General features: G+C 37.9%; 55 protein-coding genes, 5 pseudogenes and 1 riboswitch (2 of these 61 only partly in view). Of the genes and pseudogenes, 7 read left to right on the top strand and 53 right to left on the bottom strand.

Annotation, left to right across the window (positions count from 1 at the left end; genetic code table 11):
- The 21 genes and pseudogenes from ptsG to M44_RS19910 all read right to left on the bottom strand — a co-directional run.
- Positions 1-416: the start of a glucose-specific PTS transporter subunit IIBC gene (gene ptsG / locus M44_RS03225; RefSeq protein WP_010170789.1), read on the bottom strand. It extends 1654 nt beyond the left edge of the window; 416 of the gene's 2070 nt are visible here — the first part of the coding sequence; the start codon lies at positions 414-416; its stop codon lies off the left edge, out of view.
- A gap of 179 nt (positions 417-595) precedes the next feature.
- Positions 596-1471, bottom strand: a complete 876-nt coding sequence (gene glcT, locus M44_RS03220) for a glucose PTS transporter transcription antiterminator GlcT (RefSeq protein ID WP_050770867.1) — start codon at positions 1469-1471, stop codon at positions 596-598.
- 484 nt (positions 1472-1955) lie between these two features.
- Positions 1956-3290 carry an NCS2 family permease gene (locus M44_RS03215; RefSeq protein WP_010170787.1) on the bottom strand — a complete coding sequence of 445 codons (1335 nt, stop codon included), beginning with the start codon at positions 3288-3290 and terminating at the stop codon, positions 1956-1958.
- A gap of 148 nt (positions 3291-3438) precedes the next feature.
- A riboswitch (purine riboswitch) is annotated at positions 3439-3540 on the bottom strand.
- A 200-nt stretch (positions 3541-3740) separates the two neighbouring features.
- Complete coding sequence (locus tag M44_RS03210; protein WP_010170786.1) at positions 3741-4034, bottom strand: hypothetical protein; 294 nt, start codon at positions 4032-4034, stop codon at positions 3741-3743.
- On the bottom strand, positions 4034-4387 hold the full coding sequence (locus M44_RS03205) for a hypothetical protein (RefSeq protein ID WP_010170785.1): 354 nt from the start codon (positions 4385-4387) through the stop codon (positions 4034-4036). Before M44_RS03205 ends, M44_RS03210 begins: the two co-directional genes overlap by 1 nt.
- Positions 4388-4596: 209 nt before the next feature.
- Positions 4597-5838: a tyrosine-type recombinase/integrase gene (locus M44_RS03200; protein WP_029326706.1), complete on the bottom strand. Its 1242-nt coding sequence runs from the start codon at positions 5836-5838 to the stop codon at positions 4597-4599.
- The gene (locus M44_RS03195) at positions 5828-6040 is read right to left on the bottom strand and encodes a DUF3173 domain-containing protein (RefSeq protein WP_010170783.1); all 213 of its coding nucleotides are present in this window, start codon (positions 6038-6040) and stop codon (positions 5828-5830) included. The genes M44_RS03200 and M44_RS03195 overlap by 11 nt, the downstream gene beginning before the upstream one ends.
- 18 nt (positions 6041-6058) lie before the next feature.
- Positions 6059-7087: a replication initiation factor domain-containing protein gene (locus M44_RS03190; RefSeq protein ID WP_010170782.1), complete on the bottom strand. Its 1029-nt coding sequence runs from the start codon at positions 7085-7087 to the stop codon at positions 6059-6061.
- A 35-nt stretch (positions 7088-7122) separates the two neighbouring features.
- Positions 7123-7572 (bottom strand): hypothetical protein, encoded by a 450-nt coding sequence (locus M44_RS19935; RefSeq protein WP_010170780.1) that lies wholly within the window; start codon positions 7570-7572, stop codon positions 7123-7125.
- A gap of 306 nt (positions 7573-7878) precedes the next feature.
- Complete coding sequence (locus M44_RS03180) at positions 7879-8082, bottom strand: DUF7695 domain-containing protein (RefSeq protein WP_010170778.1); 204 nt, start codon at positions 8080-8082, stop codon at positions 7879-7881.
- A 15-nt stretch (positions 8083-8097) separates the two neighbouring features.
- Entirely contained in the window at positions 8098-9114 is a 1017-nt protein-coding gene (locus M44_RS03175) for an FtsK/SpoIIIE domain-containing protein (RefSeq protein WP_010170776.1), read from the bottom strand.
- A 570-nt stretch (positions 9115-9684) separates the two neighbouring features.
- The gene (locus M44_RS03165; RefSeq protein WP_010170770.1) at positions 9685-9912 is read right to left on the bottom strand and encodes a hypothetical protein; all 228 of its coding nucleotides are present in this window, start codon (positions 9910-9912) and stop codon (positions 9685-9687) included.
- A 57-nt stretch (positions 9913-9969) separates the two neighbouring features.
- Positions 9970-10311 (bottom strand): hypothetical protein, encoded by a 342-nt coding sequence (locus tag M44_RS03160; RefSeq protein ID WP_010170769.1) that lies wholly within the window; start codon positions 10309-10311, stop codon positions 9970-9972.
- A 25-nt stretch (positions 10312-10336) separates the two neighbouring features.
- Complete coding sequence (locus M44_RS27470; protein WP_010170768.1) at positions 10337-10480, bottom strand: hypothetical protein; 144 nt, start codon at positions 10478-10480, stop codon at positions 10337-10339.
- 252 nt (positions 10481-10732) lie between these two features.
- A pseudogene (gene ltrA, locus M44_RS19925) lies at positions 10733-11993 on the bottom strand (group II intron reverse transcriptase/maturase).
- Positions 11994-12586: 593 nt separating this feature from the next.
- Complete coding sequence (locus M44_RS19920; RefSeq protein WP_081447383.1) at positions 12587-13807, bottom strand: DEAD/DEAH box helicase; 1221 nt, start codon at positions 13805-13807, stop codon at positions 12587-12589.
- 89 nt (positions 13808-13896) lie between these two features.
- Positions 13897-15144, bottom strand: a complete 1248-nt coding sequence (locus M44_RS03130; protein ID WP_237705190.1) for a sensor histidine kinase — start codon at positions 15142-15144, stop codon at positions 13897-13899.
- A 221-nt stretch (positions 15145-15365) separates the two neighbouring features.
- A complete protein-coding gene (locus M44_RS19915) occupies positions 15366-15725 on the bottom strand; it encodes a thiol-disulfide oxidoreductase DCC family protein (RefSeq protein ID WP_010170762.1) in 360 nt (119 codons plus the stop codon).
- Between the two features lie 567 nt (positions 15726-16292).
- Complete coding sequence (gene pgmB / locus M44_RS03120; protein WP_010170761.1) at positions 16293-16961, bottom strand: beta-phosphoglucomutase; 669 nt, start codon at positions 16959-16961, stop codon at positions 16293-16295.
- 12 nt (positions 16962-16973) lie between these two features.
- Positions 16974-19277 carry a glycoside hydrolase family 65 protein gene (locus M44_RS03115; protein ID WP_010170760.1) on the bottom strand — a complete coding sequence of 768 codons (2304 nt, stop codon included), beginning with the start codon at positions 19275-19277 and terminating at the stop codon, positions 16974-16976.
- A 186-nt stretch (positions 19278-19463) separates the two neighbouring features.
- Positions 19464-19943 carry an EAL domain-containing protein gene (locus M44_RS19910; protein ID WP_050770866.1) on the bottom strand — a complete coding sequence of 160 codons (480 nt, stop codon included), beginning with the start codon at positions 19941-19943 and terminating at the stop codon, positions 19464-19466.
- Between the two features lie 126 nt (positions 19944-20069).
- Here M44_RS19910 and M44_RS03105 point away from each other — a divergent pair, with 126 nt between their 5' ends.
- Positions 20070-20987 (top strand): zinc dependent phospholipase C family protein, encoded by a 918-nt coding sequence (locus M44_RS03105; RefSeq protein ID WP_010170758.1) that lies wholly within the window; start codon positions 20070-20072, stop codon positions 20985-20987.
- 214 nt (positions 20988-21201) lie between these two features.
- Here M44_RS03105 and M44_RS03100 read toward each other — a convergent pair whose 3' ends face one another.
- The 5 genes from M44_RS03100 to M44_RS03085 form a co-directional block, all read right to left on the bottom strand.
- Positions 21202-21444: a YkuS family protein gene (locus M44_RS03100; RefSeq protein ID WP_010170757.1), complete on the bottom strand. Its 243-nt coding sequence runs from the start codon at positions 21442-21444 to the stop codon at positions 21202-21204.
- Positions 21445-21495: 51 nt separating this feature from the next.
- On the bottom strand, positions 21496-23247 hold the full coding sequence (locus M44_RS19905) for an ATP-dependent DNA helicase (protein WP_050770865.1): 1752 nt from the start codon (positions 23245-23247) through the stop codon (positions 21496-21498).
- A gap of 79 nt (positions 23248-23326) precedes the next feature.
- Entirely contained in the window at positions 23327-23755 is a 429-nt protein-coding gene (locus M44_RS24635; RefSeq protein ID WP_050770864.1) for a PD-(D/E)XK nuclease family protein, read from the bottom strand.
- Positions 23756-23794: 39 nt separating this feature from the next.
- Entirely contained in the window at positions 23795-24751 is a 957-nt protein-coding gene (locus M44_RS03090; RefSeq protein ID WP_155814884.1) for a sensor histidine kinase, read from the bottom strand.
- Entirely contained in the window at positions 24733-25053 is a 321-nt protein-coding gene (locus M44_RS03085) for a LytS/YhcK type 5TM receptor domain-containing protein (protein WP_029326704.1), read from the bottom strand. Before M44_RS03085 ends, M44_RS03090 begins: the two co-directional genes overlap by 19 nt.
- Before the next feature lie 208 nt (positions 25054-25261).
- Here M44_RS03085 and M44_RS19900 point away from each other — a divergent pair.
- Positions 25262-26460: pseudogene (locus M44_RS19900) on the top strand (MFS transporter).
- A gap of 3 nt (positions 26461-26463) precedes the next feature.
- Here the strand turns inward: M44_RS19900 and M44_RS03075 are convergent.
- From M44_RS03075 to M44_RS03050, 8 genes and pseudogenes are all read right to left on the bottom strand, one after another.
- Positions 26464-27099 (bottom strand): uracil-DNA glycosylase, encoded by a 636-nt coding sequence (locus M44_RS03075; protein WP_010170754.1) that lies wholly within the window; start codon positions 27097-27099, stop codon positions 26464-26466.
- Positions 27100-27122: 23 nt separating this feature from the next.
- On the bottom strand, positions 27123-27299 hold the full coding sequence (locus M44_RS27740) for an EAL domain-containing protein (RefSeq protein WP_010170753.1): 177 nt from the start codon (positions 27297-27299) through the stop codon (positions 27123-27125).
- Positions 27300-27336: 37 nt separating this feature from the next.
- Positions 27337-27516 (bottom strand): annotated as a pseudogene (locus tag M44_RS29750) (EAL domain-containing protein); the annotation flags it as partial.
- A gap of 25 nt (positions 27517-27541) precedes the next feature.
- On the bottom strand, positions 27542-27844 hold the full coding sequence (locus M44_RS28675; protein ID WP_010170750.1) for an EAL domain-containing protein: 303 nt from the start codon (positions 27842-27844) through the stop codon (positions 27542-27544).
- 255 nt (positions 27845-28099) lie between these two features.
- Positions 28100-28687, bottom strand: a complete 588-nt coding sequence (locus tag M44_RS03065) for a DNA-3-methyladenine glycosylase (RefSeq protein ID WP_010170748.1) — start codon at positions 28685-28687, stop codon at positions 28100-28102.
- Positions 28688-28702: 15 nt separating this feature from the next.
- The gene (locus M44_RS24625; RefSeq protein WP_010170746.1) at positions 28703-29365 is read right to left on the bottom strand and encodes a GGDEF domain-containing protein; all 663 of its coding nucleotides are present in this window, start codon (positions 29363-29365) and stop codon (positions 28703-28705) included.
- 677 nt (positions 29366-30042) lie between these two features.
- Positions 30043-30504 carry a threonine/serine exporter family protein gene (locus M44_RS03055; RefSeq protein ID WP_010170745.1) on the bottom strand — a complete coding sequence of 154 codons (462 nt, stop codon included), beginning with the start codon at positions 30502-30504 and terminating at the stop codon, positions 30043-30045.
- Positions 30505-30525: 21 nt separating this feature from the next.
- On the bottom strand, positions 30526-31293 hold the full coding sequence (locus M44_RS03050; RefSeq protein WP_010170743.1) for a threonine/serine exporter family protein: 768 nt from the start codon (positions 31291-31293) through the stop codon (positions 30526-30528).
- A gap of 209 nt (positions 31294-31502) precedes the next feature.
- Here M44_RS03050 and M44_RS03045 point away from each other — a divergent pair, with 209 nt between their 5' ends.
- Together M44_RS03045 and M44_RS03040 are read left to right on the top strand one after the other, a co-directional pair.
- Positions 31503-31850, top strand: a complete 348-nt coding sequence (locus M44_RS03045) for a hypothetical protein (protein WP_010170742.1) — start codon at positions 31503-31505, stop codon at positions 31848-31850.
- A gap of 66 nt (positions 31851-31916) precedes the next feature.
- On the top strand, positions 31917-32303 hold the full coding sequence (locus M44_RS03040; RefSeq protein ID WP_010170740.1) for an STAS domain-containing protein: 387 nt from the start codon (positions 31917-31919) through the stop codon (positions 32301-32303).
- Positions 32304-32330: 27 nt separating this feature from the next.
- Here the strand turns inward: M44_RS03040 and M44_RS03035 are convergent, their stop codons facing one another.
- The 12 genes and pseudogenes from M44_RS03035 to htpG all read right to left on the bottom strand — a co-directional run bounded on the left by M44_RS03035 (position 32331) and on the right by htpG (position 44919).
- On the bottom strand, positions 32331-33185 hold the full coding sequence (locus M44_RS03035) for a dimethylarginine dimethylaminohydrolase family protein (RefSeq protein ID WP_010170739.1): 855 nt from the start codon (positions 33183-33185) through the stop codon (positions 32331-32333).
- A 15-nt stretch (positions 33186-33200) separates the two neighbouring features.
- Positions 33201-33935 carry a YqcI/YcgG family protein gene (locus tag M44_RS03030; protein WP_029326702.1) on the bottom strand — a complete coding sequence of 245 codons (735 nt, stop codon included), beginning with the start codon at positions 33933-33935 and terminating at the stop codon, positions 33201-33203.
- Between the two features lie 328 nt (positions 33936-34263).
- Positions 34264-35364 carry an endonuclease gene (locus M44_RS03025; protein ID WP_420167088.1) on the bottom strand — a complete coding sequence of 367 codons (1101 nt, stop codon included), beginning with the start codon at positions 35362-35364 and terminating at the stop codon, positions 34264-34266.
- Positions 35365-35838: 474 nt separating this feature from the next.
- Positions 35839-36069: an excisionase family DNA-binding protein gene (locus tag M44_RS03020; protein ID WP_010170734.1), complete on the bottom strand. Its 231-nt coding sequence runs from the start codon at positions 36067-36069 to the stop codon at positions 35839-35841.
- Between the two features lie 47 nt (positions 36070-36116).
- The gene (locus M44_RS03015; protein WP_010170732.1) at positions 36117-37484 is read right to left on the bottom strand and encodes a sodium/glutamate symporter family protein; all 1368 of its coding nucleotides are present in this window, start codon (positions 37482-37484) and stop codon (positions 36117-36119) included.
- The gene (locus M44_RS03010) at positions 37481-37690 is read right to left on the bottom strand and encodes a hypothetical protein (RefSeq protein WP_010170730.1); all 210 of its coding nucleotides are present in this window, start codon (positions 37688-37690) and stop codon (positions 37481-37483) included. The genes M44_RS03015 and M44_RS03010 overlap by 4 nt, the downstream gene beginning before the upstream one ends.
- Positions 37677-37832, bottom strand: a complete 156-nt coding sequence (locus M44_RS26725) for a hypothetical protein (RefSeq protein WP_010170729.1) — start codon at positions 37830-37832, stop codon at positions 37677-37679. Before M44_RS26725 ends, M44_RS03010 begins: the two co-directional genes overlap by 14 nt.
- A gap of 44 nt (positions 37833-37876) precedes the next feature.
- A complete protein-coding gene (locus M44_RS24620; RefSeq protein WP_237705189.1) occupies positions 37877-38632 on the bottom strand; it encodes a lysophospholipid acyltransferase family protein in 756 nt (251 codons plus the stop codon).
- 251 nt (positions 38633-38883) lie between these two features.
- Positions 38884-39855, bottom strand: coding sequence for a class F sortase (locus tag M44_RS19880; protein ID WP_010170724.1), 972 nt, complete (start codon positions 39853-39855; stop codon positions 38884-38886).
- A gap of 57 nt (positions 39856-39912) precedes the next feature.
- On the bottom strand, positions 39913-41256 hold the full coding sequence (locus tag M44_RS02990; protein WP_010170722.1) for a hypothetical protein: 1344 nt from the start codon (positions 41254-41256) through the stop codon (positions 39913-39915).
- 217 nt (positions 41257-41473) lie between these two features.
- A pseudogene (locus M44_RS19875) lies at positions 41474-42890 on the bottom strand (alanine/glycine:cation symporter family protein).
- Between the two features lie 158 nt (positions 42891-43048).
- Positions 43049-44919: pseudogene (htpG, locus tag M44_RS19870) on the bottom strand (molecular chaperone HtpG).
- A 413-nt stretch (positions 44920-45332) separates the two neighbouring features.
- On the opposite strand from htpG, the gene M44_RS02975 reads away from it, so the two are divergent.
- Entirely contained in the window at positions 45333-47933 is a 2601-nt protein-coding gene (locus M44_RS02975; RefSeq protein ID WP_010170718.1) for a cation-translocating P-type ATPase, read from the top strand.
- A gap of 103 nt (positions 47934-48036) precedes the next feature.
- Here M44_RS02975 and M44_RS02970 read toward each other — a convergent pair whose 3' ends face one another.
- The 4 genes from M44_RS02970 to M44_RS02955 form a co-directional block, all read right to left on the bottom strand.
- Entirely contained in the window at positions 48037-49809 is a 1773-nt protein-coding gene (locus M44_RS02970; protein ID WP_010170717.1) for an ABC transporter ATP-binding protein, read from the bottom strand.
- Positions 49806-51545 carry an ABC transporter ATP-binding protein gene (locus M44_RS02965; protein ID WP_010170716.1) on the bottom strand — a complete coding sequence of 580 codons (1740 nt, stop codon included), beginning with the start codon at positions 51543-51545 and terminating at the stop codon, positions 49806-49808. Before M44_RS02965 ends, M44_RS02970 begins: the two co-directional genes overlap by 4 nt.
- Positions 51546-51843: 298 nt before the next feature.
- Complete coding sequence (locus M44_RS02960) at positions 51844-52311, bottom strand: hypothetical protein (protein ID WP_010170715.1); 468 nt, start codon at positions 52309-52311, stop codon at positions 51844-51846.
- 139 nt (positions 52312-52450) lie between these two features.
- The gene (locus tag M44_RS02955) at positions 52451-53317 is read right to left on the bottom strand and encodes a DegV family protein (RefSeq protein WP_010170714.1); all 867 of its coding nucleotides are present in this window, start codon (positions 53315-53317) and stop codon (positions 52451-52453) included.
- Between the two features lie 236 nt (positions 53318-53553).
- Between M44_RS02955 and M44_RS02950 the strand changes: the two genes are divergently transcribed.
- Positions 53554-54222, top strand: a complete 669-nt coding sequence (locus tag M44_RS02950; RefSeq protein ID WP_010170713.1) for an HAD family hydrolase — start codon at positions 53554-53556, stop codon at positions 54220-54222.
- A 32-nt stretch (positions 54223-54254) separates the two neighbouring features.
- Here M44_RS02950 and M44_RS02945 read toward each other — a convergent pair whose 3' ends face one another.
- The 3 genes from M44_RS02945 to M44_RS02930 form a co-directional block, all read right to left on the bottom strand.
- Positions 54255-54779, bottom strand: a complete 525-nt coding sequence (locus M44_RS02945) for a YehS family protein (protein WP_010170712.1) — start codon at positions 54777-54779, stop codon at positions 54255-54257.
- Between the two features lie 30 nt (positions 54780-54809).
- On the bottom strand, positions 54810-56180 hold the full coding sequence (rlmD, locus tag M44_RS02940) for a 23S rRNA (uracil(1939)-C(5))-methyltransferase RlmD (protein WP_010170711.1): 1371 nt from the start codon (positions 56178-56180) through the stop codon (positions 54810-54812).
- A 102-nt stretch (positions 56181-56282) separates the two neighbouring features.
- Positions 56283-57209 (bottom strand): diacylglycerol kinase, encoded by a 927-nt coding sequence (locus M44_RS02930; protein WP_010170710.1) that lies wholly within the window; start codon positions 57207-57209, stop codon positions 56283-56285.
- 348 nt (positions 57210-57557) lie between these two features.
- On the opposite strand from M44_RS02930, the gene M44_RS02925 reads away from it, so the two are divergent.
- Positions 57558-57671 carry the 5' portion of an LCP family glycopolymer transferase gene (locus M44_RS02925; protein ID WP_010170709.1) on the top strand. It continues 831 nt past the right edge of the window, so 114 of the gene's 945 nt are visible here — the first part of the coding sequence; the start codon lies at positions 57558-57560; the stop codon falls past the right edge of the window.

Here is a 57671-nt window from a genome sequence, read left to right as displayed (position 1 = left end):
CCACCGAATACACCAGTTTGTAGAGTTGGGATACTTAATACTAGAGCGTATGCAGGGTCACCACTTGTCACGGCTGCAATATCAAGACCTAGTACAGTTCCCATTGTTGCGTTCATAATTAAATAACCAACGATTGCTGCTAATCCAGCAACTCCTTCACCGTTAGCTAAACCAACGGCAACACCGACTGCAAATAGCAAGGAAAGGTTACCGAAGATTACCCCACCCGTTTCTTGCATAACACCCGCAATTGTTTCTACCCAAGCTGCTTCTAAGAAAGGAGCTAGTTCAAGTAATGTCGGGTTTTGAAGAGCAGCACCGAATGCTAATAATAAACCGGCAGCAGGTAAGATCGCTACTGGAAGCATAAGGGCTTTACCAACTTTTTGTAAAACACCAAAAGCCTTCTTAAACATGAGAAGTCCTCCTATAAATTTGTTTTAATGCACTGAGAAAAAAGATGAACAAACGCAAAAACAGGCATGAGAAAAGAAGAATGTGACAGGCCTAAGGGTAGTCTACCCCCAATTAACCTAATTCACTCTTCTTTACTCATGCCTGATCGTATCAGTAACACGTAAAGTAAAAGTTCAACTTATTTGAATTTTTTCTGTATCCGCTGTAAGTGCATCGTTAAGTAGACGGCTTCAGCATCATATACAGGTTTTTGAAGCGTTTGCTGCATCATCTTTATCAGTTTCCATGATAAATTATAGCATAAAGGATATTCCTCTTTCAATAGCAAAGCAATTTTTTCTGGCTCTGAAACTTTTTCCCCTCGTACCACACGTTCAATAGTATAGCGCAGATGACGAACCAGCCTCATATAATCAATGCTTTCTTTATCAATGATAATCTCAAAATTTTCTTCAATAATTCGTACTAAATTCGATACAAGCTTAGAATGCTGATTCACTTCCATTAAGTCCTTGTTCACCATCGCACTATGAATATGAAGGGCAATAAAACCAATTTCTCCTTCTGGAAGCTTCACATTTGCCGCATCATTGATCAATTCAACTACCTCACGGGCAATCTCGTACTCAAATGGATACAACACTTTCGTTTCCATTAAGAATGGATTTTTAATCGCTAATCCCCTCATTAAACGATGAATCGCAAACATAATATGGTCCGTGAGAGCAACATGGATGTGTTCGTTTAAGAAGGTATTGGTTCGTTCACGAATCAACTCGATGGCACTAATAATAACTTGAAGCATCTCATCTTCTAGGTAGGGCAGTAACTTTTTAAATTGTTCTTGTTCTTTTTCGTTTTTCAAAAAGAACACTTTCTCTGCTATATCACTTTCAATATAGCTCCCCGTCTTCTGACCAAATCCAACACCTTTACCAATTAACACAACTTCTCCTTCATTCGGGTGAACCCCAATGATGACGTTATTATTCAAAGGGCGATTCGYTCCKTTAATMATTAGCCATACCTTCTCTATTCCTGTCCCTTCCATCATTCTCTCTCTCTCAATCCATTGTAAGGACATTGTACTATTTTGTCGAATAAAAGAAAACACTTACACGTGTTTCTTCTAATGGAATATATAGGATCATGTGAGATAAAAGAGTTTATACCGCTGACCCTGGGACTTCACCACTTGATTGTTGGGTAATTAACATTCTCTCTTTCTCTTCTTGCGACTGACGCCTGCATCAGGACTTTTTTGAGCGTTGATTTGTTTTAATCGAGCGCTATGATCCTGGTGCCGAACACCCCTTGCATATATTCGAGCACTCTCTTCCTCTATTCGTTCACTTTCATCTCTAATTCAAGCACTTCACCCCTTACACGCAGACTAATTAAAACTCTCTCCTTCTCTTCTTGTGAACCGCACCCGCGCCGAGGTTTCCTAAGCACTAATATGCTCTTTCCGAACACTCCCCTACAAAAAAAAGAACCAAATAGCTCCTTGAGCCATTTGGTCGTCCATCCACAAAGGATTATACTAAGAAAACAAAATACAATAAGAAGATTAAGAACAAGCCATACATAATAGGATGAATTTCTTTTCTTCTGCCGCTCATGATCATTGTAATTGGATAGAATAAGAATCCGATCGCAATCCCTGTTGCAATGCTGTAGGTTAGTGGCATTGCAATGATTGTTAAGAATGCTGGTACCGCCACTTCAAAGCGTGCCCAATCAATTTTACCCAGAGTAGAAACCATTAACACACCGACGATGATAAGAGCAGGTGCTGTAACTGGTGCCGTAATGACTTCTAGTAATGGGTAGAAGAATAAAGCTAGTAGGAACAATACCCCTGTTACTACAGAAGCGAACCCTGAACGTGCTCCTGCTGCTACACCCGCAGAGGACTCAATGTAAGAAGTCGTTGTAGATGTTCCAAGAACCGCTCCGACAACTGTTGCAGCTGAGTCAGCGAATAAGGCTTTACCTGCACGTGGTAATTTGTTGTCTTTCATTAAGTTAGCTTGGTTTGCCACCGCTACTAATGTTCCTGCTGTATCGAAGAAGTCAACAAATAAGAACGTTAACACAACAACAAGGATTTGAATCGTGAATAAGCTAGTAATATCGTTAAAGAATGGATCTAAAGCAGCTCCAAATGTTGGGGCTATACTTGGAACTCCACCAACTACTCCACTTGGAAGCGGAACTTCCTTGAAAATCATTCCAACAACTGCTGTAAGTAAAAGTCCGTAGAAGATTCCACCTTTTACACCGCGCGTCATGAAAATTACTGTAATGAAAATACCGAAGATGGCAAGTAAAGTCGACGGTGCCGTTAAATCACCAATACCTACTAGTGTCGCATCATTATTGACGATGATTCCTGCGCTTTGTAATCCGATAAACGTGATGAATAATCCAATCCCCGCTCCGACTGCATATTTCAATTCAGCTGGAATGGCGTTAATTACTTTTTCTCTAAGACCTGTAACCGTTAGAAGAATAAAAATTAATCCAGAAAGTAGAACACCTGTTAAAGCTGTTTGCCAAGGGATACCATACGTTAACACTACTGTGTAAGCAAAGAATGCGTTAAGTCCCATACCTGGTGCTAGTGCAATCGGATATTTGGCGAGAAGTCCCATGATCAAGGAACCGATCGCTGCTGCAAGAGCCGTTGCTGTGAAGACTGCCCCTTTATCCATATACATGAATTCTGGTAGATCTGGAATTGTTTCTAGGGAAAGTGTTAGCGGGTTTACAATTAAAATGTACGCCATAGACAAGAATGTTGTTAATCCCCCAAGTATTTCGCGACGGTAGGTTGTGCCTAGTTTGTCGAATTGAAAAAAGTTCTTCATCTTACTTCCTCCTCATTTTGTTGTCGTATGCTCACCAAATCTCCAACAAAAAACGCCCTGAACAAAGTACGTTCAAGGGCGTTGACTATAGGCAAGATGTATAGGTAGATTCATTCAATAATAGAATAATAGCAAAGACTATATGAATCACTTATATCCAATACCTCGTAGTCAAGCCATTTACGGTAGCTCGGTAGAAACTTTCGGGCCATATTCCCGATATTATACGACGTGTTTCTTATTAGTAAGTATATTCATATAGTAACAACAGTCTAAAGAGATGTCAATATAAAATACGAACATTTTTTATAAAATATTTTATAACGTTCGTGTTATTCCCACTCAATCGTAAGTTATTATTCTAAAACCCTTGTTTTCAAAGGGATTTACTTGAATTGCTAATAGTTTGGTGGGGATAATGGTGGGCATTAATTATTATATACTCAAAAACTAATGAATGTAAGTTATTATTTTCACTATGTTTGTTATTCTGATAGTGCCATCTACCAAATCCCCTAGTGGCTCTAAAATAAAAGTGGCTGCTTCTCCAACTACTATAGAAAATTCTCCAACAATCTTTATTTCTTGGTTATCTTTGCGTAGATTTCTCTTGCTATCGTTCCCTTGTGGGGTTCTAATCAAGGTTCTTTCATCTTTGCTAACTCTTACTTGATATAAGCTATTCGATTCTGTCATAAAGCTATATAGACCTTCTTTAGCAGAAATGGAATCTAATCTATCCATCACACCCACCGAATACTACTTTTCAAAAATTCAAATTGTGGAAGTTTCAACGAGTTAGCAAAAATAACCCCTTCCTTAACCTCATTAAAATTTAAAAAAACTAAAAAGTTTCCTCGACATTCTATTTTCAAATCATTGATTCCAATTTTTCTATTCCATTTCTCTCGCGCTACTGGTACAGGATCAGGAATAACTAAAATGTCATTTATGAAACTGTAGTCAAATCCATATACACTCGAAAGCTGTTGAAAAATATTATGCTCCTTATCCATTCTATGTATCCAAGTAAGCTCCATCTTCTCAATAGTTAAGCATGCTACAGAAGGTTTAAAACCAAATCCTATTACAGACATAAAAATTAGTCACCTCTATTAACTTTTCGAATTTGCCAATCTAAATATCTCTCACTCACTCTACCATTTATTATATTTTTGCAGTTATAACAAAAAAATCTATTCTCATACCATGTATAATAAACAATCTGTCTATTAATAAAATCAATACCACACTCACTACAACATTTAATGAATGTTTCTTTATAAATTTTCTTCACCTTCTCAAATCATTTTTTAAGCGATTGATTTCCATTAAACTTCACTTTTGTTTCAATAGCAGTTTCTATTTTTATATTACCCGCCATTTCATCAGCAATTACCGTATCAGCACCATTCCACATGTGTGCATAATGTTTCAATGTGATTTCAGGACTAGAATGTCCCATACGTTGAGATAATACGAGTACAGAGACATTAAATTCGTTAATTAAATATGAAGCGTGAGAATGTCGCAATCCCTTTGCTTGAATTCTCTCAACTCCAGCCAAATTTGCATATCTTCCTAGAATTCTTGAAATAGTTGATTTCAACATAGGTAACCCATCATAACTAAAAACAAAATCGCTTTCGTTTCCCATTCCTATTGTTGATTGTCTCTTTTTCCATTCACTAAGAATTTCTATTGTATCGTTATCAAGAGCTATAATTCGTTTTCCATCTTCTGTTTTTGTATAAGAATTTCTTTTCCAATCTTTTTTATTCCTAAGAATTAGCATATGATGAACACGCAAACGTTTCTTTACCAAGTCAATGTCACTCCAACATAATGCCGTACCTTCGTTTACACGTATGCCAGTATTGAAATAAACCCATAGCATTACAAAGTTCAAATGTTCGTAAAAATCCCCTAAAAATATTTGATTAATTACTTTTTCAATCTCGTCTTTTGTCCAATAGTGAACAATAGCTTTGCCTTTAGAGATTGCTTTCACTTTTTTGGGAATATTGTATTCAAGATACTGCATTTCTACTGCTTTATCTAGACTTTTCCTGAATATTCCAAAAACTAAACTTGCATATGATTGAGAATAACCAGCTCCACCGTCCTCTTTGCTAGACAATAGCCATGTACGGAAATTTTGAACATCTTCCACAGAGATGGAACGAAGAACGATATTAGAAAATCTATTCATAATTTGCGATAGAGGAGTTTTTCGAACCAAAAAGGTACTTTCTTCTACTTCTGTTTTGTAATATGGAATGTACACTTTATCCATGAACTCTTTGTAGGTCATTTTATAATTAGCATAGCTATTAACTTTATGAAATTCTCTTTTTAATCGGGTTAACTCTTTATTTGCTTCAAAGGCAGAAGAAAAAGGCTTACCACTACTATCTTTTCTTCCCTTTTTCCTTATCCTCTTCCCGGTAATGCGATCAATACCGAATTCCGTTTGAAAGAAGTAATTTCCATTGCTATCAACATACACTCCAGGATATTTCGTTTTTTGTTGAGTCTTAGCGTTCATTAATTTCACTCGTCTCTGAAACTAAAGGAACTCCTAAAATTGATTCAACAACATCTCTTGGAACTCTACCTAACCTTTTGTTGTTATAATAAGGGCAACCTCTTTGCACCATAATTGTTTTTGCTTGTCTAATTAACGAAATAGCTTGATATTTCCTATATCCTAGTTTAATTAAATCGTCTTTACATATTGTTGTACCCACTACAAGACTCTCCTCATGTTAGTATTCATCTTCGCCCATAAGTTCTACGATTCGCTGTTCAATTAATGTTCGGTCGGTATCAGTTATTTTCCCTTTTCCCATATGTATTAATTCTTTTAAATAATGTTCTGCATATTCTTCACCATGTACTCTGCTAAATGCCTCATAAACCATACTTATTGATTTAGCTGTAGAATTCTCAATCCAGCCCTTCTTTTTCTTTAAAGTGGGTTTTTCTCGACTTATTTTTAAAGGAATAGTCTCAACACCATCTACAAACTTTTGCCACCACTTCATCGTTGAAAGCCTATTCTTATTATGAAAATCACTAGCTTTTTTCGGCTGCGACTTAAAACAATAATGAGCTGATAATATTCCTTTGATAATCGCATTTAGTGGCTTACTACTAGCTATGTAATGTGCTACTTGCATAGCTTTTCTTTCAGTCAATTCAAGTTCCCATCTAACCCATTTTTCAACATTCACAACTTCATCTGTATTATCTTTTCTCTCTTGTTTTTTATCATAGATTCGTAATATTTGTGGAGATGAACCTATATACAACGTAAAGCCTGTTAATTTTCCATCAAGAATTCTACCACTATTAATTTCAATAAACTTGTGACTTTTCGTGCTTAATTGTCCACGTTTGATATAATCTTGTAACGTCCTTACTGATGGAGTAGAATCATCAAAAATATCTAGCGCTAAATCAATTCTCGATATTTTACCTTGTTGCTCTAAAATAAAAGAAACAAATTTATACCAATGCCAGCCATCTACTCTAGACATGTATTCTTCATATTGTCTACACGCTTGTCCAGCCATATCTACAAGAACATTACTATGATTTTTAGAGGAATGTAGTTTAATATTCGCAAAATTAATACAAGTGTCATAGGTGGGATAAGGAGATCCCTTAACCTCCGAAGAAAAATCGGAGATAGGGATTCCTAATATATCATTAGCAACTTTCAGAAAATCGCTCTCTACGATAGAAAAACGTAAGTAATCAATTAAACAGTGATTACTTCGCTTTTGACTCACTTATTTCTCCAAGCATGTAACTAGTAGCTTCAATTTTAAGTTCTGAATATTGCCATGTATCCACCATAGGCTTTCCTTGTCCGACAAACGTTTTCTTTTGTAACCTTTTTTGGTTTAACATTTATTCCATTGAAAATAACAGGGATAAACTCACCCTCTTCAAACTCATCAAAAATAGGTAAACTATCTTGATTTTCAACTACAACAGTAATAGGTGAGCCAATTTCTGTACTACCACTTTGCAAAACAAGCTCGATGAACGCTCTATCATAAACTTTGAAACTAATCGTATATTTTCCTGTTTCAACAAGTTCTCCATTTAAATTCTTTTCTTTTTCAATTCGAGCAGTAAAATCATCTTTTTGTACTAACATAGCTGAAGGTATTTTAAATTGCTTAATGTCAAAGTTCAACTCACCTAAATCTATATTCTCTGAATCATTTAAAGAATAAAGTTTTGAAGATTTCAAGATTAATTTCGCCATATTTTTTATCTCCCTTTAATAGTATTTACAAATCCCCATTCTCGGGATTCCAGATGACCCTACATCCTAACGTCCCCAACGGATTCAGCGGTTTTTGTTGAGGGTAATTCACCAGTGTTACCCACTGGTTGGCTTCGCTAATTATTGCGTTGGGCAAAAACCGCCCACCGTTGCATAACTTTTCACGAGCGTTTCTTGACACTCCGTTTGTCGACTAACGTCGCCACCGAAACACTCGCAAAAAGTTACGCTCATGTTGGGAATTGATGCAGTACCATTTTAATACTTCTACATTCTCAGAACATTCTACTTGCTGTTATCTCCATATATAGAGTAACTAAAATCAATCCAATCCTCTGCTTTCCCTCCTTTCCAACCATAACGTTGATACTCTGTTCCACCATCAATATAAATCGATCTGCATTTACAATATTGCAAATCATGGGTATACTTCGACTCGATAATGCTACCGCATTTTTTACACTTGACCCTATTCACAATTACCTTCATCGCCGCATATCACTCCTAACAATATTTTTTTAGTTCTGTAATAAAATCAAAATTTTGCATATCAACAAACGGAGACTCCCAATATTGTGCAGATTCTTTTCCACTTCCCTGCATATAAAGCAATCCAGAGCCTTTCACTTCAATTGGTGGGATAGTCTCGGGAGTTGCTGAACCAAAAACCATACGATATCCCTCAGCACTATTAGAACCAAGAGAAATTCTAAGTCCTAGATTATCTCGCAAATCTGTTGAAAGAATTTCAGACCTCATTTGTTGGGCAGCAATTAAAATAAATACTCCTGCTTGTCTACCTAATAAAATAATTTGCTTTATTCCGTCCATAACTTCACCGACAACCGCTTTAGATTGTTTATCAGTCCCACTAGCTTGAAAAGCTCCCATTTCATCAAATATGACCCAAATAGGCTTATATCCATGGTCTGAAAAGTTACTACCATACTTAAAATTTTTATTCATGTAATCATAACGCTCTTTCATTTCAGTTACCGCCAAACGAACAACTCGAGCAATGTTATTTGCAGTTGTTGCTACTCGTTCTTCCCCTATGTAATGAGATAAACTCCCTAAATCTGAATTCTTTGGATCAATAATATAAACAGAGGAATTCTGTTTCAAAAATTCAAGCAGTAAGTAGCTTATAAAAATGCTCTTTCCACTCCCTGTTCCTCCCGCAATTAGAATATGCGGAGTTTTAACAGGCTCGTAAATCACTCCATATCCTAGATTAATATTTAGACTTTCATTTACCTCTGCAAGCGTGTTAGAAATAACATTTAATCGTTTGGGACGTTTTAAGAAATAATGATATTCACACACAGCAGGACGGTCTATTTTTTCTTCTAAAGGAAGATTAAGCAACGCTGAAAGTTCAACATCCATCTTTGTTATTCTATCGCTATAGCTATCGCCTGTTTTTATTGCATAGATAATAATTTTATCCGATGCTTCTTGATAGCTAAAAAGTGCGCTGTGAGAAATATACTTTCTTTTTCTTTCTTTCTTTATTTTCATCAACATAAATCTCATAATCCTCTTTATACAAAGAGTTGTTGTAAATAAAACCCMAAATTTTATTTCGCCAATAGAATTTAACTCTAMCTCTATCCTTTAATTTTTTAAAATACTTATTTATTTTAAAGACCATTAATATTGTTAGAACTAGAAATACTACTGTAACAAMCACGCTATCCAATGAAAGGAATATTGTTGTCATAAAAATTAAGAATATAATATTTGACAACAAATGAATAATTGTTACTCGTTTTTCCCAATTCGGGTATTTTTTTATTAGAGTTATAATTTCCCTCATAGAATTATCTCTTCCTTATTCTTGAAAAGAAGTATTTTACATTTTCGAACCTTTCTTTTAAGAAAATAATAGTTACAGTCAACATCAATATACAGGATATCAATAAACAGAACATATGTAAGAGTCCTTCCGTGTTATCACTAGCAAAAGCAAAAATGATCGCCATAATAAAAGCTATCCAAATCATGTTAATCGACTCCCTTATCCCTACTACAAAATTCATTTCTAGAAACTACCTAAAATAATTAGCAAAAAAGTAATAAAACTTACGATCAGATTACTTCCTTCTCATCAGATGTCTTTTTATTTTTAGATTCTTCAATAAGGCAATCAGACAAAGATAAAAGAGCCAAAATTAATAAGAATACTAGCACAATAGATAAAGAATCCATATATTCAAATTTTGTATAGGAATCACTTAACAGGAAACCTAAAGCTACAGCAATTGACGGCAGCAAAATATAAAACCCACGTCTATAAAATTTATACAAGATATCCATTTTTATCTTCATCCTTTTCTTATTTTGATTAGGAGAGTAACTTTAATAAGCTACTCTCTATTTTTTATTTTTATTGGTTATTTTTTTACTTATTGTGTAGTAAAAAGAATCGTTTCTGTATCTACCATGATTAGATACTTCCATAAGCTCTAAGCGAGTTTTGTCATTCTTTCGATATTTTTCTCTGTGTAAAATAATAATGTTTTCAGCAATCTTCTTCTTCAAATTGTACCTACAGTTTAAAGGAAATTCACGTTCTAAAAGATTGTTTGATTCTTCATCAAATATAAAATCAACAGAACGCTGGGAAGAGAAATGTTGCACTCTCTTTGCTAGCTGTATTGTAGTTGGTATTTTAATTTGTTCCTCTTTAACGATTTTTGCAAATGTTTCTTCCATAATTATTTATTCCCCCTAGTTTCAATTAATCTTCGATAATAATTTCTCCGTTTGGCTCAATACCATAATCACCATTTCCTAGTGCGACAGAATCTAAGAATTCTTCCATATACTCTAGGGCTTCCTTGCGTTCTTCTTCCGACATGTGTTTTAAATCTTCTTCAAACATTCAATTTTCTCTCCTTTTTGTTTTTGAATTCAATTTCATTTAAATTATCAATCGTTTGCATATAAACTTTTCCTCTATAACTCACATCCCTTATATTTTTATGTCCATTGGACATCTATTATAAGTGTATAGTACCACTAAGATTCATAAAAGTAMAGTTAAAACGTCCAAAGGACAATCGAGTAGGAGGGGGTGATTAACCCCCGACCTCTCACACCACCGTACGTACCGTTCGGTATACGGCGGTTTCAATTAAGTCGAACGTAATAATTGATACCTTTTAAGCAAACTTTTGAGCCCTTGAYTTARCCAGTARTGGTTATCRAGGGCTCTATCTAGTATSGGRCTYYTAGCKATWCGCCAATAMCCTAKCCTAGTATTTGCCCATTCCCATGCYTKATTAGGCTTRATRCCTAAYTTCGTTAAGTTTCTATRTTTGGTTTTRAYTTTCTTCCACTCTTTCCATCGRACCATCCGYAATCTTCTTCGAATCCAACCATCTAAWTTYGCTAGAACCGAAGGRGTATCAGCTAATTGATMATACCCTARCCAGCCTAYCARATAMCGGTTTAGCTTCTCTAKCCTGTCTTTCATACTRATAGACCATTTCCTYGAAGTGATTTCTSTTATTCTCTGWTATAAAACGTTGAATACTCTGWTTWGAGATTCGGACYTTTGGTTCCTTTCGATGRKGRGTAAATGTAAAACCCAGAAACTTACGYTTCCATGGTCGGTCTACTGCGCTTTTCTCRTGATTAACTTTWAGTTTGAGTTTTCTCTCAATGAAAGTWGTGATACTTTTCATGATWCGTTCTCCYGCTCTCTTYGARCGAACGTAKATATTACAATCATCCGCATAACGRACRAACCGCAACCCTCTWYTCTCYAGCTCCTTATCAAGTTCATCTAAAACRATGTTTGATAAGAGAGGGCTTARGGGACCCCCTTGGGGAGTACCTTCCGTGTTAGGACTGACAAGTCCTTTTTCCATTACRCCTGWCTGTAGATATCTTCGTATTAATCGAAGAACCTTCGGGTCATTTATACGGTGGCTTAATGTTCTCATAAGCCGGTCATGATTCACTTTGTCGAAGAATTTCTCTAAGTCTATGTCCACAACCCATCTATAACCTTCTTTGATATAGAGTTTAGCCTGTCGGACTGCATCATGACCACGCTTATTAGGTCTAAAACCGTAACTTTGTTTAGAGAACGAAGGGTCAAACTCTTTGTTGAGTACTTGCGCAATGGCCTGCTGAATAAAACGATCTATCACTGTGGGTATTCCTAACTTCCTTACTCCTCCGTTCGGTTTCGGGATTTCGACTCGACGGACGGGTTGAGGAAGGTAGGTACCCTTCATCAGTTCGGTTCTTAAAGTACTCCAGTGTTCCATGAGATGAGACCGTAGGGTTTGTACGCTCATCCCATCTACCCCATGGCTTCCTTTATTTCGTTCCACTCTTTCGAGTGCACTTGTAACGTTCTGATATGATAAGATTTGTTCCATCATAGCTTTCAAAACTCCTACGTGAATCAKTCATTCTTCTTGTGTGGKGTWGCTTTCAGCCYTTCTAATGTCCCYCGTGAATTCACCAYTTCCTCCAWTAGATAGGATAATGTTTCTGCTTCATCAAGCAACACGTACGCCAAGTGCTGATTCTTCTTAATTGATTCAGTCCTTYCCAATGGCTCTAGATACCATTGGTACTACGACTTCTGCTGACTTCTGACTGTTCAGCTATTCATCGCTAAATAGGTTACCGAGTGTGCTCGGCTTTCCAGTCAGACCTCCCTGGGTAAGAATGCAATCTTTCCCTCCACCTATCTGCTCCATTTACTTGATATCGCCTTCGACAGAAAGGACTTCGTTTTGTTTAGCAAACTCATCCAACGATACCTTAGCCTCATATGAAGTTCGTGTTCCTCAGACCGGAGGTTTGCCGCTCGCTTCCTTCAGATTCCACGTCACCATGGACACCCTTGCGTTAAGCTAACTGCTACTTCTGCCTTCACAGTTCGGGACTTTCACCCTATAGATTGCACCCATGCCAGGCGCACTAGAAAGAGTCCCAGGAGCTATGGCTACCGGGACTCTTTTGATCTTTATTTCTTTTTGGCAAGTGACCGCTTTTTCTTTTGTCCAAGCGGCTTTTTTCCTTTAGGCTTTGGCCTAGCTTGTGACTTATTAACCTTTTGTTGAATTTGTTGCTCTTCTACGGATAATAGCTTTCCGCCATATATAGATTTTTCTAAAGCTTCAGAACCTAATCTTTTACTAAATTGCTTTGCCTCACGAACTTCACGTTCATTTGTTAACATTAATACTTGACCACTTTTCCCCATTCTCCCCGTTCTTCCAGATCTGTGGACAAACTGTTCATAATCTCGTGGTAAATCAAGCATTAGTACCATTGTGACATTTTGTATGTCTAACCCGCGAGCAGCTACATCTGTCACCATTAAGGTGTTCACTTCATTTTGTCTAAAGAGCTTTAATGCTTTTTCACGGTCCTGTTTTTTAGCATCTGAAGCTAGTGTCGCGACCTTAACACCCTTGAATAAAAGCTTCTCTTCAATCTCTCCAAGCTTTGTAATCTCGTTCACAAAGACAAGGATTTTCTCGTGTTCTAATGCATGAAGAGCACTACGTAATGTATCTACCTTGTCTCTTTGTTCTACCTGGATATATTGATATTCTACGTTTTTCGTATTCTCCTTCTTCACACGGATAACCTTAGGAGACTTCATCATTTCATTGCCTACTTTTTCTGTTTCTTCTTTCACGGTTGCAGAGAAGAATAATAGTTGACGTTCTTTTAACGTAGATTGTATGATCGATTGAATGGTATTCAAGTGTTCTCTGCTTACAAGCTGGTCTACTTCATCTATGACGATCGTTCTCACATTATGAACTTTCATCTTTTTACTTTTAATCAGTTCTGCCACTCTTCCTGGCGAACCTACAATAATATGTGGCTTTTTCTTAAGCTTTTCCTTTTGGTTTTGAACATTTCCTCCCCCAATAAAACTAGCGGAGCGTATAGATAATTCTTTTCCCCAATCAACAATCACCTGATGAATTTGCATCACAAGCTCATGAGACGGGGCAAGAATCATCACTTGTAAGTCTTGAGAGTCTGCTTCAATTTTTTGTAAAATCGGTAATACATATGCTAGTGTTTTCCCCGTTCCAGTTGGTGACTCTGCAATCACATCTTCTCCTTCGGTGATTGGTTGAAATACTTCATTCTGGATTGAAGTTGCTTCCGTAAACCCTTCCTCGTGCCATTTAGTTTGTAAAAGGGGGGTAACGCTTTTGGTAATGTAGTGTCTTCCATTGTATTCTCCTTCATATCAAGTTCCTTGTATTATTGGTATAGAATAACATGAAGCCTGATGGATTGCACCCTCGTCTACCCTATTCTTTTTTTCAGAGTCACTGAAAATACGGTTAAACCACCTTCTCTACTTATATCTACTGTCCCATTGTATTGATTTACTACACTAGAGACGATAAAAAGTCCTTGACCTCTTACCGATTTATCTTTGGTCTCTCGTTTGGTTGAAAACCCACTTTGGAATACATGACTCAAATGGCTTTTTTCAATCGATGGACCCGAATTTTTTACTTTAATTTTAACTACCCCAAACTCTTCCTTCATTTGCAACTGAATATAGCGTTCTTCTTCTTGTAATACAACCGTAGCTTCCATTGCATTATCTAATAGGTTCGATAAAATCTTCATTAAATCGCTGCTCTTTACCCCTTCATATAGATGGTCTTCAATATTCGTATCAAACATAATCTGTTGATTCTTAGCTTGAATCACTTTTATTTGCAATAAAGCAAGGAGAACGGGGTTTTGCAAGGAATAGGGAAGCCTGCCAACATTTCTAACTTCTTCACTAATACTCATAATATAATCCATTGCGGCTTCTTGTCGGTCTAATCGTAGTAACCCATGTATGACCTGAACATGATTTAAGAAATCATGACGAAGTGACCTAACCGTTGATAAAACGGATTGGACTTCCGCTAGGAATGTTTCTTCTACATCTTCCACTTCGTGACGAGTGTAATTTTGATACCACCTGTCCATCATTAAGTAGATTCCAAATAGTATAAACACAATTAACCCTTGATAGACCATCGTCATTAGACTATTTTTCATTACATCTGAAGAAATTTGATCTGTTAACGCAATACTATTATCCACACCAATATATGCCAGCACACTCCCATCCTTTCCGATAATTGGTGCAGCTGATGTAATATACGCCCCGTACGGAGGATGTTCTATTATTCTCGTATAAAAGGATTCTCCGTCCTTTGCTTTGTTCACATACTCTTGTTCTAAATTGGTTTCAAACCCAATCGGAAAAGATACTTCTGTTCCTCGAGGCCAACCAACTATTAAGGTTTCTGCATCCCCTTCTTCTGAGACTTCAAACAAATAAACATACATAGCTCCCGATTTTTGTCTAGAATCTAATAAATATCGCTGAATTTCTGAAAATTCACGACTCTTTTTTTTGGATGCCAAGAAAGATTCTAAACTATCTCGATCTATATTTATCGCAATGCCTGATGCAACCTCTATCCCTTGATTCGCAACCGAGACATTCACAGTCTTTTGGATATTAAAATAATAGATAAACACATTAAATAATGCGATAACACAAAGTATGACGAAAAAAAACAAGAACAACTTTGGTTTTTGATTTCTTACTCATCCCCAAACAACCTCTCAACAGTCAAATAGTCTTTTAGACTCATCCTTCACACTCTACTATGTGAGGAGTAATTTTGTATGTATTTTTTGTAAAGTTCTTCTAAAGGATCACTAGCCTAGGAATCGTTTCTTCCATTTTGGGTGAGGGATCATACAACTCTCTTTTTCCCAAACCATGTGTAGCGATTTATTGCCACCCAGTTATACACCTTATCTCTTATAGATCTGGGGACTATAATGAATACTGTCAGAGCTTTCCATGGTGCATTTAAGTTTTTGGCCAACTTTAGGGCTGCTGTAGAACGCGTATATCCACATTCCTTCTCAATATAGACAAAGGTATCTAATTTCTGTAGAGGCTCACTTATATGCTGTTCATATAGTTTCTTTCCTATCTCTGATTGTAAGGAAGCAAAATAGATATCTTCTCTCGTATTATGTTTGAGAACAAACTGTACGACACCATCGCAAAGGTTACACACTCCATCAAATAATATTATTTTATGCATAGGAAATCTTCCTCATGGTATGTGACTTCTATTCATGTATATTGTACCAAATTATAGAAAAATTGGTTTGTGAAAAGGCTAATATGCATTCATAACTATATTTCTATAGAAAAATCCCCTTGCCTAGACTACAAGGGGATTTTTCAGGTGTCTCACTTCACATTAAGTTGTCCGTTTACTGTTAAGACATCTGTCCACATTAAATGAGGGGATAATAAGGACAGTTTAGTTATGCTAAATAGGAAAATGGGTGGTTCATGTTTGTGAAGTGATTCACTAACTAATCTTATGCTTATTGTATGATGGATTACGAAAGACCGCAATAGAGTTCACGAATCTGTAAGATTTTTAAATTCATATCCCGGCTTCCCTGCTTACATAAATAGGGATATCCTCCCACTTATCGCTCATAGGATACCTTTACCTTTTAATCCTTTATTTAATTCGTTACTTTTATATAGTAGATATGGGCAAGATGAAAAATGAAGCTTCTTTACAGACCTGGTTCCCTTTAGGGGAGCCTAAAAAACGGTCCCCATAATAGGACCGTTTTACATGTTTGAGCTATTATTTTTGAAAGGCAGCCATTACTCTTTCATACGTTACTTCATCTGTAGAAGAATAGACAAGATCGGCATGACGGAAGGATTCTTCCGGACCTACCGCAACAGCAAACATCCCTGCTGCCTTAATGGCTTCTACCCCTGCAACCGCATCCTCAACTCCGATGCAAGTGGATGGATCTACACCTAGCTGCTCTGCAGCTGTTAGAAATACCTCAGGATGCGGCTTCCCTTGTTTTACTTCTTTTGCATCGACAATGGTATCGAATAAATCACGTAAATCAAGTGCCTCCATGACCGTAAAAGCATTCTTACTTGCAGAAGCAAGACCAAGCTTATGGCCCTTAGCTTTAATCGTCAGAATCAATTCTTTCATTCCTGGTAAAATGTCACTCGGACTCACCTTCTTGATTAACTCTAAATAATGCTCATTCTTTTTAGCCGCTAACGTTTCTTTTTCTTCAAGGGAAAAGTCATCTTCTCGTCCACCTAATGCTAAGATTTTCTCTAGTGACTCCATTCGAGAAATTCCCTTTAACTCTTCATTATCCTCACGGGTAAATGAAATGTTGACATCATTCGCAAGAGCTTGCCATGCTAGGAAGTGATATTCCGCTGTGTCTGTTATCACTCCATCTAAATCAAATATAAACGCTGAAACTAGTTTTTCCATTTCGTATCCACCTTACTTTCTTAACGGAACAGTAACCGTTCCATTTTCCTCTATTTGGTGAAGTTCATTGTATAAACTTATTGTTAACGAAGGCCCCGTTTGCTGAATCGTAACCTCTTCTTTCGTTACTTCTACTTTTAACGTATGGTTACGATAAACAATATTGAAAGAATAACGATTCCAAGCTGTTGGCATAAATGGAGCGAATGCAAGAGTTTCCTCTGCTGTTCTCATTCCTGCAAACCCTTGAACAATCACAAGCCAGGCACCAGTCATACTCGTGATGTGAAGTCCATCCTCTGTGTCGTTATTGTAATTATCCAAGTCCAAACGAGCTGTACGGTGGTACATTTCGTACGCTTTATCTTCTTTTCCAAGCTCAGCTGCTAAAATGGCATGAATAGAAGGAGAAAGAGAAGATTCATGAACGGTCATCGGCTCATAAAAATCAAAGTTTCTACGCTTTTCTTCTTCAGAGAATTCATGATTTAAGAAGTATAAGCCCTGAAGCACGTCCGCTTGTTTGATGAAACAGCTACGTAGAATGCGATCCCATGACCAGTTTTGATTTAACGGACGATGTTCTTTACCAAGCTCATCGACTGTCATTAAATCTTTATCTAAGAATGTATCGTGTTGGACAAACACCCCAAGCTCCTCATCATACGGAAGATACATTTTTTGAGAAATATCCGCCCACTTACTTAACTCTTCTTCTGTCAGGTGAAGTCCATGTACTCTATTTTCATGACCTTCTGCTTTTACATACTCGACTACACTAAGAGTGTAATCTAACGTCCATTTAGCAATACGATTCGTGTACCAATTGTTGTTTACGTTGTTTTCATATTCATTCGGACCTGTTACTCCGTGCATCATATAGACATCTTTCTTTTTATTGTAATGTACACGGTCTGCCCAGAATCGAGATATGCCAGTTAACACATCAATGCCATATTCGTGTAAATAATCACGGTCTCCTGTGTAATTCACATAGTTATAAACTGCATAGGCAATAGCACCGTTACGGTGAATTTCTTCAAATGTGATTTCCCACTCATTATGACACTCTACCCCGTTAAACGTTACCATTGGGTAAAGCGCTCCAGCTAATCCTTGTTGATTCGCATTATGATAGGCACCATCTAATTGATTATGACGGTAAACGAGAAGGTTGCGTGAAACCTCGCTGTCTGCTGTTGATAAGTAAAGAGGTAACGCATAAGCTTCTGTGTCCCAGTAAGTAGCACCACCATATTTTTCACCCGTAAATCCTTTTGGCCCAATATTTAAACGAGCATCTTCTCCGTAGTAGGTAGAGAATAATTGGAATAAGTTAAAGCGAATCCCTTGTTGAGCTTCATCTTCCCCTTCGATTTCCACATCCGCTATCTCCCAGCGACTTAGCCATCCTTTTTTGTGTTCATCTAAAAGGGTAGCAAATCCCTTTGTTAAGGAACGCTCAACTACTTCCTGTCCTTTTGTTACTAATTCTGCTTCGTTATAATCACGATCTGTTGTTACCGCAACCAATTTGGTTAGACTTACAGTGGATCCTTCTTTTGCCTCAACGACAATTTTATTTTCAACGTATTCTTCTTGCTCAGAAGCAGTCACTGAAGAAATCGATCCGTCTACAATAGATTTCATCGTTGTCGCTACGCTAAACTGCGGAGTACCAAATGGATTTTCCACTGTTCTCATAGTCAAAGAGCCTTCTAACTCGCCAACTGAGCGATTTTTTTCATACCAGAAATCTTCCTCATAGTTGCTATCTTCGTTTCGTACATCTCCGTCTAAATAAGGTACAAATGTCACTTCACCACTATAATTTAGAGGCGTCACCTCATAGTTCATCACTGCAAGCTCTTTTTCTGCAACTGAAAGAAAGCGCACAACCTTAACACTCGTATCTTTTCCATCTTGAGAAACCGTATAGGTTCTCGTTAAAACACCGTGTTGCATATCAAGCTCTCGGTAGTATTCTTTTACATCTGCTGTGTATAGATCTACTTCATTACCATCAATGAAAACTTTAATCCCAATATAATTCGTCGAGTTGATTACTTTTCCAAAGTAATTTGGATAGCCGTTCTTCCACCATCCAACGCGTGTTTTATCCGGGAACCAAACTCCTGCTACATAAGAACCCCTATGAAAATCTCCTGAATACGATTCCTCAAAATTCCCACGCATTCCCATGTGGCCATTCCCTAAACTCACCATACTTTCGGCTAAGCGAAAGTCCTCTTTATGTAGAGATGTTTCGATAATCTTCCAAGCATCTACTTCAAACAAACGTTTCATTTCGTTCATCCTTTCCCTCTCAATACTTTTTCCCTATCCATTACGGTAGCGCTACTCATCTGTAGGTCTTTGTGTGCAACCGTTTTCACACCTTATAAAAAAATAATAGACCACTTCTCCCTCTATTGTAAAGGATTTCATAGAGAATAATTAGTGAAAAATTTTACATGTTTGTGAAAACCATCTCGTATCAACCTACGAGATGGCTTCCACATGTTTGACTAGATTTGGTTTATGAAAATAGTATCCTTGAAAATAGCGAACACCTAATGTCTTAAAAAATGACCATTCCGACTCCGTTTCAATACCTTCCGCGATAATATGTACATTCTGTTGTTTCCAATACTCTATAAGAGCACGCATCATGTGCTGACGGTAAGAATCTACTTCAATATCTTTAACAAGGTCCCGATCAATCTTCACAAAATCCGGTTCAACCATAGCAAGCGTATGCAGTCCGGAGTATCCTTTTCCAATATCATCTACTGCTATTTTCATCCCTTTAGCCCGAAGCTCTTTCATCTTTCGTACCACTTCTAATTTCGAATAACCTGAGAGTCCTTCTCGCTCAGACAACTCCAGTACAATCGTTGCTTCTCCAACATGTAGATTTGGTAAAATCTCTTCCCAGTCTACCACTGTTGGCGGGGTTCCCATTTTTTGCTGGATTATCAACAATAACCTTTAACATAGCTATCTTTTTAAAAAACATACTCTGCTCCTTTTATCAAAAATTAACACTACTCTACCTCTACTTATGCTACATTTTGTAAAAAGGCACTTAAATAGGAGGTCATATTTATGCCAAATGTTTGGACTCATATTGTTTTTGCTGAAAAATTACTACATTCTTTTCCATCCCACTCGTTTGACCCTAAAGCACAAGCCTATTATCGATTTGGCTCACAGGGTCCCGATCCTTTTTTCTATCACAGCTTCTTACCATGGCAAAAATCTTCTGTATCCACCATTGGATTAGCCATCCATTACAACAACTGCGGACCATTTCTTTTAGATATGATCAAAAAAGGAAGATTCATGAAGCACGAAGAAACCAAAGCCTATATCCTTGGCTTTATCACACATCATCTACTCGATAGGCAAACTCACCCCTACATCATATATCGGTCAGGTGAGGAAGGATATAAACATCAATTGTTAGAAACCACAATTGATACCATCATGGTAAAAAGAGAAAGAAATTTGGATACGTGGACATCCCCTGCCTACAAACAAATAGACCTAGGTGCTGAACTACATGAAGAAGTAGAAGAACTGTTAGCTGGACTCATTTCCACCCATCACCCAACGAAAGAATCACTACCTACTCATTATATAAAAGAATCTTATAAAGATATGAAAAAAGCATTCAAGCTGTTTCACGACCCTATGGGATTGAAGAACAAACTACTATTCGGCTACATAACACCCTTTAGCTACAGAGAGAAATTTCCAGAACAAGATTACCTAAATGTAAACAAAACACCGTGGCTTCATCCAACCAACAATCAAGAATCGTCAACAAAATCTTTTATTGAATTGTATGAAGAAGCTCTTGAAGTAGGAAAAGAAGTCTTCAAACGTGTATTCCTTTATTGGGAGACCGAGAATGAAGAACATCTTGAAGAACTAAAAGAGATAATCGGAAACGTCTCGTATGACACAGGTAAAGACGCAAGCATTCGAGAGGAATTAAAATATTTCGAACCGATTGTGTGAGTTTTCTTGTAGGGAGGCTTGGTGCCTCCTTACTATTTAAGACCATTATCCTGTGGCACTACCTAAACCTCTAGCACCCCCATTAAAATCACGATAACTTAGAGCAATTATGAATCGTGTTACTCTACCTCCAGAACCCTGTTCACCTCAAGATCTTCTCCCCTTTCCCCTCCCACAAAAAAAGAAGACTATCCGCTAGTCTTCTTCTCACACCTTATTGTAATCGGTCCTCTACACACTGACATACTTCGTCAGCGGACATTCCTGTTGCTTCGATGACAGGTCCTTGTGTTGCTACGTTTTGAATTCCCATCATATTTGCGTCACCACCTGTGATGACACAGCAGTCACATCCAGTTGCATCCGCCTCTTGTTTTAGGTCGATAACTTGGTGACCTTTTGAACGCAGTGCTTCTGCCACGTTAGTAAGAGATTGTTCTACTCCAATTTTCGCCATGATTCCCACCTCCTCGTCTCACTTATTTTGAGACGAGGGAGGGATTTCTATTCACACCAAACGATACGGTTGCCAAAAAGCAGGAAGGACCTCTTGGTAGAAGGGAGTGAGATAGCGATCATCTATTAACACTAGCGTGCCCTTGTCCTTAGACGTTCGAATGACCCTACCACCCGCTTGAATAACCTTGTGCATTCCGGGATATTGATAGGCGTAGGCGAATCCATTAAACCCTTGAGAGGTCCATTGATTTTTCATGAGATCTCGTTCGTTTGTGAGCATAGGTAGCCCCACACCTACTACTATTACACCAATCAGAGCATCTCCTTCTAAATTTATGCCTTCTGAAAAAACACCACCTAATACAGCAAGACCTAGCTTGGAGTTTTTTTCATTCTCTTTTGCTCTCAATTGAAATTTTTCTAAAAAAAGCTCCTTCTCTCTATCACTCATACCAGGTTGTTGAACTAGCAATTCCACATCTACTAGAACCGAGTGAAGTTCATTCTCTATTAGCTGTAAATAAGAATAGGAAGGAAAGAATAGGAGGTAGTTTCCAGGTCTTTCAGCTAACAGCTGTTTTACAATCATTGTGATAGATGGGACACTTTGTTCCCTTTTATGATAACGAGTGTTGATGGGGGCAATATAAACGTCTAGTTGGTCTTTAGAAAAGGGGGTTGGGATAGAGTAATATAGGCTATCCTCTTCTTTACCAAGCATAGTAGAAAAATAGTCAAAGGGTTCAAAGGTCGCAGAAAATAAGAAAGCACTTTGAAACGTCTTTAGGTTCTTTTGAATCTGTTTAGAAGGCTGAATATTTTTCAGTTTTATTTTACCGGTCTCAGTATCAATTAAGATGATGTAGCGTTCATCAAGTTGTGCACTGATTTTCAAGAAATGCTGAAGAGAGAAATATAAGGTTAGAAGGTGTTCATCCGTCACTGTGTCTTGCACAGATGCTAGAGAATGTTCGATATCTTTTACAAGAGAGGCTATTTGTTCTAATACGCTACTGTTCATTTCCTCTACCTTGTAAAATGTAGAAGAACCCTGCCCCATCCACTCAGACAGTGCTTCTCTTACCTCTGCTACTTTAGATCCTGTAGTATGAAGGCCTTCGTCATAAAATTCCTCCAGTCTGAGGTCTGCTGAATACATCTCCATTCCTCGTTCGACTAGATTATGGGCTTCATCTACGAGTAATACGGTTGATTTTCTTTGATCTTCAGCTAAGCGTTGAAGAGATACGCGTAAGTCAAAAATATAGTGATAATCACAGATGATCACATCGGCTTCATATGCGACATCGAGTGAGAACTCAAAAGGGCACAGAGTGTGTTTTTCACTATATCTTTCAAGAAGGTTTCGTGTGATGACTCGTTCGTTCTCTAAAATATCCATTAGTCCTTCGTTTAATCGATCATAGTATCCTGTAGACCATTCACAGTGTTCCTGATTGCAATAGCTTTTTGTGCGAGGACAGATTTTTTCTTTAGCCGTGATGGTGACCGTTTGCATGTCTAAACCTAGTACGGTCATCGCTTGAAATGTCTTTTCTACTTCACCTTTAGTAGACGTCCTTGCTGTTGTATAAATAAGACGGTCAGATTGTCCTTCTCCTACACTTTTCACCCATGGAAATATGGTAGAAATGGTTTTTCCAGTACCAGTAGGAGCCCCTATATAGCCAATCTTCCCGTACTTAATTCCTTGATACACCGCACCAGCAAGTTCTCTCTGATTCGCTCTGAACTCACTGTACGGGAATGAAAGCTTCTTTGAAGAGGTTACCTTCTCCAACTGGTGGTGTAGTCTTGTTAAGGCAAAAGGTATGTATTCACATAAAGCTATCTCTATATGATGGAAACACTCTTCCTTTTTAAATTGTTTTTTTAAACGTTTTTACCTCGTATGTGTCTAGTTGAATATACGTCAACCACACATCTATATGGGAGAGTTCTTTTTCCTTACATAGCATATATCCATAACAAATCCCTTGTGCCCAGTGGATAAAACGATCTTCTGTTCCTACTACTTGTTTAGTGGATTTAATCTCTTCTATTACCCACCGGTCATCCCGTACCAAAAGGCCATCACAACGCCCTTCTAGAATGACCTCTGTTCCTTCATGCTCGATAACTGTAGAAAGAGGGACCTCCTTTTGGTCCCCCTCTTTGTATTGAGCTTGTCTTATTCGGTGTAATCTAGTTCCTTCATTTGCTGCAATTGAAAGACTAAATCCTTGAGGAATACTACCTGATCGGTAGGCGTATTCAACTAATCGTCTGACCCCAAGCTTTATCTTCATAAGTGTCACCTTCTGTATGGTTTGCTGTTATTTCGTATGTTAGGCTCCGTTAGGTATTCGGACTGTTACCGTTGTTCCTTTTCCAGGTTCACTTGTGTACGATACCTTCCCATTCATAGACTGTACAATTCGTAACGTAACCATCGTACCGATTCCAGTTCCTTTATCCTTTGTGGTGTAAAAGAGCGTACCTATTCGTTCTAACTGCTCTTGTGTCATTCCTTTTCCTTCATCCTTAATGGTGATTTCCACTTCATTCAAAGTAGGCTGGCATCCTATCAGCACTTTCTCTCCTACCGAAGAGGCTTCTATACTATTTTTAATTAAATTCACACACACTTGTTTCAATTTATCCTTATCTGTATATACATATGTTTCCTCACAGGTTTCTATATAAACCTCTACGCCTTCAGCGATTGCCATAGGAGTCATCAGAGAAACTACTTCTTCAATGATGTCTCCGGCATGTAATCTTTCAATTTTATCAAATTGAGGTTTGGCGAAGTTCAAATAATCACTAATAATTCCTTCTGCCTTGCCTATTTCACTAAATATAAGAGAATAATAATCATGGTCCTTTTGACTATTGTTTTTTTCTAATAGCTGAACAAATCCTTTGACTACCGTTAACGGATTTCTTACTTCATGAGCAATAGATGAGGCAAGCTCACCCATCGTATTCATCTTTTCTGCTCTTAGCATTTCTTCTTTCATTTGCTGTCTTTCAATTAATAGCTCATAAAATTTTGCTGCCATACCCGTACCTACTACTACTAATCCTCCAAATAAAAGGATGTCTCTAAGCTGTTCTATGATACTGTCAAATGGCATTTGATTAACAAACATATAACTAAGTAATATGCATAGCATGGTTACAGCTGGCCACGTTCCAATACAAATGGCTGTAATAATACGTTTTCTTGCAGATATCTTCATGAACCGTTTAGAAAATAAAAAGGGAAGAATAGAGGCAACGGTTATGCTAATAAAAACCAAAAAAGTAACGCATCTCCACCATTATAAATTCTTGCTGCAAAAATAAAGAGAACCACAATACCCCCAGATAGTGGTCCCCCGTATAAAGTGGCGAGTACAAGAGGCACGTATCTTAAGTCCCAATACAGTCCTACATTGTAATAAGCGAAAATCATACATGTAAATGCTGCAACCCCTTGTAATACTCCATGTACAATCGGCATCTTTCGAAAGTCTTTTCCTTCGTACACTATACTTAACAAAAAGACTGGAGCCAAAAATATAAGGATATGTAAAAGTAATTTTTCTGTTAACAACGCCATAACCATCTTCTCCGTCTGTTTAGTTTTATCTGATCTAAAAGGAAACACACCTTCATGCAACCATCTTATATTAATTATTTCTACAATAATTGACGAATTCCCCTTCTCACTATAAATTTTACACTATTTACACAATTCTGTAACGGGTGGAATTTTCAAAATTCTACCTGTATGATAGATAGGTATCTTATTTGAAAGAGGGGGAAATATGAGTACTTTAGCTACACCTAATGCTTTATCCTCAAAGGTTACCCAAAACCCAACCTATAAGGTGTTAATCTTTTTAGGGATTTGTCATTTACTTAATGATACGTTACAAGCCATTATCCCTGCGATGTTTCCCATTTTAGAGGCATCATTAGGACTTAATTTCACACAACTTGGTCTCATCGCATTTGTTTTAAACATGGTATCTTCTTGCTTACAGCCCGTTGTCGGAATATATACAGATAAGTCTCCACTTCCTTATTTGCTACCTGTAGGTTTATCCCTAAGTTTAATAGGGGTTTTGGGGTTAGGATTTGCCCCTAGCTTTCTTACCATCCTATTATTTGTTGTACTAATTGGATTTGGCTCTGCCGTCTTTCATCCTGAAGGTTCCAGAGTTGCATATTTAGCAGCAGGAAACAGGCGCGGATTGGCTCAATCTATTTATCAAGTAGGAGGGAACACTGGGCACGCTCTTGCACCTGTTATGACAGCATTTGTGTTAGTACCCTTAGGACAAAAGGCGCATCTTTTTTTTCAATCGCTGCTCTTCTTGCTGTAGTGATTTTATTTTTCATAGCTAAATGGTATAAATCACAACTAGTATATCTCCCCCCAAGGCCGAGTAAAAAGAAAGGCCAAAGCGAATGGAATAAAGAAATCATTTTGGCTCTTGTTCTATTAGTTTTTATCGTATTTGCTAGGTCATGGTATAGTAGCGCGATCTCAAACTTCTATGCTTTCTATGTCATTTCTGAGTACGGAATGACTATAGCTCAATCACAGGCTTATATTTTTGCCTTCCTGATTACAGGGGCTGTCGGAACGTTCTTTGGAGGACCTGTAGCAGATCGCTTCGGCCGTAAGAATGTGATTGCCTATTCTCTACTTCTAACAACTCCAATGGCCATCATTTTACCTTATTTACCACCATTTGCGGCGTTTATCGTCATCGCTTTAATGGGACTCGTTTTGATGTCTAGTTTTTCCGTAATGGTCGTGTACGCCCAAGAATTAATGCCTGGTAAAATTGGTACGATGTCAGGTCTTATTGTTGGATTAGCTTTTGGAATGGGGGCAATTGGTTCCATCGCCCTCGGTGTACTAATTGATACAATCGGTTTAAATGAAACCATGCTTATCGCTTCTTTCTTACCTGCACTTGGTGTGGTTTCTTATTTCCTTCCAAAAGACAAATAATCATTAGCTCAGCATTTCAAGTAAAAGGGCCTTTAAAGTGGTAAGGTCCTTTTTCATCTCTTCTTTTAAAGAAGGTTTGTAAAGAAGTGAAGCGGGGTGATAAAGTGGAAATACTCGATAGGACTTTTGTGAATATTCTAGTTCTTCGTTACCATTCATTCGTAAGATAGGTCCTGTATGAAGCTTCCCATGAATCTTTGACATCATGGCGGTGGAGCCAGATACTCTATTCCATCCAACTCTTCCGAGTGTAATGATCAACCTAGGTTGTATGCGATCTAGTTCATAATCAAGTACCGGTGCATGAGCTAGTACTTCTTCGATCGTAGGGGGACGGTTATATTTCTTACATACCCAAGCACGCTGTAGCTTTTTTTCTTTCCACTGGAAAGGTCTACTTTTCACTGCACTTGTGATATATACATCTTGTCTATCTACTCCAATTTCCTCTAGCATTGCATCAAGAACTTTTCCAGATCTTCCGATAAAAGGAAGTCCTTGTATTGCTTCATTTTCACCAGGAGCCTCCCCAACGATCATGATGTGTTCTTTAAAGGAACCTCCATAAGCAACAAAGCCTTCGCAGGCAAAAGGCTTCATCCTTTCTCTTCCAAGCTGAATGATTTCATCTGGTAGCACAATGCCCCTCCTAATTAAAAAAATTAAGATCCAATGGCTAATTGCGCCGGTTTGCCTAAATAATAGCCTTGGCCAGCATGAATTCCTAATTGTTCGGCTACCTTTAAATCTTCAATTGTTTCTATTCCTTCTAATACAATGAATGTATCTTTTCCAAAATAAGAGTGGAAAAAAGAATAAAAATCGTTGCTTGCGTTCATCTTTTGATAAATTACTTGCGAAAAATCGGTCTAATTTAATGCATTCAGGTTGATATTCAATTGCTTTTTTTAATGAGGATGATCCTTGCCCAAAGTCATCGATTGCAAACTTGACACCATACTCTCGAAGGTTATTCATCGATTCCTTTAACAAGTCATTTTGCCACATTTCTTCTGCACTAGATTCATTAACCTCTAAGTATAAATGCTGAACAATAGTTGGATAACTTTCTACTAAATGCTCAAAAAATTTTTAGAAAATTAGGATGGAGAATGGTCGTTATATAAATATTTAAGAATAGATGCTCTTGCCCATGTCCTATCCTATTAGCAAAGGTTTGAACAGCTTTATGTATGGATACAGAATCTAATTTATACAAAATATTTGCTCTTGTAGCCGTCTGAAATACTTGTTCAGGATTTACTTTAGAAAGATTACGCAGTAACGCCTCATATGCAAAAATAGGTTGCCCTTCTTTCAAGTAATGAAGAGGCTGATATTCATGATAAAGAAAATCTTCTTGGAAAATCTCAAAAATATTCATAGTACTCCTTATGGTTGATTGGATATTTTTTGATAAGGTTTTCATTAAAGAATAAAAAAAACCAACAGTGAAAACGCGTACGTTCTCAATGTGGCCGGTTGCGCTATTAGCTATCCTAAATCAAAGCGCCCAAGTACTAATTTAGGGTCGTAGCATTCCTCATTGCAATTTAACAGTTTAATTATGTTAAGTATACCATAATTTCCTTTTCTAGAATATAAATAGCTTGTAAAAATTTGAATATTCTTGACTTTATCATTTAGAAACGTACGGATTTCCCGATAACCAAAATCTCCATGGATAATGTTTCGCATCACCGGAATTAGGAATACCAATTCGAGGTCCCGTATAGATTTCCTCTTTCCTTACTACTTTTCCCGCTTCTACCATAAGAGGAGGTGAAGTCACCATATTGCCGTAATCATTCATCGTAATACCTAGCGCTTTCGTTAACTTTCCAGGTCCATTCGTAAGCTGAATATCATTTTTACCTTCTCTTCTACTCCGCATTACGCCTTTCCCTTCTAGGGGTTCGACTGCTCGAATTAAAACAGCTTCAGGGGCATCAACTTCCCCACTTACAATATTCACTAAACAATGGGTGTGCATAACATATGTATAAATATGTCCAGCTGAGTGGTACATAATTTCTGTTCGCCTTGTTCTTTTCGATTCAAAGCTATGCGCAGCTTGATCCCATGGTCCAATATACGCCTCAGTCTCCACAATCATTCCAGAGCAACGCCCATCATTTGTTTCTTTTACAAGAATGCAACCTAAAAGGGACTCTGCTAAGGATAATGTTGATTGTTGCTCATAAAAAGCTACTGGTAATATCCCCAATCATCCTCTCTCCTTCTATTTTAAGATAATAAATTTCGAATAGAGATTTTCTTTTTTTCTTTTATGTAAATACATCTGTTTATCGGCTTTTTTAACCAGTTCTTCTAACGTTTCCCCGTCCGTTGTGTATTTCGCTTCTCCAATAGAACATGTTATCCTATTGCTCGGAAGGATCTGTTGTAACTCTTCTTGTATTTTATGTTGCAAACTTGGAAAATTATGTAGAATTGGTTTCGAATTTAATAGTACAAATTCGTCTCCACCCCATCTACTTACGACCGAGTTCGTTTGTTGCATTAAAGTAGTAGCCACTGACTTTAGTACACGATCCCCATATATATGTCCATAATGGTCATTCAATTGTTTAAAGTTGTCAATATCTATCATATATAAATAAAATTCGGTTTCTTTCTTTTTCCATTTAGCAAATTTTTTTGCAAGATAATATTTACTATAGGCACCACTTGTTGAGTCCTTAAAGGAAAGGTATCTGTATTTGTCTACTTGAAACCCTAACACATACGAAAGAACTCCGTATAAAAAAACAATAAATAGTAAGGTAATTTCCTCTACTAGTTCGTTTTCTACATTGTCAATTATCAAGTATTCTCTCATCATGAAAAGTAATAGTAATAGGGTTAGGTATATGACGGTTGTAATTCTAGTTATTTTAAACATAGCTCTCGCCTTCTACAGTTAATATATTGTTACAGTAAACTTTTACCCTAATATTTGATTTTGAAAACGTATAGTTGGAAGATTATTCTGAGCACAAACATTTTACAAGTATTGTAAGGTGTGCTATACTTACTATTGTTCTTCGCCAAATCTAATTCATTTTAGGAGTTGTAACTTATGAAATTATTTTTAGGCGTTCTATATGAATTTCGTAACACTTACTCACACTGGATCGGCTTCGGAGCCGTAAGGATGTTAGAGAGGTAGGGCTAACGTCGTTTAAGATCAAAAATCCATGTGGAATGTAACCGCGGCAGATAATTAATCGGAAATTTTATATGATAAACAATATGAGATATAAGTTACACGAACCTAAGCGAGCCTTTATGGCTCGCTTTTCTTTATACAATCCATATACCTTTAGAGTATGAAAAGAAAACCTCTCTGACTTTTTTTCTTTATTGCGAATGCACCCGTGTACGACTCTTGTTCACCGCTCCACGTCCCGTATTGTTGTGCTCTTCCTATTCGCTCAACTTTTCACATTCCATTTAACCCTTCTTCTCGTGTAACTGAAAGACAATATACCAATCCTCAAAAAAATTTTATTGTTCTATTTCTATGGTGCACTTCGGCACACAGCTAAAAACAAAAAAAGCACCACAATGTAGTGGCGCTCACGTTTTCACCTTACTCCCCTCTGTCAACTTTGATTGCCTGATCATTTGATTGACAACCTCAGAGAACACTAGACCAATGGCAATTGCACCGGAAATCATAAATGCTTTTGCCGCTAGATTGATGGCAGTATTATAATCATTTTCTACAAAATTTCTCATCGCATCGTATGCTAACCCACCAGGTACCAGCGGAATAATTCCCGCAACACTAAATATAATCACGGGTGTCTTATATTTTTTTGCATACATTTGGCTCGTTACAGCAATGACAAAGCTTGCCGTTAACGTGGCAACCACACTATCTACACCGTAGTCCGTCAATACTATGTATACAATCCACCCAAATGCTCCAACACTTCCACACTTGACTAAGCTTTCTTTTGGGGCATTAAAGATCACGCCAAATGCAGCGGAAGCAATAAAACTTGTCACAACCTGCTCAACTATATTCCAAACCATTGTATTCCTCCAAGCACTGCTCTAATTTAATAGAGATAATACGACAGCAATTCCAGCACCAATAGCAAAGGCGGTTAAAAATGCTTCCGCTCCTTTTGATAGCCCTGATACGAGATGTCCAGCCATTAAATCTCTAACTGCATTTGTAATTAATAGCCCTGGTACAAGAGGCATAACCGAACCAATGATAATCTTATCTAGCTCATGTCCAATAGAAAAAATAAAACAAAATAAAAAGGCAATAACTCCAATAATAAAACTAGCAATCGCCTCTGCAAAGAATTTAATCGGTATATGTTTATGGACCCTTACGAAGCTCCAAAAACCTATTCCACCCGCAGCAACAGCTGGTAAAAAGTCTTGCCACATTCCCTGAAACATAATAGTGAAGCAGCCACTTGATACGGCAGCGGCAAGTAATTGAACCGGAAACGAGAACATCCAGTTACCTTCTTGAATCTCTTTTAACTTAGAGGTTGCCTGATCTACAGTTAGTTCCCCTCGACTAATTTCACGTGAGACATTATTCACTAACACCACTTTTTTTAAATCTGTGGTTCGATCCATGATTCGAATGAGTTTTGTCTTTGTTGGTTCGTCCCCTTCAATTGAAAAGATGATACCAGTGGGAGTCACATAGCTATGAGAACGGGAGCGCCCATAAGAAGCAGCAATTCTCATCATGGTATCTTCTACTCTATAAGTTTCTGCCCCACTTTGAAGCATAATCTTCCCTGCAATCAGGCAGACTTCCATAATATCGTATGTATCATATCGTTCTTGGAACATTCTCTTATTCCTTTCTTATCCTACTATCGTTAGTTTATCTAAAGTGAACTAAATTCACAAACTAAACTCTCCGACACGTTCAATTTATTCCTTCTACCATATTATTTGACAGAACTCTTTTCTTTCCTTGAAAATATAGGCATAACCTTATTAGAACGAAGGAGTCTTCTATATGAACGATACTACCCAGGTATTACACGACTTTTTAATTGATCATACTTCAGAGTTCACCGAAAAATGGTTTTCTTTTCAAGAAAAAAAAACAAGGTTCTCATTATTCTGTAGACGCACCAACAGAAATTAAAGAACGCATCAAGCAGCAGAACGGAAAGTATTTACGTCTACTAGCTGACTGTTTAGTACAAGATGACGAAATGATGAAAGCTACCATTTTAAATTGGACACAGCAAACAGGAAAAGAACGAGCAGAATCGAATACAGATTTAACCGAAGTAATGCGGAACAATGCACTATTTAGAAGAACCTTATGGGAAATGGTTGAAACATTTTGCGAGGAAAATCAGTCCTTCGTAACATTGAAAGACGTTTTCTATTAGGGAAAAAAGTTAAATAAATCGTTAGACTATATTATCGAAACCTTTACAGACACCTTTTTAAAAATTATGATTAGAAGGTTAGAATCTCAGGCAAATTTAATCTATGAGCTTACCGCACCAGTCATCACGATAACCAATCAGCTTGGACTTCTCCCTATTATCGGAGAGATTGACACAAACCGAACGAAACATATTTTAGAGTCCACTCTTAAACAAGTAGCAGATCAGCACTTATCAACATTAATAATTGATTTATCTGGTGTAATTATGATTGATACGATGGTAGCCCAGCGATTATTCCAAATGGTTGAAGCACTTGAATTGCTCGGTACGAAAACAGTGATTTCCGGCATTCGCCCTGAAGTTGCCTTAACGAGTGTACAGCTTGGTATAGACTTTACTGATCTTGAAACCTCCGCTAACTTAAGAACACTTATTGCAAAATATATATAAAACAGCAGGGGTTTCTCCCCTGCTGTTTTAGTTATCTCGCATTAGTGGCATTGAGCAGCATCTAAACGAACCACCCGATTTAATTAGCTCTGAAAAATCGACTTCGATTACATGGAATCCCCGATTTCTCATTTCTTCGTTTACTCTTTTATTAATTGGCTGACTAATGACTTTCCTTTCACCAATAGATAATACATTGGTAGCAAGAGTGAACTGTTCTTCATCCGATACTTCAATGAGGTGAAAACGTTCCTGAAGCTCCTCAACCTGCTCTTTCTTAAACGCCGGCTTAAAGATAAGAGCTTCCTTATCTGATAAAATGTTAAATACACAGTCTAGATGAAGATACTTTTTATTAAATGGAAGAGGATGAACATTATTCTTTGGCAGCAACGATTGAAGATAAGCCACTGAAGAACTTGTCGTACGTTCGCTTACTCCCACATAAATATCCTTTCCATCTACTATTACGTCTCCACCCTCAATTTCATTTGTTTGAAGCGACTGATATGAAATGCCACGATTACTTAAAAATGTGATAAGCTCCTTCTCTTCACCCTTTCGAACGTCACAGCCCATATTCGCAACGAAGACCGTTTCTCCAATGGTAAATCCAATATCTCGTGTAAATACCTGTTCATTAAATTTTTTATCTGGACGAATAGATAGAACTTCCACATGATTATTTTTCATAACTTCGATAAATTCATTATGCTGCTTGGATGCTAGTTCGATATCAATGTTTTCTTCTAAGAAATGTTTTTGAGTTTCATTAATGACATCTTTTATTTTCATATGATCAGGTGGACAAACAATTACTTTTCGTAATTTACCATACTCTGTCATAATTGTTTCATCAAATGCTGAATATGCGACTGACATGTCTCCTTACTCCCTTCAACTAGTTCGGTGATGAAATGGACATTTTCCTTCAATTGGTTTAATGTCATCTCCTATAAAATACTGCTTCCATTCTCTGTGATCAGGGTCCCCGTAATGACTTATGTTCGGATGCTTCGGAAGATTATCCCATTTTTCTACTCGTTCACGGACCTTTTCTCTAGACATCACTCCGCCTGGCGATGTCCCTTCTAAGCCTTCAAAAATTCTTCGAGGTTGGAAGCCAAGCACAAGACTATTTCCTAAATCTCTCGTCTTTCTTTGCTTATATGCTGGTGCATTTCCAAACACAAAATAAGGTTCCCCAGCAAATGAGAAAGCCCAAAGATGATGCTCTGGATCTGTTGGATAATCCGCTGGCCAAGACTCTTCGTCTTGATCGTGTAAATACTGAAGAATATTCCAAAAGTATTCTCGATAGTATGGTATATCCTTTTCCTCCGTTTCTGGTTCAATAAACACAAATAAGCCATGACGAATTAACCGTTTATTTTCATCAAATAATTGATTAAATTCTTTTATAGCTCCAGGAAGTGTTGACCAGTCATCCTTTGAAACATAGGAATAGCGTAGCTCTCCTTTTTTTTCAGCAGCCATTCCAAAGTAACAAGGAAATGTCTTATTCGTTACCACTTCTCGAAAGTTAAGATATTCTTTTTTTACCCATTCAGGCACTCTTCCTTCTTTCGTCATATCTTCTTTAGTTAGTAGGTAACTTTTTGTCACTTCCATAAAAACACCTCGTTTAAAAAGTTTTTGTTAGTTCCATACCCTTCCATTCCAAGACAAAACTCCTTTTAATAAGAAAAGACAAGTCTGTAAGAGGACTTGATAAAAGTGAACAACAAATAAAGTAATAGAGTCCCCATTTTACAGAGGTGGCACAACTATCGTTATATAGGGATAAAGCTTACACATAAAATAAATATGTTTATTTATTGGAGATTATTCTTTAGCGGAGAAAAGTGTGCATGTACATTACATAGATTAATAGAAGATAATAGAGGAATAAATACAACAAACCGACTGGGTTGTCCCACAGCCGGTTCTAATACAGTGATTACCAGATTAATTCTGCATATTCTGGATGATCAATAAATGGATTTCGATTTCCTTGATATTGTTCGAAAATAATGTCATTGCGGCGAATTTCAAATGCATCTACTGGATCCTCTTGGTGCCATTGTAGTAAAACAGATAACTTGCCATGATATGGAGCAGACCCGTTGTTTACTATGTTATTTAACTCTAAATCTAGCTCTCCGCTATCACCTTCATAACGAACAGCCATGTAAAATAACATTCTAGCTACGTCGCCTTTTACTTCATCGCGTGGTTCCCATGAATCACTGTCAGAGTAGTTTCCAAACGCTTCACCATGAGCATATCCCCCATTATCAAAGTCTTTATTGCCACGAGACGAATTCACCGTAACGTCTGTTGGTCGTAGGTGATGAAGGTCTGTACCTGCGCCCATCGTTGTGCCAAAATCACCATGTGATTTTGCCCATACATGTTCACGATTCCAATCGTCAATACCACCACCGTTCGTATACTTTGATTGAGAGCGCCCTGTATATAATAGAATAACATTATTTGAGTTCGTAGGATCTTGGTCTGTTACACGAAGAGCTTCCCATACGTTGTCATAAGAAATTTCCGTATGATCATCTATGATGTTATGTAAAGCTGTTTTTAAGGTTGTACCTGTTTTTCCTTCAGCTGTAGCGTAGTAATTTCCGTATGTAGGAGGAGGCGTGCTTCCCCCACTCGTGACGATTTCAAATGCCGTCGCATTTTTTACACCAGAATGAGAGAAATAAGCAGAAAGAGAACCTGTTACCTTTACTTTTTTACCTATTAAACTAGGATTTGATCGTAATCCGTAAGCACTTCTAAATTGCGCTGGCACTTGCACATAAATCATATTATTCGTATTCTTTTCAGTAGCTGAATCTGCTAAAGCGATAGCATAGTCATTTGGAAAATTACTCGTCACAACGGTCGTAGTAGATACGGGTTGACCAACCACATACCCTTCAACCGTTTTGGTAGTACCATTTTGATTGGCATTTCCTTGCGAAACAGTATACGGAGAACTCCACGTACCTGTACCTGCTGCTTCTGAAATTGAAGGAAAAACTGAACTTACTGCTAACATGAAAATAACTAATAATGCAATAAATTGATGAACTCGAACCTTCATAACCTTCCTCCTCATAATAAAATCAATTTAACTTTACCTGATGAATTGTAAAAATAGGGTGAATTTATTGTAAATCAGAAAAATTAGTAAAATAGGACGGAATTCAACGAGGTGGAAGTAGGCACATCAACCTTACTTTTTCCAGTAAAGTAGGAGAAGATGGCGATAAACTTTACCTTTGTCAATTTGGAGATCTTTTAAAAGTCGTGATCGGTTGTGTCGGATTGTGTTTTTGGCAGTTGGGGATACGCGCGGCGCTCTGCTTCTCTTTTTTCGCCTATTGAGACACGCGCGGCACCTCCCGCGGCGCTCTACTTCTCGTTTTCCAATTCCCAGAACGCACGCATCACCCAACTCTAGAATCTACTTCGTCATCACAGTTCCATCTAAATTAAAAAAGCCGCCCAACAAAATTGGACAGCCCCTCATTTAATCTTCATCTTTTACATCATAATCTTCCGGGATAGGTTCACTTAAATATTCCTCAATCATCTTCTTATATGCTTCGATCTGATCCAAATGGTTTGTAAATTGCTCGCGATTAATCAAATATTGGTCACCGTCATGTACAGCACGAATCTTTCGATCAACAATAAGTTTTTCAATATATTCTTCTGGTAACGACAAATAGTCTGCCGTTTCTTTCATGGTTAAATACATTCCACGTTCGCTCCTTTACTTTTCTCATCATAAAAGAAATTTGAACGTTATGCTACTTTTTTCAACCTTATTCGTAGCAGGTACAGCAAGAAAATAAAATAAACAATCAGAGCAAGAAAGGTATAGGTGTAGAAAATCGGTTCTCCCCCAATAAATCCAACAATCGGTAAGTTTAAGATGAACATAAGAGGAAGTCCAAATACGATCGCTGTCGCACTTCCCATCACCATATTATCTGTTGCATTGGATTCAAATTTAGGGTCAACTGCTTTTACTAATGCCATACCTGTAGAAATCGTACCTGTGAGCATTCCGTAAAACCCTAGAATATTCGGCAATTCATTTCTTTTAAATAATTTTGGTGCTAACCATTGAATATAAAAATACGTTCCAATTCCAGCAGCAGTCGTTAATATCAAGACAGGAATAAGGTATTGACCTAATGCATATAGTGAAATGGCCGCAATTGAAGCGGTAATCATATAATCAAAAGACACCCCTGCAATCCGTTGTAATAAATAATTATTAGGAGCATGTTCTAAATGCACATTTTTCTTTTGAAAGAAATTAAGAATGATTCGAAATAAGATCGCGTAAAGACTACCAATTAAAAAGTGGAACCCTTCTAATAATTGAGATAAGGTCGCACCATAGGTTCCTAACGGCTGTAGGAATGAGCTTAGGAAGTTGATAGTTAAATAGGTTATAAGATAGATTAGAGCGATTAAGGCTATTTGGTAGGTTAATTTATCCATTGCATCACTAAGTGATAACTCTTCTACTTGGTCCTCTTCAATTACTTTAGATTTTTTCACGTCATCGGCATGAAAGACTGCTGGATAAATCCCTTTCTTTACTAGCATATTCATAGCAAACATCCCAAAAGCCGTTGCCCATACAAACCCTAATCCTGCGAACGTTAATCCTAAGTTCCCTCCACCTTCTATGCCCAGCTCCTGCCACTGAACACCAATGGAATAAGCTTGTCCAGGTCCTTGACCGAATCCAAGAGGTAATAATAATCCGATCCCGGGGAATACATTCGGAAAAAGCACTCCTCCAAGTACCAGCAATAATCCAAGGCCAATGATTCCTTGTATCAAGTAATTGGACACAATAAAAATTCCCGCATTTACCACTTCGGGACGATTTTGATCTAACTTTCTTTCTTTTAAGGAAATGGCAATGAAACCAATGGCCATTAAATGGTAGACGACAGTACCTAAGGTATCTAAATTATATTGAAAGAGGCCTAATAATTCAGGCCCCACAAGTAATCCTAAAAATCCAGCAATCATGGAAGTTGGAACAATCATTTTCTTAAAGAAAGATACTCTGGCTTTTAAAATCGCCGTAATTAAAATAAATAAGGATAAGTACATCAAATCAAGTAACGACAGCCAAGTTGACATCATAGTAAAACACCATCTTCCTCGAACGCTTGTTTTTCTTGATAATAAAGAATGGACTGTAACCATTTGTATGCGGAAGTATATGGGTGATGAAACACTACACTGTATAAGGATTCCTCTAGATAAAATTCTAAGCGATTATTCATTTGAACATTAGCTCCGTCTAACTTTACAATCGGAAAGTTTTGTTCTAAATTATGATCTCCCATAAAAAAGGATGCTTCGGTCTTCCCATAGTAACGAGCCTTCTGATAATAAGGAGAAGTTTCCATCTTGATCTGCTCGGTATAGCTTTACACTATCTTTCATGCGCTCTTGAAACGTTCTAGTGGTACTATCAGAAAAGATCATGTCCCTTAACTCCTCTAGCTGCCAGTTATTCCAGTCCTTTGGAGTTAAAAAATCAGCAGCCTGCCCGTTTTTTCAAACGTTCCCGCTTTCGTATAGGTAACGGATGATGAACACACACGACAGATTAGCTTATCTTTTTTAGAACGTAACGTTCCTAGTTCCTTGCAATCAGGACAGATGAATAAATATCGCTCTAAATAGTTCGCTAACTTTTTTCCTGAATAGGTTGCTTCTGTTTCTTTTCTCCAAGATCGTTCATCGTGGTCTAGTGACTGCCTGATTACTTGAAGCACCTGATCCGTGCTTAAATCCTCAATCTGATTAGGGTCAAGTATCTTTTCAAAGGATATGGAAATGGGACCCTTCCGAAAAGATTGTGCCCATCTCGGGTGAGATAAATGCCCTCCCTTAATTTTAGCAACCACCACTGGTATAGTAAGCATTTTTACGAGCTTACTTACAGCAAGAGGTATAGGTTCGGTTTGACCATCCCAATTGCGATTTCCCTCAGGAAAAAGTCCAATCACTCTATTTTCTTTCTTAGCATTGACCATCCCTCTTATTGTTCTCGTATCAGACTTGAACTTTGTTTTCGGTATCGCATTCACATAGTGTAGGAGTGGTTTTAGTAGCGGTTTTCTAAATAATGAATCAGAAGCAACAAAACATATTGGTTCATTAACATAACAATTTATATAGAACGGATCCCAGTTCGTTACATGATTTGATAAAATGATATAGGGTGGCTTTAAATCTATCGTATCGTTTTGTTCAATGGTAATCGTAGAGCGACTCTCCAAAAATGTCCGCGTACAAGATAACACGGTCTTCACAAAGTAAGGATGAGGTTTCTTATAAGTACTCAGTTCCACTCTCTCCTTTCTAAATTTTTCACATAGTCCCATAGTAATACAAAATTCAACAAATAAATTATAAGACTTTGTAAAGTTTATTTTATTTCATACTATTCAGAATATAAAGTCTTTATTAATATTAATTTGTTATTTTAAGACGAAAAAAACTCCCATTGACGGGAGCCTTTCATTAAATGTTATTTTACTATAATCGTTTCAGAAGGATTTGATTCTGTATATTCAAGGTTCACAGTAGTGATGTAGTATTGATCACCTACTAATGCTTTGTCATCATAGAAACTTTTTCTTTCATGGGCAGACACACTTTTCAGCAAAGTAAATTCTTCTTTCCCTACACTCTTTTTGTAGAGTCTATATCCGATAATCGTTTCATCTTTTACAGCATGCCAAGATACGGAACTCGTATCAAATTCAACCGTTGTTGGAGCTTCTGGAGCGTTGATCGTTTTTTGAGCAGGATCTTTTTCTATTAATTCTGCATACACAACCAATCTATCTAAGTAGTGTCTAGAATCGTAATCAAATGTACCAGTACAAGTGATCAGGTTTAAATTAGCACTGTCTGATTCTCCGAAAATTTCTTCAATAGGAGCTTCATTGCTTTTGTATGTTTCTTTCTTGGTTACTTTGAATTCCTTTTCTTCTCCGTTTTCTCCTATAACGTTTATAACTGCTCCTATTTCTATATTCTTTAATTCAAAAAAGATAGCTGGCCCTTTATAGCTATCAACATGTCCCGCTAACACAGCGTTACCTTTTTCTCCAATCTTTGCCCCATGACGATACCACCCAACTTCATCTGTTGATTCGGGCACTTCCATCGAACCATCCTCTAATAAACCAACTGAGATAATCGGTGCTTCTATTGATAAACTTGGTATGGATAGTGAAACCGGCACCATTCCCTCTTGAATATCTTCTTTTTGTTTCAATTTCTTCTCAATTTCTGCCATAGAATCTAAGATGACAAATTCTTCTTCATTTTTATCATTTTTTTTGCTGGGGGGCCATTTTTCTTCCACTGAAAAATCTTCAGGATGATGCTCTAATTCTATTTCTGGATTTTCTGAATTGGCTTCAAGTGTAAGAAACCCACCTACTGATGTAGCTGTAATCACCGCAATCATTATCCATTTTTTTATCTTCATGCTCATCATCACCTTATGAAGAAAACAAGGAGAATATCCTTCTCCTTGTTTTATATTTTACTCTTGTTTAGATAGTTTTTTTCTTACAACTACTCCACTTGCCAGTACCATAACTGCTACAAAAGCCATCCATACTTCAAACTCAAACCCTTGATCAGCTGTACCACCCATTCCTGTGCTTGGCATTTCAGTAGGCATTTTCGATTCTGAAAATTTATCTGGCATTTGCTTTACAATAGCATCACCTAACGCCTGCCCAACTCCAAACATAAAGGCATACCCTTCTCTAAATGTTTCTGTACTCATTTTATAATCCTCTGCAACATAGCTATCAAACGCTTGTAACACTTGGTCTTCATGAGTTCGAAGTGATGAAACAGCTGCGTCTTCAGGAAGGTTTCCTTCCGTTGCTGTTGCTAAAAACATTCCAAATTCTTGCGTGAACATGGATAAACTTTCACGTGCTTCTTTATCTGCTGCTGCATCGCCAGCAAGTGTAGCACTTACAAGTTCTGCTTGCGCATTTATATGGTCACTCTCCCAGAGCTTCTTGAACTGTTCTGCCCCTTCTGTTCCATAAATTGATTCGATAGCTGCTGTAAAATCTTCTGTATTCATATCCTCTGCCCAAGTAGCCGCATCATACTCAGGAGCTTCCATGACTCCAGCTTGCATACTCATGACAGCTGCTGCAAAATGTTCTGCCGCAACATTGTTTAAAGCAGAACGTAATTCTGAAGCTGCGCTATCTACTTTTGTATTTTCAAATTTTTCTGGCATTTGGGCTACAATTGCTCCTGATAATGCTTTACTAATATCATACATTCTGTCATAGCCTTCTCTGAAGCTAGTAAAATATCCTTCATAATCTTTTTCTACGTATTGATCAAACGCCTCAATAACATCCATTTCATGAGCCGTTAACACCTCAGCAGCTGCTTCTTTTGGAAGGTTCCCTTCTGTTGCCGTACTCAAGAATGTAGAAAATTCTTCAACGAATTCTTGCACTTCTGCTTCTGCAGCTTTTCTTGCTTCTTCATCATTGTTTTGTGCAGCTTCTACAAAATCATCCGAGTATTCATTATGATTCACAAAGATTTCTTCAAACATTTTAGCACCTTCAGTACCGTAAATGGACTCTATGGCTGGCGTCATATCCCGTGCATTTTGATCCAGTGCCTCGTATGCTTCCTTTTCATCTTTTGCATCATTATAATCTTTCACCATTGCATTGACAGCCAAAATATAATGCTCTGATAATAGTTGGTCTAATGTTGCTCTAAGGTCAGATGCCGGTGTTACAACTGTTGGCTCTTCTGCCGCTAATCCAACAGTTGGTGCTAAAAGGGATAATCCTAAAATTGGTGCTCCTACTCGTCTTGCCCATTTCATTTTTTTCATCTTCATCTTCTCCTTTTGTTTTGGTTGATTTCTACTAAGCTAACGAAGACAATCATGAATTGGATCACTATTTTTAAAAAAGTTAAAAATTATTTTTTCATAGATACTGTTAAACAATCTTGCCCGTTTTCTATGGGGCGTTGCCACCGCTTACTCTTTACCAATGCCTTCACATAAAAAAACCTCACTTTCTACCTATTGAAAGTGAGGGGTGATGCTATAAATGACTAGTATCTCTTTCTGGCTCCCATGCTTCTACATTTTTCAACCCTTTAATAGAGGTGGAATAGAAAACAGGATCTTTACCTGCGGCTTTTTGATCTTGGTAATCTTTAAGTGCAGCAAATGCAATTTTACCTAATAATATGATCGCAATGGAGTTAATTAAAGCCATAAAGCCCATTAACATGTCAGCTATGTTCCATACAAAACTTAAAGAGGCAACGGAACCGAATGCTACCATCGCCACAACTGCCACACGGTAAATATGAATCCACGCGACGTTCTGGTGGATAAATCCAATGTTGGATTCACCATAATAGTAATTTCCTACAATCGAACTAAAAGCAAACAACAGGACAATAACGGATAAGAATACAGCAGCCCAAGAACCTAAGGTACTATCAAGGGCAGTTTGAGTTAAAACAATTCCATTATCCTCTCCTTTGTTTGTATACACACCAGAAAGAAGGATGATGAAAGCCGTTGAACTACAAATGATTAAGGTATCAACAAATACTCCTAGCGTCTGAATTAGACCTTGTTTTACAGGGTGGCTTACGTCAGCAGTGGCCGCTGCATTTGGCGCACTTCCCATTCCCGCTTCGTTTGAGAATAGACCGCGCTTTATTCCGTTCATCATAGCAGCACCAAGCGCACCGCTTGCCGCCTCTCTAAGACCAAAAGCACTTTCAAAAATAAAGAACGAATACAGATGGAATTTCTGTTACATTCATCATCATAATAATCAATGCTAAGATTATATAAATTCCTGCCATAACCGGTACAATCACTTGTGAAACAACAGCAATTCTTTTTACGCCACCAAAAATGATAACGGCTGTGATAACGGAAAGGATGACCGCCATAAGCCCTTTACTAATGCCAAACTGCGCATTGAATGCACTAGCAATCGTATTAGCTTGTACTGAGTTAAACGCTAAACCAAATGTTAAAGTAATAATAACCGCGAATGTAATGCCCATCCATCTTGCATTTAAAGCTTTTTCCATATAATAAGCTGGACCGCCTCGGAATGTTTCTCCGTCACGTACTTTATAGATTTGTGCCAGTGTGCTTTCAACAAATGATGAAGCCGCACCAAGTAATGCAATGAGCCACATCCAGAATACAGCTCCTGGACCTCCAGCTGTAATGGCCAGCGCCACTCCCGCTAAGTTTCCTGTACCTACTCTTGAAGCCGTACTGATACAGAATGCTTGAAAGGAGGAGATTCCACCATTTTTTGATTTTGTTCCTTCCCCGAGTAGCTTCACCATTTCTTTTATCAAACGAATTTGAACAAAGCCAGAACGAAAAGTGAAATATAACCCTAACCCAATAAGGACAAAGATTAAGACGTTTGACCATAACAATGTGTTTATGCTATCAATCATATCATTTAGCCATTTCATGTTGAAATCTCCTTAAAATAATTTTATTTCCCGTCATGTTAGAAAACCTAACATACTTAACGATAATCATATCACAGGTTTTATTATATTAAAATACTTTTTATTATTGTAATAATGGCAGAAATAAAAAGCACTGCAATGCGCAGTGCTTTCCTTGGTTATTTCATTACTTTACACATGTCATTCGTAAACTGTACAGGATCCTCAATTGGCAACCCTTCAATTAGTAACGCTTGATTATAAAGCAAGTTTGTATACAGATTGAACTTTTCTTGGTCCGCCGTATACGACTCTTTAAGCGATTGGAATACATCATGGTTTGCGTTAATTTCTAATACCTTATCCGCTTTTACCCCTTGGCTATCAGGCATTGCTTGAAGAATTTTTTCCATTTCAATGGATACTTCTCCTTCAGCTGTTAGGCAAACAGGATGCGATTTTAAGCGAGTAGAAACACGCACATCTTTAATTTTACTAGAAAGAATCTCTTTCTATTTTTTCTAATAAGTCTTTGTTTTCTTCTTTTGTTTCTTTTTCCTCTTGGTCTTCAGGAATCCCAAGATCTCCACTTGAAACAGACTTAAACTCTTTTCCGTCAAATTCACGTAGCATTTTAATCGCAAATTCATCTACATCATCTGTAAAGTAAAGAATTTCATAGCCTTTTTCCACCAGCATTTCAGTCTGTGGAAGCTTTGCGATACGCGCATTCGTTTCACCAGTTGCATAGTAAATATACTTTTGGTCCTCTTGCATTCTCTCAACGTATTCCTTCAGGCTCACTAGTTTCTCTTCTTTAGAAGAATAGAATAACAGAAGGTCTTGTAGGTCATCCTTATGCATACCAAAGTCATTGTAAACGCCAAATTTTAATTGGCGGCCAAACGAAGCATAGAATTTTTCGTAGTTTTCACGGTCATTCTTTAGCATGTTGGCTAGCTCTTTTTTAATTTTGTTTTTAATTATTTTTCGCAATAACCTTTAGCTGGCGGTCATGTTGAAGAATCTCACGGGAAATATTTAAAGAAAGATCCTCAGAGTCTACAATTCCTTTTACAAAGCTAAAATAATCAGGTATTAAATCGCCGCACTTCTCCATGATGAGAACGCCATTTGAATAAAGCTCTAAGCCTTTTTCAAATTCTTTTGTATAGTAGTCATATGGACTATTTTCTGGAATGTATAGAATAGACTGATAGCGCACTGCACCATCTACACTAATATGAAGATGCTTTAACGGCTTATCAAAGCCAAAGTGCTTTTCGTTATAAAAGTTCTCGTAGTCCTCATCTGTAAGCTCGCTCTTATTTTTTCTCCAGATTGGCACCATGCTGTTAAGAACTTTTTCTTCTTTCATTTCAACAGGCTCTTCGCCTTCTTCTGCCGGCTCTGTTGTCAATACTTCCATTTTAATTGGATAGCGGATGAAATCAGAATACTTCTTAATAATAGCTGACAGACGGTATTGCTCTAAGTATTCATCATAGTTATCATCTTCTGAATTCTCTTTCAGCTTGAGCTCAATTTCAGTTCCTACGGTCTGCTTTTCTACCTCTTCAATGGTGTATCCATCTGCACCATTTGATTGCCATTTGTAGGCCATGTCACTACTTAGCGACTTTGTCGTGACTGTTACTACATCCGCAACCATGAAAGCAGAGTAGAATCCTACCCCAAATTGACCAATAATGTTATGTCCATCCTTGGCTTCATTTTCATTTTTAAAAGCATAAGAACCACTTTGAGCGATGGTACCTAAATTGTTTTCTAGCTCTTCAAGCGTCATCCCAATTCCAGTATCACGAATTGTTAGTGTTCGGTTTTCTTTGTTCGGTTGGAGTTCAATATAATAATCTTCTTGATTAAACGTCATATTTTCATCTGTTAACGCTTTGTAGTAGATTTTATCAATTGCGTCACTAGAGTTCGAAATTAATTCACGAAGGAAGATTTCCTTTTGGGTGTAAATGGAATTAATCATCATTTCTAATAAGCGCTTGGATTCTGCTTTGAACTGTTTCTTTTCCATCTTAACAATCACTCTCCCTTTTCTTCTTGATTCATATGTAAGGTGAACCTTTTAGCACTCATATTAAACGAGTGCTAAGTACATATATTTTTTATCATAAATTCCTATAAACTGTCAACGGTTGTCCTACCTTTCAAACAAAAAAGAAGGAGAATTCCCTCTCTTCATTTGGAGGAAAGTATACGGACAAGTTCGGAACTTCTTGGCAATTTACTCATCAGCCAAAAACTACAACCCTTTAAAATCACTTGGTCAAGGAGTCATATTCTGTTGGTGTTTTCTGTTTGTCAAAGAGTGTTCAAAGAAAAAGAGTTTTAAAATCAGCAAAAGGGTAATCTAATTAAAAGGAATAGAGCAGGACTCTCTTTTTTTACATATTCATTCTAAAAGGTCCATATGAAAGGAGACCACATATGAATCAGTACCATAAGATTTCAACAGATGAAGCCTTGACCCAATTAGACGTAACCAAAAACGGATTAACCGATCAAGAGGCTAGTAAAAGACAAGAAGAATATGGGTTGAATGAGCTTGGGGAAGACAAGCGTAAAAGCTCCATCCAAGTATTCTTTGAGCAGTTTAAAGACTTTCTTGTCATCATTTTAATTGTGGCTGCCTTGCTTTCTGCTTTTTTAGGCAAATTTGAAAGTACGATTGTCATCCTTGTGGTTGTCACCATCAATGCTATTTTAGGGACAGTCCAGCACATTAAAGCCGAACAATCCTTAAATAGTTTAAAAAGCTTATCATCTCCTACTGCAAAGGTGTTGCGAAACGGCAAGAAGGTAGAAATTCCTTCTAATGAAGTAACCGTTGGAGATATTCTTTATTTAGATGCAGGGGATTACATAAGTGCTGATGGTAGAATTTTAGAAAGTCACAGTCTGCAGGTCAACGAAAGTTCTTTAACCGGTGAGTCTCTCAGCATTCAAAAAATGATTGACCCTATTAACGAAGAGGATATATCCATTGGAGATAAAACGAATATGGTGTTCTCTGGTAGTTTTGTTACCTATGGACGAGGGATCATTGTTGTCACCGATATTGGCGAAAAAACTGAAATCGGTAAGATTGCAAATTTAATGGAGAGCGCAAAAGAAAAGAAGACACCACTTCAATCGAATCTCGATCAGTTTGGGAAGAAGTTAGCTATTGCCATTATTATCATTGCCCTTATTATTTTTGCCATCGATTTATTTAGGGGCAGAACCATTGCCGATTCCTTTATGTTTGCCGTAGCTCTTGCTGTTGCTGCCATTCCAGAAGCACTTAGTTCTATTGTTACGATTGTGCTCGCCTTTGGCACACAGAAAATGGCCAAAGAGAATGCCATCATTCGGAAGCTTCATGCTGTAGAAAGCTTAGGAAGCATTTCTGTCATTTGTTCCGATAAAACAGGAACGCTGACTCAAAATAAAATGACCGTACAAAAGCTGTTTGTTGATGGAGAAATCTTAGAGCATGATGCACTTCAGCTAGACGATCCATTACAAAAGCAATTTTTACTCATGAACATCCTTTGTAATGATGCGGAAACCACAGAGAAAAAGGAAATCGGTGATCCTACTGAAATTGCACTAGTTGACCTTGGTGAGAATGTATACGGAATGGATGAAATGGACGCCAGAGAGCGATATCCAAGATTAAAGGAAGTTCCTTTTGATTCTGACCGTAAGCTAATGAGTACGGTGAATACGCTCGATTCCAAAAAGATGTTATTCACTAAAGGTGCAGTCGACGTATTATTGGACCGTGTCGTAAAGATTGCAACACGAGATGGGATTCAGGATATAACCGAAGAACACCTTGAACAAATTCATGAAGCAAACCAAACGTTCTCAAAGAACGGTTTACGCGTGCTCGCATTCGCTTTTAAAGAAGTCACCAATGAAACATCCATTGACACAGAAGATGAACATGATTTAATTTTTATCGGGTTAACAAGCATGATGGACCCACCAAGAGAAGAGTCAAAAGAGGCAGTAGAACAATGTAAAGTTGCTGGAATCAAACCTGTTATGATTACAGGAGATCACAAGATCACCGCTTCTGCCATTGCAGATGAAATTGGAATTTTACAAGAAGGTGATGAAGCTCTTGAAGGATTTGAGCTAGAGAAAATGAGTGACGAGGAATTAAAAAACCGAGTCGAACACATTTCAGTCTACGCTCGCGTATCTCCAGAACATAAAATTCGAATCGTACGAGCTTGGCAGGACAAAGGAAACGTTGTCGCCATGACAGGTGATGGAGTAAACGATGGACCTGCACTCAAGCAAGCTGACGTTGGGATCGCCATGGGTATTACAGGCACAGAAGTCGCAAAGGATGCCTCCTCTATGGTGCTAACTGATGATAATTTCTCAACGATTGTTAAAGCTATTGCAAACGGACGTAGCATCTATACGAACATAAAAAACGCTATCCGATTTTTATTAGCAGGTAATACAGCGGGAATACTATCTGTATTGTACGCAAGCATTGGTGGATTGCCTGTACCATTCGCACCGGTTCACTTATTATTTATTAATTTGCTAACAGATAGTTTACCGGCTATCGCCATTGGGCTTGAGCCACATAAAAAAGATGTCATGAAAGAAGAGCCGCGGGATGTATCTGAGTCCTTGCTGAATAAAACATTCGCCACACGGCTTGTAATAGAAGGAATTTTAATCGCCATTGCCACGCTCATCGCCTTTTATATCGGGCTCCAGACTGACTCTATAACAGCCAGCACCATGGCATTCGCAACCCTGTGTCTCGCAAGATTGTTCCATGGTTTCAACGCGCGGTCAAGACAATCAATCTTTAAGGTAGGACTTTTTACAAACCTCTACTTACTAGGAGCAATTGCACTCGGAATTGTTCTGTTACAGATTGTATTATTAGTTGAGCCACTGCGGAATGTGTTTGAGGTCGTATTATTAACACCTACTCAGTTCGGATATATATATGGATTAGCGTTAGCGCCATTAGTAGTGATACAACTGTACAAATTACTCTTTGTAAAATAATAGAAAATATTTACCAAGTGCAGGAGAAGATTATTTCGGAACAGAAACGTGAACAAATAAAGGGTGAAGCTCGGATCATGTATCCAAGCCTCACCCTTTTTAGTTATACCGTCTTCCCACCAATCTCTACTTCACGACCAAATAATCTTGTATACACCCCAGAGTTGTTTTCGAGTAACTCCAAGTGGCTACCTTCTTCAACAATTCTCCCGTTCTCCAGCACAATAATTTTATCTGCAGATAGAACTGTAGAAAGACGATGAGAAATGATGAGGATGGTTTGATTCTTTCCAGCTCTTAACACGGCTTCATTAATTTTTGTTTCAGTAATAGGGTCAAGAGCAGAACTTGCTTCATCTAGTATCATGATCGGCGCGTTTTTGAGAAGAGCTCTAGCAAGGGATAAGCGTTGTTTTTGTCCACCAGACAAAAGGCTTCCTCGTTCTCCTACCACTGTGTTTAGGCCATCTGGCAAGGTCTCAAGCAAATCACCTAACCCACTTGCTTGAAGGGCTTCCATTAACTCTTCATCTGTCGCATCATGCTTACCCATTCGCAAATTTTCAGCAAGAGTTCCACTTCTCAGCTGTACATCTTGCGTAACAATGGCCATCTGTGAACGGAGCCATTTTGTATCCCATTCCTTCAAATTACGGCCATCTACTAGAATTTTACCTTGCTCCGTTTCATAGAAACGAAACAGTAAATCCACAATCGTTGATTTTCCGGACCCACTAGGACCGACTAATGCAACTTTCTCACCAGGTAGAACTCCAAACGAAACACCTTTTAAAACCGTCTCCTGTTTCCCTGGATATGCGAAGGTTACATCTTCTAGATGAATACTGCCTAATGCTCGTTCTCCACTAATTCCATCCTCAACTTCTGCCTTTGAAGCAGATTCACTTAGTAAAATATCGGAACGATCTAACGCAGGACCCGTGCGCCTTACAGATAACCAGTTTCGTAACAGTCTCTGCATCTCATTGGCCGCAATGGTCACAAGTCCTCCAGCCGTTAACATTTGACCACTCGTTAAATCTTCATTCCAAATTAATAGTGCACTAATAAAATAGACTAAGCCAAGCGCAAATCCGTTATAGCTTGTAATGACAATAACCGATTGCATTCTAGCTTTTAGTTCTTTTAAACTATGTTGAACAAAAGTATCGCGAATCTTCACAACACTTTCTACTTCCGCTTCCGATACTCCAGATACTCTTGACAGATGAATTCCTGTAACAGATTCTCTTAAACGCTCAAGATAACGAGACGCTTCTTGTCTAGCATCGGCAGAAGCCGCTCTCATTCTAGATCCAACAAAGTTGGAGCTCCAGTAAAATAGAACGCCTAATACCACACTCGTAATCATTAAATACGGATGAATCCACAATAATACAAAACTATAAATAATAACTCCTTGTACGCTCGCCATAAATGTAGAGCCTTCCCACGCTAGAAAATTATGAAGCGTGTCCGGATCATCGGACACTCGTGCAAGCATTTCTCCAGTGGAATTGTTATGGTAGAACGAATATGGCAACACTTGAAGATGCCTGAATAGTCGTAGCTTCTGCCAGTTCGTCACCGTCTTCGCGGTTTGATGACAGAAATATTCATCAATAACCATCATCACTAAATCTATCACAGCCGATAATATCAATAACCACATTAATCCCCATAGTAAACGTTCATTCTCATTAGGAAGAATAGTGTCCACAAGCCAGCTTAGGGCTAAGGTTGGAATTAATGCCGAGAACACTTGGCTAATGGCTATGACAACTGAGTCCGCAATGACCCATTTTTTATAGGGCTTTAAAAAAGAAAGGACTCGTCTTCCGTCTCTGTTTTTCTCTTTGGAGACCACCGTACTCATAGGATCATCTCCTTTTCTAACTCACTATACTGCGCTCGGTATAGCTCATAATACTTACCCTTTAGAGCTAATAATTCTTCATGCGTTCCTTTTTCTGCTACAACACCCTGATCTAACAACAGGATAATATCAGCATTTCTTACTGTCACCAAACGATGGGCAATCGTAATGGTCGTTCGACCTGGAATCAGTTTTTCAAGGGAAGCTTGCACTCTTTCTTCTGTTTCACCATCTAGGGAGCTCGTTGCTTCATCAAAGATTAAGATTGGCGGCTGACGTAATATCGCTCGCGCTAGAGCAACACGCTGTCGTTGGCCACCGGATAGCTTTAACCCTCTCTCACCAACAATCGTTTCATACCCTTCATCTAACGATTCGATTAATTCCATTAACCCCGCAGCCTCAACGGCTTTATTTAACTCTTCGTCTGTCGCATTTTGTTTACCGTATAATAAGTTTTGGCGAAGAGTGTTATTTAAAAGGAATGTTTCCTGGGAGACCATTCCAACTTGTTGTCTAAAGCTGTTTCGGTTGTATGCAAATAAATCCTTTCCATCAACTAAGACAGACCCTTCATCTGGCTCATACAAACCTAAAAGTATTTGGACAAGTGTACTTTTGCCTCCCCCACTTGTTCCAACAATTCCTACATGGCTTCCTTGTTTTAAATGAACTGAAACCCCTTTTAATACATGCTTATCACTGTTTGGATACTTAAACCAAATGTTCTCCAAAGCTATTTGTCCTTTCACTTGTCCAAAACCTGGTAAATTCTCGTCATGTTCCTCTGGAAGATCAAAATATTCATAGATTCTAGATAATGCAGGAATCGCTTGTTGAATAATCAAGGCATTCTCAGCCAATGATCTGACGGGAAGGAACATGATAGGAATAAAACTTAAGCAAGAGACAAGTGTCCCCACCGATATCTCATTATTCCAAATCGCAAATCCACCAACTAACATCACAACCCCAGGTGCTGCAATATTAAAAAGATTTCCAAGACGCCAGTTCACCTTTCCAATCAAGGCCGCTCGAATCGAATAATTCTTCCACTCTGTCATCTTCTTTTCTTGTGTGAGATATTCCTGATCTTGAGTTTGGTACGTTCTTACTAAGCGAACGCTCTCAATACTCTCCTGCAAATGGTTATACATATCCGCACTCATATCCCGCTGGACTGCGCTCATTTTCCTCATCGTAGTTCCTAGTTTAAAGGATGGAAGAATATAAATGGCAAATACTCCAAACATCACAATAGCAGCTGGCCAAAATAAGACGAACACAGCAGAAAATGCTGCGATAGCTCCCACTACTTGCTGTAAGATTCTAGGTACTACCGTATTATTTAAATTCTGAATCGACTCCACATCGTGTGTTAATCGAAATAACATATCTCCCCTAGGCGTCTTTGAGAAAAAACTCATAGGCGCACGGTGAAGCTTGCTAAATGCACGAATTTGCATATCTGTTATCACATCGAGTCCAATTTTCACTTGAACATATTCTTGAAGTGTTTCAAACAAAGATTTCCCTAAGAATGCCCCTAAAATTCCACCTACAACCCAGAGTAGAAGGGTCATTTCCTGTCCACCAATCACCTCATCCACTAATTTCCCAACGAGGATGGAAGGAACAATCGTAAATAATCCGCCGATAATTGAAAACACTAAAGCGACCAACAGCATTTTCCAGTACGGCTTGAAATGATGAATGGTTGTCTTAAATAAACCCATCTAGTAATCCTCCCTTTCCCCACATTTCGTTTCATTTTCTATTTCTTTTCTCACCGCAAGATTCTATTGTATTATAAATTTTGGGAAAATTCACTAAAAATCTAATGGTAGTAAAACAGAACATAAAAACAACCTGACACTTGGGATGATCTTTCTTTTTTCATCCCAGATACCAGGTTATACATTAGTTAATGGTCGTCATCATCGCTATACTATTTGCAATAAATTTCTCATCAGCCACCTCATAGCCAGATATAGTATGGTCACCTCTATAGATTGAATTGCCCTGGATATTCACTCATATCAATAAACTCATAGTCATCTCGATCTCCAAAGGATCAACCCACCTCTTTTGCTCTTCAACCATTTGGATCGAGAGTACAAGAGATAACGTATAGCTATCACGCTGATTCGGATGCCTCTGAACTTGAATATACGATAAGTTTATAGTATCATCAGGCTCTGGAGCAGAAAAAGTAAATTCATCCGGAATCATCACGTTAACAGGATACCGTATTGCCTGCATTTCCTCTGTCCAATCACCCTTAATAGTTCCGGTTTCAATATAGCCTGTTTCCCAATGGGCTGGGACAGGGGTTTGAATACCTTGATCACATATCAATAATTCCGTTTCTGTAAATCCTGCCACACACGGTTCCTCTACTATTTTCTCTACTGTATTCTCATGACTTGCTTCTTCTTGAATGGCCGATTCCACATTACACCCCACCAACAAAAAGGCAACTACTACTACTGCTTTCTTCATTCTGTGTATTTCCTCCACAACATTGCTTTAGTGCTTACTTAGTGTACATGTTTCACACAAGTGTTTGAATAGAGCTTGGAGGATTTACTCTAATTAGACCGATTTCCGCTTATTTATTTCAATGTACTCGATTAACATTCTATAAAGAAAATTCCTTATCATCTTCCTGCCAAAACAACGCAATCGTACCTTCGCCACCATGTACGGCTAATGATGTATTAATTTCTCCAATTATTACCTCAACGTTTGGAAGCATTGCATTAATTTTATCCTTTAGTTCTGCTGCTTTTTCTTCTACATTTCCATGCATAATGCCAACCTTTTTCACCATAGCGTTATCAGCAGATCTCTTTAGTAGATCCACTAGCATATTTAGTGCTCTTTTCTCGGATCGTACACGTTCGAATAAATCTAGCTCTCCACCTGGATTAATAGACAATATCGGCTTAATTTGAAGAAGGTTTCCAAGCAAAAACTGAGCACCTGACATCCTTCCTCCCTTATACAGTTGCTCAAGCTTTCCTAATAAAATATAATTTTTACTTTGAGACGCTTGAACTTTAAGCTGTTGGGTAATCTCTTCTATAGAACGCCCTTGATTAGCTAACCCAATGCCTCGTTCAAGCATTTCTGTAATCGCAAAGGAAAGTGAATTTGAATCAATCACTTCTACATTGAACTCCGCTTGCGTTCTACCTGAAGTAGAACTCGCTAGTGTCCCACTTAATTGACTAGATACATGGATCGCAATAGCTCCCTCATACTCCTCTTTTAACTTTTCATATGTTTCAACGAACTTTCCAACAGACGGCTGAGACGTTTTCGGTACCTCTTTTTGATTGCGAATCATCTCATATAACTCTGAGGATGTTAAGTCGATTCCATCCTCGTATTCATTTCCTTCTGATATGACGATGATGGGTACAACATACACATCTGGATGCTGTCTTAATTCTTCTGTTAAATAAACCGTACTATCGGTTACGAATGCAATCTTCTTTTTCATGTACGATCGACAACTCCTTTTACTAAAGAACTTAGGTCATTTGTTATATTATACTATCAGATATTAGTAATAGGTACTAATTTTGAATAAAATTTTTTCTTGTTTCCCTTTTTTAGTAGTGTTTGTCACCTTGTTTACAGCATCTCTTCGATATGTTATAGAACAATAATTTTCCATTTATTTTACATATCGTGCTCTTTCTAATATACTAACGGTAGAAGAGAGGTGTAAGAGCAATGGCTATCGTAACGGTTGATTTTGACGGAACATTGTACCATGGAAATTCTATGAAAACGATGATACAAGTCGGGAAAGCAACGTTTACTCCGCTTCAGTGGGTTGGAGTTGTAACAGGCCTTGGTAAAGCAGTGGCTATTGGAGTAGTCAAAGGCAAAGATCGATTTCGTCATGAGTTTTTTAGATCCTTCGCTAGAGCCTTCAAAGGAAAGAGCACCCACGAGCTTGACGAATTCTTTCAAATCCTAGTAGATCACGGAAAAGAAGATGTACACCACAGTCTCATACATACCGTTCGTCAGCACGAGGCAAAAGGAGATACCGTCATTATATTATCTGGAGCACTTCAACCCTTTCTACGAGCCTTTGTAAAAGAGTGGGAGATTAATGCTCATGTGCTAAGTACAGAATTACTGTTTTCAAGCTCGGGAGATTGTACAGGAGAACTCGGCGATATTATTAATGGTGATCTAAAAGTGAAAGCACTGCTACAGTGGATAGAAGAGCAAAATTTACAAATAACAGAAGACGAACATGAAATTTGGGCCTACGCCGATAGCGCCAGTGACATTCCACTACTCCAATATGTCACTCATCCAATCGTGGTGAACCCAAGAGAAGACATGATGAAGATTGCAGAAGAAAATCAGTGGTCAATTTTTGCATAAAAAGAGAGCCTGTCATCTAACAGGCTCTCCTCCTACACATCGTCTCTATATTGTATCGCTAACCCCTTTAAAAAGTTACGAGCATAGCCGTTTCCACATGGCTTATAATTACGGTGACCCTCTTTGCGTAACATATCACCTAGTTCACCTTTTGTCATATTCACACCCGCATCATGGAAAATATCCAGCATATCCTCACCTGTTAAAGACAGAGCAATTTTAACCTTCTTTAGTAACACGTTATTAATACTCGCATGATTATGAATAGAATAGTCCGGCTGCACCTTTTGTCCCGGCTTTACTTCTTTCGTTCCTCTTTTAAACGTGATGAGTCCATTTAAAAAAGATTCAAACATACGATTATTGCAGCGAATTTGTTCCTCATTCTCTATTATCTTCCCTGAGAAATCGGCCTCTTCGTCCTCGGTTTTGGTTAGAATCTTCAGTACTTCTTCTTTTGTTACCTCTACGCCACCAAGCTTGAAGATCTCTACCATGTCCGTATTTTTAATATCTAAAGCGAATCGTAAACGTATTAATATATCATTGTTATCCAACTTTAAGAGCCTCCTTCTATTCTATACCCTCTATTTTCTAACAAGTAATGCAACGGCTTCTACGTGCATCGTCTGAGGAAACATATCAACCGGCTGAATTTCTACCGTATAATAGCCACCTTCTTGTAATACTTTCAAATCACGTGCTAGTGTTGCTGGGTTACAGGAAACATAGACCACTTTTTCAGGTTTCATCTTCTTGATCGTATCTAGTAGCTTTTCGTCACAGCCCTTTCGAGGTGGATCGACTACAAGGACATCTGCCTTTATTCCCCGGTCATACCAAGCAGGAATCACATCCTCTGCTGGCCCTACTTCAAACTCAACGTTTGTAAATCCATTTAATTCTGCATTTCGCTTCGCATCTACTATGGCCTCTGGTACGATTTCTACACCATATACATGTTTTGCACGTTCCGCAAGAAATAAAGAGATGGTTCCTATTCCACAATACGCATCTATGACTGTTTCATTACCCGTTAATCCGGCAAACTCTAATGCTTTGTCATACAACACCTTCGTTTGCTCTGGATTCACCTGGTAAAAGGAGCGAGGCGAGATGGCAAAACGGACATCCCCTATATAATCATAAATATATCGCTCTCCCCAAAGAATCCGAGTCTCTTCCCCCATTATGACATTCGTCCGTTTAGAGTTGATGTTATGAGCGATAGATTTTAAACCTTCCACCTGATGAACTAGGTCTTCTACTAGTTGTTGTTTAAAAGGTAATTTGGATGTCTTCGTGACCAGAACAACCATGACCTCACCGGTCTTGTGCCCCGTCCGTACCATCACATGGCGCACTACACCTTGATGTTTCTCTTCGTCATAAGGCTGTATCCCGTATTTTTTAAAGGAGTCCTTAACGAGTTGGACGACTTCATCATTTTTCTTATGTTGAATAATACAATAAGGCATGTCCACTATTTCATGACTTCCTTTTGCAAAGAATCCTGCAACTAACTCCCCTTGTCTCATACCAACAGGAACTTGTGCTTTATTTCGATATCTCCACGGGTCATCCATTCCAAGCACTGGATGCACTGGAACGTTTTGAATTTTCCCAATGCGTTCCATCACATCCTTGACATGCTTACCTTTACTTTTTAGCTGTCCTTCATAATCCATATGCTGAATTTGACAACCCCCACACTCTGAATAGATAGGACAAGGTGGCTCTTGTCGATGGGGACTTTCTTCTAGTCGGTCTATTACACGGCCAAACCCAAACTTTTTCGTCGTTTTGACCACTTTTACCTTTGTTGTTTCACCAGGTAATACATCAGGAATGAATAATGGATAGCCATCAATTTTCGCTACACCATTTCCATCGTGAGTGAGGTCTTCAATATACACTTCTTCTATATAATCATTCTTCTTTACAGGAATAGTTGACATCAGATTCCTTCCTTTTCGTTCAGTTTCACTCGTTTGATTGTACCATAGTCATAAGCACGAGAAAAAGCTGTTGCAGTCGCCAACAGCTTTCCCCCACACTATCTATTCGTTTTCAAGGTCCACACGGTCTTGTGGACGAATTTTATCTAAAGGTGCATACACATCTAGGTGACGATACATACATTCGAATTCAGCAGGCAATAATCCACCAAACTCTCCGTCTAGATTTAATTGAACTTTTCCACCGGAAGTAGCTTTGATCCGTTTTGCTTTTGTGGAAATCACAAGAGGGTCATTTAAGTGCTCTCCTCTTAGCGCCGCTGAGGCAATTCGTACAAGTTCAGCTAGATTACACTTCTTCAAAATTAATAGTGAAAAGTATCCATCATTAATAGAAGCTTCAGGTGCTAATTTTTCAAAACCTCCAACTGAATTGGTTAGCCCTACTAAAAATAGCATCGCTTCTCCTTCAAATACCTCGTCATCGTATTCTAGATAAAGTGGCATGGATTTTAATGAAGGCAGCATCTCAATTCCTTTTAAGTAATAGGCTAGCTGACCTAACATGGTTTTCAGTTTGCTTGGAACTTCGTATGTAAGCTCCGTCAAGCTTCCACCACCAGCAATATTAATAAAATACTTTTCGTTCATTCTTCCAAGGTCGATTGGAACTGTATCACCCTTAATAATCACATTACAAGCTTCTTGAATGTCTTTCGGTATATGAAGAGCTCTTGCGAAATCATTTGTTGTACCCATTGGGATAATCCCTAGTTTTGGTCTATATTCTTGGTTAGCGAGTCCATTAATGACTTCGTTTAATGTACCATCTCCACCCGCAGCGATCACAAGATCGTAGCGGCGTTCTACTGCAATTTGAGCAGCTTTTGTACCGTCTCCTTCACACTCTGTTGCATGAGTGGACGTTTCAAAACCTGCACGCTCTAGTTTGTATAACACCTCTGGTAAGTGCTTTTTAAACAATTCTCGACCGGAAGTTGGATTATAAATTATTCGCGCTCGTTTCATTCTCCATCATCCTACTTTACAAAAATTTAATCTATAAAAATAATTCATTTACACTTCTTAACAAAAAAGTATCATACACCTTTTTGTGTAAAAATGCTAGTATAACTTATTAAATTATTTCGTTACTCTCTTTCTACCCTATATAGGAAGAAACTATTCTTTTAGCGAAAAACTACATCTATTCTACACTATATGCCCACAGCTTAAACTTGTCACTCTCCTCTATCCTACTCTTAATTTAGCGAAAAAGGAAATTTATATATGTATGATTTTGTTAAAATTTGTAGTATATTTAAGGATATTGAATGTTTTATAAAATAACAACACTAACATGAGGGGAAAGAACCTATGCGAAGCGACCGCTTAAATTCTAGAAAAAAACGTAAAGGTAGAGGACTGAAAATCTTCCTTAGTATCATTGGACTGATTTTACTAGGAGTGTTCGTATACCTCTTTGTGATA

Origin of the sequence: Bacillus coahuilensis m4-4 (assembly GCF_000171615.1) — a bacterium.
GTDB lineage: Bacteria > Bacillota > Bacilli > Bacillales > Bacillaceae_K > Bacillus_T > Bacillus_T coahuilensis.
This window is presented reverse-complemented; position numbering and strand designations above follow the sequence as displayed.

Coding starts and splice junctions, on each gene's coding strand:
- M44_RS03215 (WP_010170787.1), bottom strand. CDS start 3,290: ATGAAGAACTTTTTTCAATTCGACAAACTAGGCACAACCTACCGTCGC.
- M44_RS03210 (WP_010170786.1), bottom strand. CDS start 4,034: ATGGATAGATTAGATTCCATTTCTGCTAAAGAAGGTCTATATAGCTTT.
- M44_RS03205 (WP_010170785.1), bottom strand. CDS start 4,387: ATGTCTGTAATAGGATTTGGTTTTAAACCTTCTGTAGCATGCTTAACT.
- M44_RS03200 (WP_029326706.1), bottom strand. CDS start 5,838: ATGAACGCTAAGACTCAACAAAAAACGAAATATCCTGGAGTGTATGTT.
- M44_RS19935 (WP_010170780.1), bottom strand. CDS start 7,572: ATGGCGAAATTAATCTTGAAATCTTCAAAACTTTATTCTTTAAATGAT.
- M44_RS03180 (WP_010170778.1), bottom strand. CDS start 8,082: ATGAAGGTAATTGTGAATAGGGTCAAGTGTAAAAAATGCGGTAGCATT.
- M44_RS03175 (WP_010170776.1), bottom strand. CDS start 9,114: ATGAAAATAAAGAAAGAAAGAAAAAGAAAGTATATTTCTCACAGCGCA.
- M44_RS03165 (WP_010170770.1), bottom strand. CDS start 9,912: ATGGATATCTTGTATAAATTTTATAGACGTGGGTTTTATATTTTGCTG.
- M44_RS03160 (WP_010170769.1), bottom strand. CDS start 10,311: ATGGAAGAAACATTTGCAAAAATCGTTAAAGAGGAACAAATTAAAATA.
- M44_RS27470 (WP_010170768.1), bottom strand. CDS start 10,480: ATGTTTGAAGAAGATTTAAAACACATGTCGGAAGAAGAACGCAAGGAA.
- M44_RS19915 (WP_010170762.1), bottom strand. CDS start 15,725: ATGCATAAAATAATATTATTTGATGGAGTGTGTAACCTTTGCGATGGT.
- pgmB (WP_010170761.1), bottom strand. CDS start 16,961: ATGGAAAAACTAGTTTCAGCGTTTATATTTGATTTAGATGGAGTGATA.
- M44_RS03115 (WP_010170760.1), bottom strand. CDS start 19,277: ATGAACGAAATGAAACGTTTGTTTGAAGTAGATGCTTGGAAGATTATC.
- M44_RS03105 (WP_010170758.1), top strand. CDS start 20,070: ATGCCAAATGTTTGGACTCATATTGTTTTTGCTGAAAAATTACTACAT.
- M44_RS03100 (WP_010170757.1), bottom strand. CDS start 21,444: ATGGCGAAAATTGGAGTAGAACAATCTCTTACTAACGTGGCAGAAGCA.
- M44_RS24635 (WP_050770864.1), bottom strand. CDS start 23,755: ATGAAGATAAAGCTTGGGGTCAGACGATTAGTTGAATACGCCTACCGA.
- M44_RS03085 (WP_029326704.1), bottom strand. CDS start 25,053: ATGGCGTTGTTAACAGAAAAATTACTTTTACATATCCTTATATTTTTG.
- M44_RS27740 (WP_010170753.1), bottom strand. CDS start 27,299: ATGAACGCAAGCAACGATTTTTATTCTTTTTTCCACTCTTATTTTGGA.
- M44_RS28675 (WP_010170750.1), bottom strand. CDS start 27,844: ATGAATATTTTTGAGATTTTCCAAGAAGATTTTCTTTATCATGAATAT.
- M44_RS24625 (WP_010170746.1), bottom strand. CDS start 29,365: ATGTTTAAAATAACTAGAATTACAACCGTCATATACCTAACCCTATTA.
- M44_RS03055 (WP_010170745.1), bottom strand. CDS start 30,504: ATGGTTTGGAATATAGTTGAGCAGGTTGTGACAAGTTTTATTGCTTCC.
- M44_RS03050 (WP_010170743.1), bottom strand. CDS start 31,293: ATGTTCCAAGAACGATATGATACATACGATATTATGGAAGTCTGCCTG.
- M44_RS03040 (WP_010170740.1), top strand. CDS start 31,917: ATGATTAGAAGGTTAGAATCTCAGGCAAATTTAATCTATGAGCTTACC.
- M44_RS03035 (WP_010170739.1), bottom strand. CDS start 33,185: ATGTCAGTCGCATATTCAGCATTTGATGAAACAATTATGACAGAGTAT.
- M44_RS03030 (WP_029326702.1), bottom strand. CDS start 33,935: ATGGAAGTGACAAAAAGTTACCTACTAACTAAAGAAGATATGACGAAA.
- M44_RS03025 (WP_420167088.1), bottom strand. CDS start 35,364: ATGTTAGCAGTAAGTTCAGTTTTTCCTTCAATTTCAGAAGCAGCAGGT.
- M44_RS03020 (WP_010170734.1), bottom strand. CDS start 36,069: ATGTATTTAACCATGAAAGAAACGGCAGACTATTTGTCGTTACCAGAA.
- M44_RS03015 (WP_010170732.1), bottom strand. CDS start 37,484: ATGATGTCAACTTGGCTGTCGTTACTTGATTTGATGTACTTATCCTTA.
- M44_RS03010 (WP_010170730.1), bottom strand. CDS start 37,690: ATGGGAGATCATAATTTAGAACAAAACTTTCCGATTGTAAAGTTAGAC.
- M44_RS26725 (WP_010170729.1), bottom strand. CDS start 37,832: ATGATCTTTTCTGATAGTACCACTAGAACGTTTCAAGAGCGCATGAAA.
- M44_RS19880 (WP_010170724.1), bottom strand. CDS start 39,855: ATGAAGATAAAAAAATGGATAATGATTGCGGTGATTACAGCTACATCA.
- M44_RS02990 (WP_010170722.1), bottom strand. CDS start 41,256: ATGAAAAAAATGAAATGGGCAAGACGAGTAGGAGCACCAATTTTAGGA.
- M44_RS02975 (WP_010170718.1), top strand. CDS start 45,333: ATGAATCAGTACCATAAGATTTCAACAGATGAAGCCTTGACCCAATTA.
- M44_RS02970 (WP_010170717.1), bottom strand. CDS start 49,809: ATGAGTACGGTGGTCTCCAAAGAGAAAAACAGAGACGGAAGACGAGTC.
- M44_RS02965 (WP_010170716.1), bottom strand. CDS start 51,545: ATGGGTTTATTTAAGACAACCATTCATCATTTCAAGCCGTACTGGAAA.
- M44_RS02960 (WP_010170715.1), bottom strand. CDS start 52,311: ATGAAGAAAGCAGTAGTAGTAGTTGCCTTTTTGTTGGTGGGGTGTAAT.
- M44_RS02955 (WP_010170714.1), bottom strand. CDS start 53,317: ATGAAAAAGAAGATTGCATTCGTAACCGATAGTACGGTTTATTTAACA.
- M44_RS02950 (WP_010170713.1), top strand. CDS start 53,554: ATGGCTATCGTAACGGTTGATTTTGACGGAACATTGTACCATGGAAAT.
- rlmD (WP_010170711.1), bottom strand. CDS start 56,180: ATGTCAACTATTCCTGTAAAGAAGAATGATTATATAGAAGAAGTGTAT.
- M44_RS02930 (WP_010170710.1), bottom strand. CDS start 57,209: ATGAAACGAGCGCGAATAATTTATAATCCAACTTCCGGTCGAGAATTG.